46 protein-coding genes and 1 tRNA gene (1 of these 47 running past the window's edge) are annotated in these 57,671 nt (G+C 43.0%); 6 read left to right on the forward strand and 41 right to left on the reverse strand.

Features of this window, described 5'->3' with window-relative positions:
• The 13 genes from ftsY to ccpA form a co-directional block, all read right to left on the reverse strand.
• Positions 1 to 1,541 carry the 5' portion of a signal recognition particle-docking protein FtsY gene (gene ftsY, locus HMPREF0833_RS04425; protein ID WP_013903902.1) on the reverse strand. It extends 118 nt beyond the left edge of the window, so the window shows 1,541 of its 1,659 coding nt (coding positions 1–1,541); the start codon lies at positions 1,539 to 1,541; its stop codon lies beyond the left edge, outside the window.
• Positions 1,542 to 2,363 (reverse strand): Cof-type HAD-IIB family hydrolase, encoded by an 822-nt coding sequence (locus tag HMPREF0833_RS04430; RefSeq protein ID WP_013903903.1) that lies wholly within the window; start codon positions 2,361 to 2,363, stop codon positions 1,542 to 1,544.
• Entirely contained in the window at positions 2,360 to 3,166 is an 807-nt protein-coding gene (locus tag HMPREF0833_RS04435; RefSeq protein WP_013903904.1) for a Cof-type HAD-IIB family hydrolase, read from the reverse strand. Before HMPREF0833_RS04435 ends, HMPREF0833_RS04430 begins: the two co-directional genes overlap by 4 nt.
• On the reverse strand, positions 3,156 to 6,692 hold the full coding sequence (gene smc, locus HMPREF0833_RS04440; protein WP_013903905.1) for a chromosome segregation protein SMC: 3,537 nt from the start codon (positions 6,690 to 6,692) through the stop codon (positions 3,156 to 3,158). The genes HMPREF0833_RS04435 and smc overlap by 11 nt, the downstream gene beginning before the upstream one ends.
• Entirely contained in the window at positions 6,683 to 7,384 is a 702-nt protein-coding gene (gene rnc, locus HMPREF0833_RS04445; RefSeq protein ID WP_013903906.1) for a ribonuclease III, read from the reverse strand. The genes smc and rnc overlap by 10 nt, the downstream gene beginning before the upstream one ends.
• A 99-nt stretch (positions 7,385 to 7,483) precedes the next feature.
• On the reverse strand, positions 7,484 to 7,870 hold the full coding sequence (locus HMPREF0833_RS04450) for a YbaN family protein (RefSeq protein ID WP_013903907.1): 387 nt from the start codon (positions 7,868 to 7,870) through the stop codon (positions 7,484 to 7,486).
• 118 nt (positions 7,871 to 7,988) lie between these two features.
• A complete protein-coding gene (locus tag HMPREF0833_RS04455; RefSeq protein WP_003015609.1) occupies positions 7,989 to 8,798 on the reverse strand; it encodes an MBL fold metallo-hydrolase in 810 nt (269 codons plus the stop codon).
• A gap of 7 nt (positions 8,799 to 8,805) precedes the next feature.
• Positions 8,806 to 10,158 (reverse strand): cell wall metabolism sensor histidine kinase VicK, encoded by a 1,353-nt coding sequence (vicK, locus tag HMPREF0833_RS04460; RefSeq protein ID WP_013903909.1) that lies wholly within the window; start codon positions 10,156 to 10,158, stop codon positions 8,806 to 8,808.
• Entirely contained in the window at positions 10,151 to 10,852 is a 702-nt protein-coding gene (yycF, locus tag HMPREF0833_RS04465) for a response regulator YycF (RefSeq protein WP_003015620.1), read from the reverse strand. Before yycF ends, vicK begins: the two co-directional genes overlap by 8 nt.
• A gap of 156 nt (positions 10,853 to 11,008) precedes the next feature.
• Positions 11,009 to 12,952 carry a threonine--tRNA ligase gene (gene thrS, locus HMPREF0833_RS04470; RefSeq protein ID WP_013903910.1) on the reverse strand — a complete coding sequence of 648 codons (1,944 nt, stop codon included), beginning with the start codon at positions 12,950 to 12,952 and terminating at the stop codon, positions 11,009 to 11,011.
• Between the two features lie 353 nt (positions 12,953 to 13,305).
• Positions 13,306 to 14,628, reverse strand: a complete 1,323-nt coding sequence (locus HMPREF0833_RS04475; protein ID WP_013903911.1) for a glycosyltransferase family 4 protein — start codon at positions 14,626 to 14,628, stop codon at positions 13,306 to 13,308.
• Position 14,629: 1 nt separating this feature from the next.
• A complete protein-coding gene (locus HMPREF0833_RS04480) occupies positions 14,630 to 15,628 on the reverse strand; it encodes a glycosyltransferase family 4 protein (protein WP_013903912.1) in 999 nt (332 codons plus the stop codon).
• 141 nt (positions 15,629 to 15,769) lie between these two features.
• On the reverse strand, positions 15,770 to 16,774 hold the full coding sequence (ccpA, locus tag HMPREF0833_RS04485; RefSeq protein WP_041818325.1) for a catabolite control protein A: 1,005 nt from the start codon (positions 16,772 to 16,774) through the stop codon (positions 15,770 to 15,772).
• Positions 16,775 to 16,934: 160 nt separating this feature from the next.
• On the opposite strand from ccpA, the gene HMPREF0833_RS04490 reads away from it, so the two are divergent.
• Together HMPREF0833_RS04490 and HMPREF0833_RS04495 are read left to right on the forward strand one after the other, a co-directional pair.
• Positions 16,935 to 18,017: a M24 family metallopeptidase gene (locus HMPREF0833_RS04490; RefSeq protein WP_013903914.1), complete on the forward strand. Its 1,083-nt coding sequence runs from the start codon at positions 16,935 to 16,937 to the stop codon at positions 18,015 to 18,017.
• Positions 18,018 to 18,667: 650 nt separating this feature from the next.
• Positions 18,668 to 20,428 carry an LPXTG cell wall anchor domain-containing protein gene (locus HMPREF0833_RS04495; protein WP_041818327.1) on the forward strand — a complete coding sequence of 587 codons (1,761 nt, stop codon included), beginning with the start codon at positions 18,668 to 18,670 and terminating at the stop codon, positions 20,426 to 20,428.
• Positions 20,429 to 20,675: 247 nt separating this feature from the next.
• Here the strand turns inward: HMPREF0833_RS04495 and HMPREF0833_RS04500 are convergent, their stop codons facing one another.
• The 4 genes from HMPREF0833_RS04500 to HMPREF0833_RS04515 form a co-directional block, all read right to left on the reverse strand.
• The gene (locus HMPREF0833_RS04500) at positions 20,676 to 21,125 is read right to left on the reverse strand and encodes an Rrf2 family transcriptional regulator (RefSeq protein WP_013903917.1); all 450 of its coding nucleotides are present in this window, start codon (positions 21,123 to 21,125) and stop codon (positions 20,676 to 20,678) included.
• Positions 21,126 to 21,237: 112 nt separating this feature from the next.
• The gene (locus HMPREF0833_RS04505; RefSeq protein WP_013903918.1) at positions 21,238 to 22,080 is read right to left on the reverse strand and encodes a metallophosphoesterase family protein; all 843 of its coding nucleotides are present in this window, start codon (positions 22,078 to 22,080) and stop codon (positions 21,238 to 21,240) included.
• 165 nt (positions 22,081 to 22,245) lie between these two features.
• Positions 22,246 to 24,969 carry an ABC transporter permease gene (locus HMPREF0833_RS04510; protein WP_013903919.1) on the reverse strand — a complete coding sequence of 908 codons (2,724 nt, stop codon included), beginning with the start codon at positions 24,967 to 24,969 and terminating at the stop codon, positions 22,246 to 22,248.
• Positions 24,970 to 24,982: 13 nt separating this feature from the next.
• Positions 24,983 to 25,684: an ABC transporter ATP-binding protein gene (locus tag HMPREF0833_RS04515; RefSeq protein ID WP_013903920.1), complete on the reverse strand. Its 702-nt coding sequence runs from the start codon at positions 25,682 to 25,684 to the stop codon at positions 24,983 to 24,985.
• Between the two features lie 169 nt (positions 25,685 to 25,853).
• Between HMPREF0833_RS04515 and HMPREF0833_RS04520 the strand changes: the two genes are divergently transcribed.
• Positions 25,854 to 27,200 (forward strand): Nramp family divalent metal transporter, encoded by a 1,347-nt coding sequence (locus tag HMPREF0833_RS04520; RefSeq protein WP_041818328.1) that lies wholly within the window; start codon positions 25,854 to 25,856, stop codon positions 27,198 to 27,200.
• A gap of 343 nt (positions 27,201 to 27,543) precedes the next feature.
• The gene (locus HMPREF0833_RS04525) at positions 27,544 to 28,086 is read left to right on the forward strand and encodes a TetR/AcrR family transcriptional regulator (protein ID WP_003014599.1); all 543 of its coding nucleotides are present in this window, start codon (positions 27,544 to 27,546) and stop codon (positions 28,084 to 28,086) included.
• A 155-nt stretch (positions 28,087 to 28,241) separates the two neighbouring features.
• Here HMPREF0833_RS04525 and tehB read toward each other — a convergent pair whose 3' ends face one another.
• The 16 genes from tehB to HMPREF0833_RS04600 form a co-directional block, all read right to left on the reverse strand.
• The gene (gene tehB, locus HMPREF0833_RS04530) at positions 28,242 to 29,102 is read right to left on the reverse strand and encodes an SAM-dependent methyltransferase TehB (RefSeq protein WP_041818330.1); all 861 of its coding nucleotides are present in this window, start codon (positions 29,100 to 29,102) and stop codon (positions 28,242 to 28,244) included.
• Positions 29,103 to 29,221: 119 nt separating this feature from the next.
• Positions 29,222 to 30,955, reverse strand: coding sequence for a C69 family dipeptidase (locus HMPREF0833_RS04535; RefSeq protein ID WP_013903924.1), 1,734 nt, complete (start codon positions 30,953 to 30,955; stop codon positions 29,222 to 29,224).
• Between the two features lie 174 nt (positions 30,956 to 31,129).
• On the reverse strand, positions 31,130 to 31,597 hold the full coding sequence (smpB, locus tag HMPREF0833_RS04540; RefSeq protein ID WP_013903925.1) for an SsrA-binding protein SmpB: 468 nt from the start codon (positions 31,595 to 31,597) through the stop codon (positions 31,130 to 31,132).
• On the reverse strand, positions 31,560 to 33,917 hold the full coding sequence (rnr, locus tag HMPREF0833_RS04545) for a ribonuclease R (RefSeq protein WP_013903926.1): 2,358 nt from the start codon (positions 33,915 to 33,917) through the stop codon (positions 31,560 to 31,562). Before rnr ends, smpB begins: the two co-directional genes overlap by 38 nt.
• Positions 33,918 to 34,013: 96 nt before the next feature.
• Positions 34,014 to 34,247 carry a preprotein translocase subunit SecG gene (gene secG, locus HMPREF0833_RS04550; protein ID WP_003008189.1) on the reverse strand — a complete coding sequence of 78 codons (234 nt, stop codon included), beginning with the start codon at positions 34,245 to 34,247 and terminating at the stop codon, positions 34,014 to 34,016.
• A gap of 41 nt (positions 34,248 to 34,288) precedes the next feature.
• The gene (rpmG, locus tag HMPREF0833_RS10320; RefSeq protein ID WP_003005699.1) at positions 34,289 to 34,438 is read right to left on the reverse strand and encodes a 50S ribosomal protein L33; all 150 of its coding nucleotides are present in this window, start codon (positions 34,436 to 34,438) and stop codon (positions 34,289 to 34,291) included.
• A complete protein-coding gene (locus tag HMPREF0833_RS04555) occupies positions 34,428 to 35,627 on the reverse strand; it encodes a multidrug efflux MFS transporter (protein ID WP_223345280.1) in 1,200 nt (399 codons plus the stop codon). Before HMPREF0833_RS04555 ends, rpmG begins: the two co-directional genes overlap by 11 nt.
• A gap of 16 nt (positions 35,628 to 35,643) precedes the next feature.
• The gene (coaE, locus tag HMPREF0833_RS04560; RefSeq protein ID WP_013903928.1) at positions 35,644 to 36,240 is read right to left on the reverse strand and encodes a dephospho-CoA kinase; all 597 of its coding nucleotides are present in this window, start codon (positions 36,238 to 36,240) and stop codon (positions 35,644 to 35,646) included.
• The gene (gene mutM / locus HMPREF0833_RS04565; RefSeq protein WP_013903929.1) at positions 36,241 to 37,065 is read right to left on the reverse strand and encodes a DNA-formamidopyrimidine glycosylase; all 825 of its coding nucleotides are present in this window, start codon (positions 37,063 to 37,065) and stop codon (positions 36,241 to 36,243) included.
• Positions 37,066 to 37,110: 45 nt separating this feature from the next.
• Positions 37,111 to 38,010: a GTPase Era gene (gene era / locus HMPREF0833_RS04570; RefSeq protein WP_013903930.1), complete on the reverse strand. Its 900-nt coding sequence runs from the start codon at positions 38,008 to 38,010 to the stop codon at positions 37,111 to 37,113.
• A 29-nt stretch (positions 38,011 to 38,039) separates the two neighbouring features.
• On the reverse strand, positions 38,040 to 38,438 hold the full coding sequence (locus tag HMPREF0833_RS04575; RefSeq protein WP_013903931.1) for a diacylglycerol kinase family protein: 399 nt from the start codon (positions 38,436 to 38,438) through the stop codon (positions 38,040 to 38,042).
• Complete coding sequence (gene ybeY, locus HMPREF0833_RS04580) at positions 38,419 to 38,916, reverse strand: rRNA maturation RNase YbeY (RefSeq protein WP_013903932.1); 498 nt, start codon at positions 38,914 to 38,916, stop codon at positions 38,419 to 38,421. Before ybeY ends, HMPREF0833_RS04575 begins: the two co-directional genes overlap by 20 nt.
• A 404-nt stretch (positions 38,917 to 39,320) precedes the next feature.
• Positions 39,321 to 41,057 carry a tetracycline efflux ABC transporter Tet(46) subunit B gene (gene tetB(46) / locus HMPREF0833_RS04585; RefSeq protein WP_003018863.1) on the reverse strand — a complete coding sequence of 579 codons (1,737 nt, stop codon included), beginning with the start codon at positions 41,055 to 41,057 and terminating at the stop codon, positions 39,321 to 39,323.
• Between the two features lies 1 nt (position 41,058).
• Entirely contained in the window at positions 41,059 to 42,783 is a 1,725-nt protein-coding gene (tetA(46), locus tag HMPREF0833_RS04590) for a tetracycline efflux ABC transporter Tet(46) subunit A (protein WP_013903934.1), read from the reverse strand.
• 394 nt (positions 42,784 to 43,177) lie between these two features.
• A tRNA-Thr gene (locus tag HMPREF0833_RS04595) sits at positions 43,178 to 43,250 on the reverse strand.
• Between the two features lie 50 nt (positions 43,251 to 43,300).
• A complete protein-coding gene (locus HMPREF0833_RS04600; protein WP_013903936.1) occupies positions 43,301 to 43,870 on the reverse strand; it encodes a GNAT family N-acetyltransferase in 570 nt (189 codons plus the stop codon).
• Between the two features lie 200 nt (positions 43,871 to 44,070).
• On the opposite strand from HMPREF0833_RS04600, the gene ald reads away from it, so the two are divergent.
• Entirely contained in the window at positions 44,071 to 45,183 is a 1,113-nt protein-coding gene (gene ald / locus HMPREF0833_RS04605; protein WP_041818333.1) for an alanine dehydrogenase, read from the forward strand.
• A 47-nt stretch (positions 45,184 to 45,230) separates the two neighbouring features.
• On the opposite strand, the gene HMPREF0833_RS04610 is transcribed toward ald, so the two are convergent.
• The 8 genes from HMPREF0833_RS04610 to rplK all read right to left on the reverse strand — a co-directional run bounded on the left by HMPREF0833_RS04610 (position 45,231) and on the right by rplK (position 57,159).
• Positions 45,231 to 46,226, reverse strand: coding sequence for a PhoH family protein (locus HMPREF0833_RS04610; RefSeq protein WP_013903938.1), 996 nt, complete (start codon positions 46,224 to 46,226; stop codon positions 45,231 to 45,233).
• Between the two features lie 79 nt (positions 46,227 to 46,305).
• Positions 46,306 to 46,521, reverse strand: a complete 216-nt coding sequence (locus HMPREF0833_RS04615; RefSeq protein ID WP_013903939.1) for a YozE family protein — start codon at positions 46,519 to 46,521, stop codon at positions 46,306 to 46,308.
• A 10-nt stretch (positions 46,522 to 46,531) separates the two neighbouring features.
• Positions 46,532 to 47,386 carry an RNA-binding virulence regulatory protein CvfB gene (cvfB, locus tag HMPREF0833_RS04620; protein WP_013903940.1) on the reverse strand — a complete coding sequence of 285 codons (855 nt, stop codon included), beginning with the start codon at positions 47,384 to 47,386 and terminating at the stop codon, positions 46,532 to 46,534.
• 99 nt (positions 47,387 to 47,485) lie between these two features.
• Positions 47,486 to 48,043, reverse strand: coding sequence for a ribosome recycling factor (gene frr / locus HMPREF0833_RS04625; RefSeq protein WP_003005165.1), 558 nt, complete (start codon positions 48,041 to 48,043; stop codon positions 47,486 to 47,488).
• A gap of 19 nt (positions 48,044 to 48,062) precedes the next feature.
• The gene (gene pyrH, locus HMPREF0833_RS04630) at positions 48,063 to 48,794 is read right to left on the reverse strand and encodes a UMP kinase (RefSeq protein ID WP_003005706.1); all 732 of its coding nucleotides are present in this window, start codon (positions 48,792 to 48,794) and stop codon (positions 48,063 to 48,065) included.
• A 538-nt stretch (positions 48,795 to 49,332) separates the two neighbouring features.
• On the reverse strand, positions 49,333 to 55,791 hold the full coding sequence (locus tag HMPREF0833_RS11000; RefSeq protein ID WP_013903941.1) for an accessory Sec-dependent serine-rich glycoprotein adhesin: 6,459 nt from the start codon (positions 55,789 to 55,791) through the stop codon (positions 49,333 to 49,335).
• Between the two features lie 155 nt (positions 55,792 to 55,946).
• Entirely contained in the window at positions 55,947 to 56,636 is a 690-nt protein-coding gene (gene rplA / locus HMPREF0833_RS04645; RefSeq protein ID WP_013903942.1) for a 50S ribosomal protein L1, read from the reverse strand.
• A 97-nt stretch (positions 56,637 to 56,733) separates the two neighbouring features.
• Positions 56,734 to 57,159 (reverse strand): 50S ribosomal protein L11, encoded by a 426-nt coding sequence (rplK, locus tag HMPREF0833_RS04650; RefSeq protein ID WP_003005369.1) that lies wholly within the window; start codon positions 57,157 to 57,159, stop codon positions 56,734 to 56,736.
• Between the two features lie 159 nt (positions 57,160 to 57,318).
• Here rplK and HMPREF0833_RS04655 point away from each other — a divergent pair, with 159 nt between their 5' ends.
• Positions 57,319 to 57,663 carry a DUF3397 family protein gene (locus HMPREF0833_RS04655; RefSeq protein WP_013903943.1) on the forward strand — a complete coding sequence of 115 codons (345 nt, stop codon included), beginning with the start codon at positions 57,319 to 57,321 and terminating at the stop codon, positions 57,661 to 57,663.
• The last annotated feature ends 8 nt before the right edge of the window (positions 57,664 to 57,671 follow it).

A 57,671-nucleotide genomic window follows, 5' to 3' on the forward strand; every position in this document is an offset into this window, starting at 1 on the left:
GCAAGGACGACCCCACCTCGAGCCGTTCCATCGATCTTGGTCAATACAATTCCTGTCACAGGTGTAATTTTTGAAAATTCTTTGGCCTGCACCAAGGCATTTTGACCAGTTGATGCATCGAGGGCCAGCAAGGTTTCATGCGGTGCATCAGGCACTACTCGCTTTATAATCCGGCCGATTTTTTCAAGCTCCGCCATGAGGTTGTCCTTGTTTTGCAGACGACCAGCTGTATCAATCATCAGAACATCGATGTTTTCAGCGATCGCGCGTTCCATTCCATCAAAGACGACACTAGCAGGATCTGATTTTTCAGGACCTGTTACAACTGGAACATCTACACGGCGTCCCCATTCTGCCAGTTGAGCCACTGCTCCTGCACGGAAAGTATCTGCTGCAACCAACATGACTTTCTTGCCCTCTTGTTTGTAGCGGTGGGCTAACTTCCCGATAGAGGTTGTTTTCCCAACTCCATTGACCCCAACAAAGAGCATGACCGTGAGACCATCTTGAAAACGAATGGCTTCATTAAATTGGCCATCCTTTTCATACAAGTCCACCAATTTTTCGATGATCACGCGCTTGAGAGCATCTGGTTTTTTGGCATTTTCCAAACGGGCTTCATAGCGCAACTCTTCGGTTAAATTAGAGGCCACTTGAACCCCAACGTCACTCATGATCAAGAGTTCTTCCAATTCATCAAAGAATTCTTCATCGACTGAACGGAAATTAGCAAAGAAAGCATTGAGACGTGCTCCAAATCCAGTCCGTGTCTTTTTCAAGCTACGATCGTATTTTTCCTGAATGGTTTCTTGCTGAGGATCAACCTCGTCTGGAATCGGCTCCTCTGCCTCTTCAACAGTTCTTTCCTCAACGACTGATGCTGCTTCTCCTTCAGGAAGTCTGGACTCGGCTTCTGCTACTTCAGAAGTTTCCTCTACTTGAGCGATCGCTTCTGATACTTCAGGTTCTGGGACAGCATCCTGAGCTTCTACTAGTTCTGGAACCTTCTCTTCTTTCGTGCTCCCTTCTACTTGCTCAGCGTCAGGTGATGGAGAGGCAATTGGTGACTCTTCTTTCCTTTCTGAACTATCAGCCCCATCTGCTTCCTCACCATTTTCAGTTTCTTCCGCTTCCATTTTCACTTCTTCAAGAGGCTCAGTCTCCGTTTCATCAGCTAGTGGTGAAACTTCTTCAGGACTTGCTTCTGTTTGAGCAGGTTCAAAGACAACTGGAGACTCCTCTACTGGTGCTTGATCTTCATGAGTCTCTGATGTCACTTTTTCTTCAATAAGAGGTTCCTCTGCCGGCTCTTCTTGAGCGACGGTTGAAACAGGTTGATGAGTGGCTGCAATTCGCGCTTTGAGCTCTTGGTAATAAGCTTCCATATCAGCGATTTTTTGCTCTTCCTTGTCATTTCGGGTAGCCGCCGGCTCCTCTTTGACAGTTTCTTCACCCTCAGTACTTTCCGTCACTTCTTCAGAAGACGGAAGCACTTTTTCAGTTTCTTCTTTTTTTCCAAATAAACGATCAAATAATCCCATTTATTCACTCTCCTTTAGCACATAATTTTCAATTGCCCATGCGACGGCATCCTGGTCATTGGTCACAGGGGCCACAAGCGCTGCAACTTCCTTCACTGCTGGAATCGCATTGCCCATGGCAACCCCTAGTCCAGCCCACTGGATCATAGACAGGTCATTGGCTTCATCTCCACAGGCCATGACTTGATCTGCCTTAAGACCCAAAATAGCTGCCAGTGCCTCTAAACCTGTCGCCTTGTGAACATTTTTAGGGCACCATTCCAGCAACATTTCCCGAGATTTAAATATTTCATAGTCTTGAAATAAGTCCGTCCTAATCTGCTTGATAGCTGCATCTAAAAAGTCTTGATCGACGGCTGTCACACACTTGTTGTAGGAAATCGTGGACGGCAGGTCTTTAAAATCTGTTTCAATAAAGTTCAGGTAGGGATTGTAAAGGGAATAGAGAGACTTTCGATCTGCATGAATCTCATAAACCGTTCCCTCACTGATAGCATCCAGCGGAAGGCCTAGACGGGCTGTTTCATCATGAATGGTTGCGACATCTTCTGGTGCCAGGACAACTTTTGAGAGGATTTCTCCATTATTTCGCTGCACTAGACCACCGTTGAAGGTAATCGTATACTCTTCTTCGAGGCCTGCTGTTCCCAATTCTTCCAAAAGAAAATCCATGGCTTTCAAGGGACGACCAGTGGTTAGAACCACCTTGACACCTTGGGCCTGTGCAGCAGCGAGGGCTGCTCTATTGCGAGGGGAGATCTTTTTTTCAGAATTGAGAAGGGTCCCATCTAAATCCAGCGCAATCAAGGAAATCTGACTCATACAATTTCCTCCATGTAGCGTAGGACAGAACCAGTTACATGGTGACCGATGACTGTTTCAGCAATCGCTAAGATTTCAGGACGTGCATTTTCTGGCGCTACAGGATGGCCCACGACTTGCATCATATGGAGGTCATTTAAGTTATCCCCGAAAGCCATCACCTGATCCATCGAGATCCCTAATTTATCCGCTAAGGCGGTAATGGCCACTCCCTTATCGACATAATCGAGGACAATATCAATCGATTCAAAACCTGTCGTCATCGCTTTGACACCGGGGATATTCTCAGTGACCCATTGTTCACCTTCAAGTACAAGAGCTGCATCAAAGTTGGTGGTCAATTTGAAAATTTCATCCTGAATATCTGCTAGGCTTTTCACTTTTTGAATGTTTTCATTGTAGTTCTGACTCAAGGCCAGATAGTCGGGATCTACTGTTTCTAAGACATAGCTCCCTTTTTTCCCAGTCAAAAGAAGCTTATTCGGGTCTGCATAAGGTGAGGATTTCAAAGCCTCAAAAACACCCAAATAAAAGTCTTTGGACATGGTCGCTTCGTAGAGATCTTCTCCATGAAATTCTACCACACTACCATTTTCAGCAATGAAAATCATCTGGTCCTCAAATCCTTTAAAGAGGGATTTGAGAGAAAGGAGGGCACGGCCACTCGCAGCAGCAAAATAGATGCCTTTTTCTTTGCAACTTACTAAAACCTTGCGTAAAAGGTCTTGATCATACTGATGTTGGTCATTTAGAAAAGTTCCATCCATATCCGTAGCGATCAATTTAATATCATTATTCTTCATTTTCTAAGTCTTTCAATTTTACTGAGACGATTTTAGAAACCCCAGATTCTTGCATGGTCACACCATAGATGGAATCTGCAGCCGACATAGTTCCCTTCCGGTGCGTCACGACAATAAACTGGCTTTCCTTATCAAAGCGGTTTAAATAATCCCCAAAGCGCTTGACATTGGCCTCATCTAGGGCAGCCTCTACCTCATCCAGAATGACAAATGGAATAGTCTTGACACGAATAATCGAGAACAAGAGAGCCAAGGCAGACAAGGCCTTTTCTCCACCACTCATGAGGTTTAAGGATTGGATCTTTTTACCAGGTGGCTGCACAGAAATCTCAACACCAGCTGTCAGAAGATCTGGCTCTGTCAGAATCAAATCAGCAGAACCCCCACCAAACATTTGACGGAAAGTAACTTTAAAGGATTCACGAATGGCTTCAAAAGTTGATTTAAAGCGTTCCTTAACCTCGTCATTCATGTCGTTGATAGTAGACAGAAGCATGTTTTTCGCAGCCAAGACATCCTCACGCTGGCTCGAAAGGAAATCAAAGCGTCCCTTCACCTCATCATACTGCCCGATCGCATCCACATTGACTGGACCAAGTGCCTTAATATCTTTTTCGATGCTCTTGAGCTGGTTTTCAGCTGCCGCAAGATTTTCAACAGGTTTGGCCTGCTCTTTGGCTTGGTCAAAGCTTTGCATGAATTCATCGTTAATTTGCGTTAAAAGCTTGTTCAAACGATCCGCATGCTTTTCACGCGTCGCTTCAGCCTTGGCTTGTTGACGAATCCACTCTTCGTTTTTCTTGCGAGCTTGTTCCATCTGTTCTGCAACATCTTCGGCCTGGCCTTCCAAATCATCCAGCTCAAAGCGTTTCCGAATAACTCCTTGTTCCAAGTCCGTTTTCTTAGCTTGGGCCTGTGCCAATTGATTGGCTAGCTGCTCCACATCCACTGTCTGAACTTGGGCCTCGCCTTGTTCAATCAGCAATTGCAACTGATGCTCTTCTACTTCCAACTGGGAGATCGTTTCTTCCAAGCGACGAGCATCTGTTTGTTCGTAGCTTTGTTGGCTCTTATATTCCGTCTGTTGAAGTCGCAATTCTGCCAATTGCTCTTGCAAGTTTTGTACTTTTTGTTGCAGAACATCTTTATCGGACTTCATGGTTTCAATATCGCGATTTAAGTTTTCTTTTTGAAGCTCAATTTCTGCCAATTGCTCAGTAAGGGACTCCAGCTCTTCTTGGAGAGACTGGGTCGCATCTGTTGCCAATTCTGACTTCAAAGCTTCTAAGAGTTCCTGAATTTCTTTCAGTTGCTCTTGGCTTTGTTGGTAGGCCAATTGGGCCCGCTGTTGCTCTAGACGCGCTTGCTCACCCTGGCTTTGAATAGAGGCTAGGTATTCTTGCGCCTGCTTGAGCAGATTGTCCTTTGTCTCTACCTCCTGCTCTGCTTCTCTCAAACGAGCATCCAGAGCTTGCATTTCCTGCTTCAAACTATCCAATTCTGGTTTGACAAAGACCGTATTTTGGGAACGATTGGCACCACCGGCATACGATCCTCCGGTCCGCAATTCGGTCCCATCCAAGGTCACCATCCGAACTTGATAGTTGACTTTACGGGCCGCCTCACGCGCATGCTCCGTCGTATCAAAGATGGCCGTTACGCCAAGCAGGTTTTGGAAAATCTGTTCAAAACGATTTTCATAGGTCACTAAGTCACTCGCAATTCCTAGAAATCCTGCACTGGCTTGAACCAATTCCAAATTCCGAGGAGATAGTTGACGGGCTTTGATCGTCGTTAGCGGAAGGAAGGTTGCCCGTCCCAAGCGATTGCGTTTCAAGAAATCGATCGCTCGCGTTGCGGCCTTTTCATCCTCAACAATGATCTGTTGGCTGCTAGCCCCCAGAGCAATTTCAAGCGCTGTCTGGTAGTCTTTTGAGAAACTCAAATTCTCACTAACAGCTCCACAGATGCCTCCTAACCGTTCTGCTTCTTGCAAAACGCTCTTGACACCAGCATAGAAGTTACTATGGTTCTTCTGAATGGCTTCCAAGCTATTGATCCGCGCCCGCTTATTCTTGCTCTCATCCATCAAGTCAAACATGGCCTCTTGAGCCTCTTGGTAGGCAGCTTTGGCCTGCTCCACTTTTACCAATTGCTCTTGGTATTCTGCTAGTAAACCTTTGACCGTCGCTTGTGCCTGATCCAACTCTTCCAATTGTCGGACTTCTTTTTCCTTGGCAGTTTCAAAGTTTGTTTGTGCCTTGGTCAAATCCTCTTGACGATGGCTTGATTCTTGCAATAGTGCTTGGATCCGGCTCTCAATAGCTGTCCGCTCATTCGATTTTTCAGCCTCCGTCTGCAAGAGCGCGACATACTGCTCGCGTAGATGCTCAATGACTTGTTCCGGATCTTCTTCGTAGTTGGCTAATTCTTTTTCCAACTCTTCTTGTTGCTGCCGGTTCTCTGTCAGTCTTTGTTGAAGCACAGTTAGCGTCTCTTGTTTTTGAGCCAGCTCTTGTTTCGCTTCTTCCAGACGGGCCAAAACAGCATCCAGCCGCTCAAGATTTTCCCTGCGACTATGGGCTGCTTGACTCGATTGCAACTTAGCTACTTCGATTTGCTTTTCTAAATCACTGATCAAACGAGTGACCTCAAGCAAGCTGGCCTGGTCCTCAGCTAAGCTCTCATCCAACTGATGACGGGCTTTCTTGATGCGTACATTCTCTTCTTCTAAGACCTGACGACGTTGGTAATAAGAAGCCAACTGTTCTTGAATAGCCTTTTCTTCTTGATCAGCTTTTTCGTAGAGCTCTTTTGTCAGATCGACTTGAGCAACTAAAACATCCAGCAAGAGAACCTGCCGTTCTTGGTCTAATTCCAAGAAACGGCGAGCTACAGTCGCTTGCTTTTCAAGAGGTTGGATCTGTCCTTCTAATTCATAGAGGATGTCTTCCAGACGGTCCAAATTCTCCTGGGTTTGGTTGAGTTTGGTCTCCGTTTCCTTACGCCGCGTCTTAAATTTCAAGACACCTGCAGCTTCTTCAAAAATAGCCCGTCGTTCTTCCGGTTTGGAGTTAAAGATCTCCTCTACCCGTCCTTGAGAGATAATGGAGAAGGAATCACGTCCCAATCCCGTATCCATGAACAAATCGTGAACATCTCTGAGACGTACTTTCTTACCATCGATCTTGTACTCGCTGTCTCCCGAGCGATAAATATGGCGTTCGACACGAATTTCTTTATCTGCCTGCTGGATAAAACCATCCTGGTTATCTAAGACAACTGTGACACAGGCATAATTCAACGGTTTACGCGATTCTGTCCCTGCAAAGATGACATCGGGCATCTTGCCCCCACGTAGACTCTTGACACTGGATTCCCCTAAGGCCCAACGCAAGCTCTCCGTGATATTTGATTTTCCAGATCCATTAGGCCCTACAACAGCAGTAACCCCCTTGTCGAACACGACTTTTGTCTTATCCGCAAAGGATTTAAAGCCTTGGATTTCAATCTCTTTTAGATACATGGGGAATCATTCCTCGTTTCAACTGCATTGCGGGCCGCTTCCTGCTCCGCTAATTTCTTGGAACGACCATGACCATGTCCCATCGTTTGACCGTTCACGAACACTTCTACTTCAAACTCTTTGGCATGAGCAGGACCGGACTCGCTAACCACTTGGTATTGGATCTCCACATCTCCGTGAACCTGCAACAGTTCTTGCAGGCGGGTCTTGTAGTCAATGACTTGAGAAAATTGACCCGTTTCAACCTTTGGAATCATGACCTGATAGATGAAGCGTTTGACTGCTTCCACTCCTTGATCTAGTAAAAGAGCACCTAAAAAGGCTTCAAATAAATCGCCAAGAATCGTATCGCGGTCCCGACCACCAGATTTTTCTTCGCCCTTGCCTAGTTTGATATAACGATCAAATTGACAATCTCGAGAAAAACCAGCCAGACTTTCTTCACGGACAATCATGGAACGGAATTTAGACAAATCTCCCTCCGGTCTGTTTGGGTGTTCCTTATACAAATATTCGGAAATAACTAATTGAAGAACAGCGTCTCCTAAAAATTCCAAACGTTCGTTATGTGAAATTTTTAAGAGGCGGTGCTCATTGGCATAAGAGGTATGCGTAAAAGCTGTATCTAATAAACTGCTATCTGAAAAAACGATCTGAAACCGTTCCAATAACAGGGCTTGTAATTTCTCCATAGGAAGCCTACTTTCTAATAAATTTATACTCTTAAGTATACCAAAAAAGAAGCACGAACGCACTTCTTTTCCTAGTTCTAGGGCCTGAATTCTCCAATTTTAATCAGGATTTTCTTCTGTTGGATTTTCAGGCTTATTAGGGATCACTTTTAAGAGATAATAGGTGATAAAAATCGTCAAAGCAACTAGAGCAAGCTTCACCCAAATAATCGGGGCCAAATAGATCGAAATCCCCATTAGAATGTAGATCTGAAGAAGGATCCATTTCTTCCGTTCTTTGGCAATCGATTTGGTCTCTCGGTAATCCGCTACATAGGTTTGATAAAGCTTGGTTTGGTAGAGCCACTTTTCAAAGCGTTTGGAACTTTTAGCAAAGCAGGCCATCGATAGCAATAAAAAGGGAGTCGTCGGTAAAATCGGTAATGGAATCCCAATAATTCCTAATCCCAAAGACACAAAACCAATCGTAAGATAAACAAGGCGCATTTACTTCTCCTTCACACAATACAATTTTCGAACCTTTTCAGTAAACAAAAAAAGAAAAAACTACATCTATATTTAAAAAAGGAAGCAACTAACAAGGTGACAGTTGCTTTTCTCTATTTTATATCTTCGTCAAAGGGGTCGCGGTATCTGGCGAGGTATCTAACACCTCAAAATCATGGCCAACAGCTAGATCTGCTCGAGCCAGTTGATTCTCCATGGTCATATGGGCCAATTCTTTGATATTGTTCTCTTTTGACAAATGTCCCAGATAAATCTTTTTGGTGCGATTTCCCAAGGTTCGGATCATGGCATCTGCACCATCTTCGTTAGAAAGGTGGCCTAGGTCTGACAAGATCCGCTGCTTCAAGCGCCAAGCGTAAGAACCTGCTCGAAGGATCTCTACATCGTGGTTGGACTCAATCAGATAGCCATCCGCATCTGCGACGATGCCTGCCAAGCGATCACTCACATAGCCCGTATCCGTCAGCATGACGAAGCTCTTGCCATCCTTCATAAAGCGATAAAATTGAGGGGCTGCAGCATCGTGACTGACACCAAAACTTTCGATATCGATATCGCCAAATGTCTTGGTCTTCCCCATTTCAAAGATGTGCTTTTGAGCATCATCGACCTTTCCTAGATACTTGGTGCCTTCCATTGCCTTCCAAGTTGCTTCATTAGCATATAGATCCATGCCATATTTCCGCGCTAAAACACCCACACCATGAATATGATCTGAGTGTTCGTGCGTAATCAAAATGGCATCTAAGTCTTCTGGTTTGCGATCAATTTCAGCCAATAGTCCCGTAATCTTTTTCCCTGATAGCCCTGCATCAATAAGCAGTTTTTTCTTTGGTGTCTCAAGGTAGAAAGAATTCCCACTAGAACCTGAAGCTAAAATACTATACTTAAATCCCTTTTCTGTCATTGACTCCTTATTCTTCCTCTTCTGTATCCCAGTCGTCTTTAATAGCATCTTTGTCATACGGCAAGACAATGGTAAAGGTAGATCCCTTGCCATATTCACTCTTGGCCCAAATAAAGCCTTTGTGTTGTTTAATGATCTCCTTAGCAATGGCTAAGCCCAGACCAGTCCCACCTTGGGCCCGGCTACGCGCCTTATCCACTCGGTAAAAGCGATCAAAAATGCGTGGCAAGTCTTTCTTGGGAATCCCCAAACCCTCATCTGAGATGGAAATAATCAACTGGGCATCTGTTGTTCTCATCCCTACCTTGATCTTTCCACCATCAGGTGAGTACTTGATGGCATTGTTCAAGATATTATCGATCACCTGGGTCATTTTATCCGTATCAATTTCCACCCAGATTGGAGTGATCGGGTATTCTCGGATTAGTTCATACTTCTTGGTATCTTCTTGCGATTGACTCTTGATCTTATCAAAGCGGTTCAAAATAAAGGTGATAAAGGCCGTAAAGTTGGTCAACTCGATGTCCAACTGACTGGTTTCATTATCGATTCGTGACAAGCTCAATAGATCTGTGACCATGCGCATCATGCGGTTGGTTTCATTGAGTGAAACCTTGACAAAATCTGGTGCTACCGGCTCTGACAAAGCGCCATCGTCTAGGGCTTCCAGATAGGATTTCACACTGGTCAAAGGTGTCCGTAATTCATGACTCACATTGGAGACAAAGAGGCGACGTTCCCGCTCTTCCTTGTCCTGCTCTGTCGTATCGTGCAAGACAGCTACCAGACCAGAGATAAAACCTGACTCGCGACGAATCAAGGCAAAGCGCACACGAAGACTTATGTATTCTCCATTTTCATCCTGGGAATCAATGGTCAACTCTGGTACTTCAGTAATCAAGCTTCGCAGATCATAGTCATCCCCAAGCGAAAGCAAATCCAGAATACTGGTATTGAGCACCTCATCTGGATTAACATTCAATTGCTTGGCTGCCATTTCATTGACCATGATGATCTGACCACGTCTGTTGGTCGCAAGCACCCCATCTGTCATGTAAGAAAGGATACTGGTCAAACGCTTGGTTTCTTGTTCCAAGTTTTCATGCGTCAGGCGAATAACCTCAGACAGATCATTAATGCTATTGGTCATATCTGTCAGCTCTGGACTTCCTTGCATGTCGACCACTTCGGAATAGTCCCCTGCAATCAGATCTTTAATTTTGGAGTTTAATTGTCTGAGCTTGATATTGTCCCTACGGTTTTCTAGCAAAAGCAAGGCTACCACAATGATAAACCCAACCGTAATCAGAACAAAGACAAAGTTCGACGACATTACAAATTGTTTTAGTTGATCAATCATTGTTTCTCATATAATATCCAACACCACGGCGAGTCAAGATATATTCTGGACGTCCCGGTGTGTCCTCGATTTTTTCACGCAAACGACGAACCGTCACGTCCACTGTCCGAACATCACCAAAGTAATCATAGCCCCACACCGTCTCAAGAAGGTGCTCACGGGTCATCACTTGACCAACATGGGTCGCAAGGTGATAGAGCAATTCAAATTCGCGATGGGTCAAGTCCAATTCTTTGTTGCCTTTTTGAACCAAAAAAGCATCTGGAAGAATGTGAAGATCACCAATGACAATTTCCGTATCGGCATCATTTTCAAGCTGAGGATCAGCCGCAAACTCAGAACGACGCAACAAGGCTTTCACACGCGCTTGCAATTCCCGATTCGAGAAGGGTTTGGTCACATAGTCATCTGCCCCAATTTCAAGCCCAATGACCTTATCAAATTCCGTATCCTTGGCAGATAGGACAATGATCGGCACATTACTGGTCTTACGAATCGTCCGCGCCACTTCCAAACCATCAATCTCTGGTAACATCAAATCTAGAATAATAACATCTGGATTTTCAGCTGCAAAGACTTCCAATGCTTCCCGACCATCAAAGGCTGTCAATACCTCATAGCCCTCTTTCGCCATGTTAAATTTGATAATGTCTGAAATTGGTTTTTCATCATCAACTACTAATATTTTTTTCATCTTACATACCTGTTTCTAATGCTACTTTTCCTTATCAATCTCTATCTTCTTATTATATCAAACTTATGAAGAAATGTGGAGTCTCAATTGCCGGGCTTTCCAATAAGACAAAGCAAAAAGACTGAGATCGTTACATCTCAATCTTTTCTTTTTGCATTATTTTGAAACGCGGGATTTATTTGCAATATCTGTAAGAATTAATTCTACAAATGCATCCACTGACATGGTTTCTGTTTCTTTTTGGCCATAACGACGCACGTTTACAGCCTTGTCTTCCATTTCCTTGTCCCCAACGATCAATTGGTAAGGAATCTTTTGTGTTTGAGAAGCACGGATCTTGAACTGCATTTTTTCATTGCGTTCATCCACATCGGCACGAACACCGCGGTCACGAAGTTGCTTAGCCACTTCCCAAGCATAGTCTACGTGTTTTTCGTTCGATACTGGAATAAGGGTTACTTGGTGAGGAGCAAGCCAGGTTGGGAAAGCTCCCTTGTAGTTTTCAATCAAGATCGCAGTAAAGCGTTCCATCGTTGAGATAACCCCACGGTGGATCATGACTGGACGGTGTTCTTCCCCGTCTGCTCCGATGTAATGAAGATCAAAGCGTTCTGGAAGCAAGAAGTCCAATTGGATAGTTGAAAGAGTTTCTTCTTTACCAAGAGCTGTTTTCACTTGGATATCCAATTTTGGTCCGTAGAAGGCAGCTTCCCCTTCTGCTTCATAGTACTCAACACCCATATCATCAACAGCGGCTTTCAACATGCGTTGAGCATTTTCCCACATCTCATCGTTATCAAAGTATTTGTGTTTGTCTTCAGGATCACGGTAAGACAAGCGGAAACGATAATCCGTCAAGTTAAAGTCTTCATACACATCGATGATCAATTGAAGGATCTTCTTGAATTCTTCCTCGATTTGTTCTGGAGCCACAAAGGTATGACCATCATTCAGAGACATTTCACGGACACGTTGAAGACCTGTCAGAGCACCAGATTTTTCATAACGGTGCATCATCCCTATTTCAGCGATACGGATTGGCAATTCACGGTAAGAATGCACATGATGTTTGTAGACTTCAATGTGGTGAGGGCAGTTCATTGGACGAAGAACAAACTCTTCTCCATCTCCCATATCCATTGGTGGGAACATGTCTTCACGGTAGTGATCCCAGTGACCTGAAGTTTTATAAAGTTCTACAGAAGCAATTGGTGGAGTGTAGACGTGTTGGTAGCCTGCTGCTATTTCTTTATCAACGATATAGCGTTCCAACTCACGACGGATGGTCGCACCATTTGGCAACCAGAATGGAAGACCTTGACCAACTTCTTGAGAAATCATGAAGAGATCCAATTCTTTCCCAAGTTTACGGTGGTCACGTTCCTTAGCTTCTTCACGCATTTGAAGGTAGTTCTTCAAGTCTTTCTTATCAAACCAAGCGGTACCATAGATCCGTTGCATCATCGCATTGTCGCTATTACCACGCCAGTAAGCACCAGCAACGTTAAGAAGGTGGAAGATTTGGATGCGACCAGTTGATGGGACGTGTGGGCCACGGCAAAGGTCAATGTATTCACCTTGACGGTAGATAGTCAACCCACCTTCGTCTTCAGAGTGTTCTTCGATCAATTCTAATTTGTATGGATCATTTTTGAAGATTTCACGCGCTTGGTCTTTGGTCACTTCTTCACGAATAGATGGGAAGTTTTCTTTGACGATTTTCTTCATTTCTTCTTCAATACGAGGAAGGTCTTCGTTAGAGATTTGACCAGCTTGGTTGTCTGTATCGTAGTAGAAACCATCTTCGATCGCTGGACCGACACCCAAGTGGATATCTGGGAAGAGGCGACGAGCTGCTTGGGCAAACAAGTGAGCCGCTGAGTGACGCAAGATTGGAAGAGCGTCTTCGTGATCAGGTGTCACGATTTCAATATTTCCATCTTCAGTGATGGCACGAGTTGTGTCAATCAATTTGCCGTTGAATTTACCAGCAAGGGCTTTTTTAGCCAAAGAATTGCTGATAGATTGGGCAATTTCAAAAGTAGTAACGCCAGATTCGAATTCACGAACAGCGCCATCTGGGAAAGTAATCTTAATCATGATTTTCTCCTTATAAAGTTTTTAGTAGCTAAATGGGTGGGAGGTATCTTTGAACATTGGAATCGTCTCTTCTTTAGATTTATTCATTAAGAAATCAAAAAAGCGACCTCCTCGAAAGGACGTCGCAACGTGGTTCCACCTTCATTTATGTTCCTCAAAAAAGAGGGACACCTCTGATTGGCTCTAACGTAGCCACCGTTTTATGTTTGCATAAAAGAATCACGAGTAGTCTCAAACCTATCCTCTACGCGATTTCCAGCCCCACGCGCTCTCTATCAGATTTCCTAGATTTGATATGTCTCTGTCAGTTATTATAGCACGATTGAAAAATTTTGCAAGAAAAAGTTTCGTTTTCAATCAAAGAAATGCGTGATTTTACGGATTTTCTTCACTTGTTTGACCGAAGCCTTCATCATCTTCACAGATCCATTGACCGGAAGAGCAATCACCTTGGTCGGGATTTTCACAATGGTCTTAGACATCCGCTTAACCCGACTTTGCTCAGGATTCAAATCATTTGAAAAGTCTTTCGAGATGATTTTATCCAGGTAAAATTCGTAGACCCGACGGCCAAAAGTTGCTGCAGAAATATCATCAATCTTTTCTGCCCACTTGGTCTCATCGATTGCGGGCATCTCATCAATCGCTTCAAGAATCGCTTGTGCCAGATCGCTCTCTTCATAAAAGAGCTTTCCAAACATAGGATCATCAATCACATGATCGAGATAAGGATTGCCATGAGCGATGATCGGGGTACCACTTGCAATACTCTCTAAATAGGTCAACCCTTGCGTCTCACTCGTTGAAGCTGAAATAAAGAAGTCAGCCGCCTTATAGTAGAGAGCTGTCTCATTTGGTGGGATCATCCCTGTAAAGACAACCACATCTGAAATCCCCAGTTTCGCCGCTTGTTTTTTCAAATCATCCAAATAAGGACCATCTCCAGCCACGATCAACTTAACTTTTTGATTGACCTTGAGGACGTCTGGAAGGGCCGCAATAACAGCCTGAATATTCTTTTCATAAGAAACCCGCGACAGACTCAATAAAAGCGTTTCATCTTCTGCGACTTCATATTTTTCACGAAGGACTGCTGTCTCTGTCGGAGTAATTTCTGGCCGGTCAAACTTGGCCAAATCAATCCCTGTCGGAATAATGCGTTTTTCTGCCTTGACCTTGTATTTTTGGAGCAAGTCATAGACGATCTCACTAGGACAGATCACTCCATCCAGATCATTCATATAACTTCTCACAATGTATTTGACCATACTTGGGCGAATGACCATACCTCTTGCAATATAGCGGACATAGTCCTCATACTGGGTATGGTAAGTATGAATGACTGGAATCCGCAACTCACGTCCAATCCACACTCCCAAAAGGCCCAGTGAAAACTCAGTCTGGGTATGGATAATATCCAGCTGGTATTGCTTGGCAATGGCAAGCGCCTTTGAGAAGCCACGATAAGCGACACGGCGGTCCTTAAAGGCGAAGAAAGGGACACTTGGAATCCGAATAATCTGCCAATCTTCATAGCGGTTGACATCTTTATCCGTTGTCGTAAAGATAAAGACCGTGTGACCCAATTTTTCCAATTCTGTTTTGAGCGTCCGAATGCTGGTCGCCACTCCCGAAACTTGCGGGAAATAGGTATCTGTAAATAATCCTACACGCATCTTACATCTCCAAAACTGTTTGATAGGCTTCGACCAGTTGATGAGCCACTAAGTCGATCGAACGACTTTCAGCGACCTTGTAACCGGCCTCCCGCTTGTCTACTTGTCCGTTCAAGACCTTGTTCAAGGAATCCACAAATTCGTCTACATTGTGGCACAATTCAGATGACGTCTCGTCAATCCAGCCATTGTATACTGGAATATCCCGCAAGACCGTGTGCTGAAGACTGGCCAAGGCTTCCAAAACAACGATTCCTTCTGTTTCTTCATAAGATGGGAAGAAGAAAGCATCTGAACCCGTCATAGCCCCTTGGAAGACCGCTCCCTTGAAGTAGCCAGGGAATTCCACATTACTAGGATGATCCTTTTCCACGATACGACGAATCTTACGCGGAATGATCCATTTGTTGATAGAACCTAGCCAAATAAAGCGCACATCCGGCATGCGACGAGCCACTTCTACGAAATCTTCAATTCCTTTACGTTTAAAATAAAGCCCTGCACAGATGACAACCTTTTGACCTTCTTGGATTTTAAAATGCTTGCGAAAGACTTCTTCTTTTTTCGGATCCTTCTTGTATTTTTCCAAATCAATCCCATTGGAGACCGCGATAATCGGTGTAGTCACCCCATAAGACTGAATTAGGTGTTTGGAATACTCAGATGGCGTGATCACATAGTCTGCCTTTTGGTACATGTGAGCCAAATACTTCCCAAACAAGGGCGCAAAAAAGTTAGACCCGATAAAGGAATTTTCAAAATCCTCACGGGTTGAATGGCCATGCATGATGACTTTCTTTCCGCGACGCTTTGCTGCATGGAGCAAAAGAAAACTCCGTGGGCCATAGGTATTGATATGCACCACATCATAGTCCCCTAAAATATCTGTCGTATACGGAATCCCAGCCAAATCAAGCGCATGCATTTGATGTTGCAAAGCTCGACCAATTCCTGATTTTTGTAATACGGATTTTCCTTCTAAATACAGTAAAACTTTCATACCTCCTATTATACCGAAATAAAGAGTGCCCAGCAAGTTTCTACCTGTTTGTAGTATAAAAAAGAAGCCAGAACCTATCTGTTCTGGCTTCCCAGACTAGTAGACACGTCTTCCCATGTCGAGACTCTAGTCTACCAATCCTTATTTTTTGGTCGTTCCACGTTGGTTGATCGTATGAGACAACAACACTTCGCGTTCTTCCAACTCTTCTTTGTGCATGATCTTAGTCAACATGCGCATACTGATCGCACCAAGGTCATACAAGGGTTGTCCAATTGTTGATAGATTTGGACGCGTATATCGGGTTACTTGTGAATCATCACTGGTAATAATTTCGAAATCTTCTGGTACTCTGATACCGTGATCAGACAAGCCGTTCAAGAGACCTGCAGCCAATTCATCACCTGTCACAAAAGCAGCTGTTGCTTTTGACGCAATGATTCGTTCTGCCAAGTTGTAACCTTCATCGTAACGGTACTTGGATTCAAACACAAGCCCTTCGCTATAGCTCAATTTTTTTGCTTTCAAAGCTTCCTTATAGCCTGACAAACGAATTTTTCCATTGATATCGTCCACCAATGGGCCGCTTACAAAAGCAATTTTCTTGTTGTGTTTTGCCAACTGTGTAACAGCATCAACGGTTGCTTGCTTGTAGTCGATATTGACACTTGGTAATTGGTGTTCAACATCCACTGTCCCAGCAAGGACAACTGGTGTCCGAGAGCGTGAAAATTCTGAGCGAATTTTTTCAGTCAAGTGATAACCCATGAAAATGATCCCATCCACTTGTTTTGAAAAGAGGTTGTTTACCACTGAAACTTCTTTGTCATCGTCTTCATCGCTATTTGCAAGAACAATGTTGTACTTGTACATTTCTGCAATATCATCAATCCCTTTAGCCAATGTAGAGAAATAACTATTGGTAATATTTGGAATAACAACACCTACTGTTGTTGTTTTCTTGCTGGCAAGACCACGTGCAACGGCGTTTGGACGATAGTCTAAACGTTCGATCACTTCCAGAACTTTTTTTCGTGTATTTTCTTTAACATTTTTATTTCCATTTACTACACGACTAACGGTTGCCATTGAAACCCCTGCTTCACGGGCGACATCATAAATCGTTACTGTATCGTCTGTATTCATAAGATTTCCTTTCATTGTTGAAAATTTCGTTTTCACTCTCTAAGTAATCTTATTTTATCACTTATTGTAAACACTTTCAAGCATTTTGGCAAAATTTTGTAAACTCTTGCTTTTTTGTGGAAAATTTGACAAAATAGATCCATAGAAAGAAGGTAGCATTATGTCTAAATTAGATCAAATCGTCGATTTTCTTGAAACTGAAAAAACAGATGTCGCTGTTGTGTCCGATCCTGTCACGATCAATTACTTGACTGGATTTTACAGTGATCCCCACGAACGTCAACTCTTTTTGTTCGTTTACACAGACCACGAACCACTTCTTTTCGTTCCTGCCCTTGAAGTGGAACGGGCGACTGCAGTTGTCGATTTCCAAGTGGTTGGCTATGTAGATTCTGAAAACCCTTGGGAAAAGATTAAAGGAGCTATCGCAAAACCAGATGCCAAAACCGTTGCACTTGAATATGATAACTTGATCCTTACAAAATACAATGGCTTGCGCACTGTCTTTGAAAAAGCAACATTTAACAACTTGACACCACGGATTAACCGGATGCGCTTGATCAAATCAGCTGATGAGATCCAAAAAATGTTGGTGGCTGGTCAATATGCAGATAAGGCTGTCAATATGGGATTCGACGCCATTTCACTGGATAAAACAGAAACTGATATCGTAGCAGAAATCGACTTTGGTATCAAACGCTTGGGTTATGAAATGAGCTTTGAAACCATGGTCTTGACTGGAAATAATGCAGCTAACCCACACGGAATTCCTGGAAGCAACAAAGTCGAAAACGATGCTCTCTTGCTCTTTGACCTTGGCTGTATGGTGAATGGTTATGCGTCTGATATGACTCGTACCGTTGCTGTTGGAAAACCTGATGATTTCAAAAAAGAAATCTACCACTTGACTTTAGAAGCTCAACAAGCAGCTATTGACATGATCAAACCAGGTGTAACAGCACATGACGTAGACCGTGCTGCTCGGAGTGTCATCGAAAAAGCTGGTTATGGTGAATACTTCAACCACCGCCTCGGACACGGTATCGGAATGGACGTGCATGAATTCCCTTCTATTATGGAAGGAAATGACATGGTGCTTGAAGAAGGAATGTGCTTCTCAGTCGAACCAGGAATCTATATTCCAGGTAAAGTCGGTGTCCGTATCGAAGACTGTGGGTATGTCACAAAAGACGGTTTTGGACTCTTCACGGAAACCAGCAAAGACTTACTTTACTTTGACTAATCCTTTTGCAATCAACTAGAAAAAAATCAGGTCACTAAAGTGTACTGACCCAAAAAAATTAGACAAATAATTTAAGAAAAGAGGCTGGGACAAAAGTCCTAGCCTCTTTTCAATATAATCAAAAAAGATAGTATAAGACTTTATTGAAACGTGAATCTTATAGCCTTCTTTCAAAAGAGGTCATATAACCTCTTTGAAAGAACTTAGAAATAAAAAATTATCTTATTTAAATAAGATAACCTCTATGAACTGCAAAAAAGCACACCCTATTTGAACCTCGTCCCTAGAATCTTCCATTGCCATCATATGTTCTTCCTATTTCCTGAAAAATCGATGAATCATCCATAGAACATCTTTAAGCCCTTCTTTATGAATGAATGATGCCTTAGTCAGTTTTTCTTGCATAGAAATTCATCCATATCCTCCTTACTTCTTCTTTAATAAGATGCTTCGGAATTCACAACTTAATTTTTTTATTGAATAGCTCAGTCACTTTCTAATTTTTTTCTTTTTGTACAGGAAAAACAGCTATTATACTATAAATAATTGATTGTAAATCAACCGATTTTAGTTTATAATACAGATGAAAAGTTTAACAAATTTCTATTTTTATAATGGAGATTTTGATTACATTTAGGAGACTTCATCATATGAAAAAATTAACGAAATTAGGTATCGCATCGATTTCCGTATTTGTATTAAATACTTATACTCATACGATTGTGAAAGCTGATGAAAATAGGAGTTCAGAGACTTCTGTAACAGTAGAGTTATCAACAACTCAAGCAAATGCTCCACAGGGAGAACATTCCATCGTAACGAACAATGGTTCTTCGAGCGCTGAGGACAATGTTCCCTCTAGTGATGAAGACTATACTCCAGCTACAACCTCTTCGGAAACTACTAGGAGTACAGTGACTCCTCCAAAAAGTAATATCGTAAACGAAGATGGATATGTCAATATTGAGGGACAGCCCGCAGCTTTAACAGATGATGGTGAAAGTGTTGTCTATTCTTATACAGTTGCGTTTAAAGGGATGCATTCTAGTGATCGTGGGCAAACAGTTCGCGATATCAGACTCCGCATTCCAGACATTCCAGGCGCTAAAGTTGATTTCACACTGATTGGAACACGAGATGCCAATGAAAATCCTGTTCCCGTCAATGTACCAATGAAAGTCATTCTTCCTGATGAAATTGTTTCGGATTCTGACACTGATCCTACTGCTACCTTTAATTCAGATTCCTCAGTTGTTCCAACTGCAGAAGAATTAAGAGCAGGTAAAAAACCGGCAATTGTCAATATGGATGCAAATGAAAATGGTTATCCTGGAGAACACCTTTATCCAGGAGACGGAATCGTTCATTTATATGGAATTAGCTCTAAAACCCTTAAAAGTACTGCTTTTCGTGTAGCTATCACACTTCCATTAAAAGAGGCAAAGAAAATCAAATACTTACCGATTGATGCCCGTTTTGCATGGAAATGTAGCCAAGAAGGTGGGATAGCCAGTTATGAAGAAGGCTGTCAGAGTTTAGAAGAATATAAATCTAATCAGGTTTATTTTGCTGATGAGGATGGTAATCTAAGTTATGGTGGGTTGGGCAATCCTACCCTAGTGGATGAAAGTTACGTACAGGATGGTCATCTCATCAAGTCCGTTGCAAGTCCAAATACCTACATTACACCTAATAATGGGGACTGGACCAAAATTCCAAATGACACCAATATTGATCCCAATACTTTCTTTAACTATGTGGAAATATTTACATTAAAGAATAATCCATCGGTTACGTATTATGCATCTGAAACAGAAGATATGGCTGATCAAGACGTATCTGCTTTTTACCAAGGAAACGTTCTGATCGACTATGTGATCAAAGGATCCAACCAATCCATCAAACCTACATATACTGATACTGCCATGACTTCTATCTATGGATTGGATGGTAGACTTAAAAACTACAACACAACAGAAAATAATCTCGAACGCCCAGACTATATTATTTTTAATGGACAAAAATATCTTCTAGTAGGGATTTCATCCTCATCCGCACCAGAGATTGGTCCTATGAAAGAGGGGACGCTCCATGTAGTATATGAATATGTGAAGGAAGCTTCTAATCCTGTTACTCCCGTAACACCAACTCCAACACCCGTTTCACCAATAGTCCCTGAACCAGTTCAACCAAGCCAAAAAGAAGTCAAAAAAGAAAATCCGCTCTCTCACGAAGGAACTGTAGAGCCTCAACCATCTCAGAATTCTGTTACTAAATCAGTAATGGATTTAGAGCAAGTAGGATTGCCAAAAACCGGAGATTCTAGTAACAATGTATTCTTTAGCTTCTTGGGTGCCTTAACAGGTTTCCTTGGATTCTCCCTCATCAAAAAAAGAAAGAGTGAAAGATAATAGAAAATTCTAAGCCGTTCACCTGTCTGGAAGCTGGCAAATTCTAATAAGAGGTTATTTTGAACCCTCGAAAAATCTTTACTCTCTACTTATTGATCGTAGCAGTCTATTTTCTCTTTAACTTTGCTCTCTCTAGTTTTTCTCACCACTTATCCAAAAAGTGGGCAAAAGCTATAGACTAATAGAGGTTCAAGTTCCGATCTCAGCAAAAAAGATCGAAGAAGGTTACACTTCTTCGATCTTTTTCTTATGAAACGGATTCGAGATTCATTCTTTTCTGCGTATCTTCCACGACGTCTTTTAAAGTGGTTTGGGACATTTCTTTTTCCATAGCAATCTGAATGTCCTCAAGCTTCCCATCTAAAACATTGTGGATATTGTGGCCAATTGGGCAGGCTGGATTCGGATTGTCATGAAAACCAAATAATTGACCTGTCGAACCTAAGCATTCTACCGCTTGATAGATATCCAGCAGGCTGATCTTATCGGCTGCTTTTGCGAGCTCAGCTCCGCCTGTCCCACGTGCTACATGGATCAATCCTGCTTTCTTCAACTGAGACAAGGTCTTTCGAATAATAACAGGGTTCACGCCGACACTTCCTGCCAAAAAATCACTGGTTACTTTTGTTTTTTCTCCTTGTAGAGCAATCATGATCAAGACATGAGTCCCAATGGTAAAGCGACTCGAAATTTGCATAACTTCACTCCTTTCTACCCGTTTTTGAAGGTAGAGTCTATTGAACAACCGTCAAGGAACGACTTCCGTTAATCCTATTATACTCTTTTTAGTTGTAATGTCAACAGTTACACTATTGAAAGAAGTCCTCTAACCAAGCATCGATTTCTCGATCATGACCTTCTCTCTGCTCAATCTCATGAAGAAGCTCATGATTGTGGGTATGATGAATGCCATTGACCAAACTTTCATAATACACTTGGTAATAAGGAAGATGGAGGTCTTTTGCGAGTTGCAGTTCTTTTTGGACATCATAATCCACCCGTCTAAAATCTACATCTTTTAGCCCCATTTGATCAAATTCAAGAATAGCATACATGGCCCGAAGGTCCTTGCGAAGATTCTTTTCCAGAAAGAAAGGCTGACCGATCGAGCCAGGATTGATGATCAGTTCTCCGCCTGTCCCGTAACGGAAAAACTGCTGGTGAATGTGTCCGTAGACTGCAATATCACAAGACGGGTTTGTCACCAAGCGGTCAAAATCCTTCTGCTCACCAATGTGAATCAATTCGCGACCCCAATTCTTATCGGGTAAGTGGTGGGTAATACCGATCTTTAAACCTGCGATTTCTCTATGGACCTGCATGGGCATTTCCTGCATGACTTCAATTTCCTGGGGTGTGATTTCTTCCAGAATATATTGACACTGGCGCATGAGGTAGCGATGACTGGATCTGGTCTCATCCAACATCCCTCTCATAGCCCGCCAAAGACTATCTTCCCAGTTTCCAAGGACTTTGACCGTAATAGGTAACTCCTCTAACAGCTCCAAGAGGGCCCGTCTCCCTGTTCCTGGCATCAAACTATCTCCTAAGAGCCAATATTCATCCACCTTGGCTTTTCGACTATCCTCTAGGACAGCTTCCAATGCTGTCGTATTTCCATGAATATCTGAAAGTAAAGCAATTTTAGTCATGATCTTCTCCTTCTCTCCATTATAACAAAGAGAAGAAAAACTTCCACCCTAAGGTGAAAGTTTTATGAACATTCCATGCTACCAGAAATGAAAACTCAGGCTAGAAGCGGAAGCTTCGTCGTTGGATTTATCTTTTTCCAAAGAGTTGCTTAACGGCTTTGTATCTTAGTCTACTGATTTGAGGGCTTCGAGCATGTCTATTTTTCGGAGATAATGGTCAACATAAATTCCTAACAGGATCAAGAGAAGGATCATTCCTCCGACAGGGAAGAGGAAAACGCCAAGTCCCACTTTAGGGTAAAAGAGAATAGCATCTGGTGCAATCATGGCAATGAGGAATTGATGAAGATAATAGCCACCTCCTAATCCCATGAGGATCCCTATGATAGACAATAAGATGGTTTCACGGTAAATATAGAGCGTCACTTCCTTATTATGGAATCCTAAGACCTTAATGGTCGATAATTCCCGGATCCGCTCTGCCACATTGATATTGGTTAAATTATACAAGATTACAATGGCTAGCAAGATCGATACGACTACTAGAATCATCATAGTGGTATCCAAAGATTTGGCAACTGAGTTAAAGAGGGAAATCATCGAAGCATTTTGACTAACCGCCTTCACAGCTGCAAGTGCCATCATGTCTCGACTGACAGTTTGCACTTTTCGTGTAGAAGGATTTCTCAACTGCACCAAATAGCTATTTGCTGAAGTCCGCTTTCCGTAGATTTTTTGGTAACTTGCCTGATCCATATAGACAAAATGGCCGACATAATTTTCAGTGATCCCTGCTACCTTAAAAGAGTGGCCATCTAAGGTCAGTCGATCACCGACTGTAACCCGGGCTAATTGCGCTAGCTTACTACTGATGATGACCCCTTTCTTGAGAGACAAGGACTCTCCTTGCTTGATAGAACGCAAGCTTACAAAGGGAGCAAAATCTGTACGGTCCGTTACCATCATCGTAATGGTCTGCTTGTCGCGTCCACCCTTTAAAGATGCTTCAATGACCTTACTATAGATCGGTCGATAATCCTTGATATCTGATTTTTCCAGACGATTGGTTAGTTCCTTGCTTTCTTGGCTTGATGAATTGGTTTTTTGGGCTACAATCAACTCATAAGATAGGATCTCTTGAAATTGGCGTTTGGAAACACCTCTTACAGAAGATTGAATTCCTAGCCCTGCAAAGAGGAGAGCAACAGAACCTGCCACTCCAAAAATGGTCATCAGCATCCGTTGTTTGTAACGAAAGAGATTACGAGCAGTGACCTTGTGGGTGAAACTCAGACGCTTCCAAATAAAATGGAGACGCTCCAGGAAAATCTTCGAACCGGATACCGGTGGTTTAGGAAGCAATAAAAGATTGGCTTCTTCTTTTAATTCCTTGCGAGAAACCCAGTAAGCCGGAAGCACACTCGCGATGAAAGATAGTCCGAGCGCAATCAGAGTCATATCCCCATAAAAATACTCTCTGCTCTCTCCAATCACCATCCCTTGCGTGATAATGTTGGAAATGATCCCCGATAGGAAATAATGGCCCAGCAAGGTTCCTAGAAGGGTACCGATCGTCCCTGCAAAGAATCCATAGAGAACAAATTTGAGAATGATGTCCCTGGTACGATAGCCCAGCGCCTTAAAAATACCTGCATTGGTTCGCTCTTCATCGACAAAGCGGGTCATCGTGGTAAAGGTCACCATGGCTGCTACCAGATAAAGAACGACCGGAAAAATATTTCCAACAGCAGAGATACTACTACTGGCATTGCTATACATCAAGTAACCTTGTCCACCTGGCATGGTCTTGCGGTCATAGACATGATAAGTTGGGATTTCCAGCTGATCTCGCTCCCTTTGGGCTTTTTTCATCTCCTCCTCTTTTTTTCCGAGCTCCGATTCACCTGTAGCCCAGTCCTTCTTTTTCTGATCCAGTTGTTCTTTGGCTTGATGGAGCTTTTCTTGACTGGCTACTTGCTCTTTAGCTGGCAGAAAGGAAGCTAATTTCTTGAACTGCGCCTCCTGCAAGTCTAATTGCTTTTGAGCCTGATCGATCTGATTCTTGGCTGACTGGAGTGTTTCCTTGGCACGACTGAGTTCTTTCTGGCCTTTTTGAATCTGGCCATCCGCCTCCTGCTTGAGTCTTTGATAGCGAGCCTTTCCATTATCTTTCAAAAGTTTTTCTAACTCTTCTTGATGAGCTTCGAGCCGTTTTTGGTAGACTTGCGAAAAAGAATCTAAAGACTTCAGATCATCAAACTGGATCCGCGCCATCGCGGGAAGTTTGGTGGTGAAGACTTCTTTTGAAACCAGAGCATAGGCATCCAGATTCCCACTGCCACTCATGGCAGTGCCTAAATTCTTTTGAGACCACATCTCAGAGGATTGTACAAAGCCAACAATGGTGAATTGATTTCGCTTTAAACTAGAGCTCGTTCCAGACTTTTCTTCAAGTGTGAGGGTATCCCCTATCTGATAGCGATCCTCCCAAAAACTTGCTAGGGCCAGTTCCCCTTCTTTTTTGGGCAGGCGCCCCTTGGTCACACGAAAAGAAGAAAGGCTTTTTGGGGCAGAAAAAAGTCGAATTGCCTCTCCTGTCCCTTTCACTGTCAAATCCAGCAGTGAACCAAATTCGACACGCGCCCCTTTGACTCTTAAAAACTCCTCTTGGTCTACCTGGTCTAATCCCAAGTCCCCCATAACAGCAAGATCTAGCATCTTTTGTTGCTGAATAAACTGGTTAGCCGTTCGGTGCATATTTGGAGTAGTCACCTTTAGGCCTACCAAGGCCAAGCTTCCCAACAACATCAAGGTTAAGATGGAGAGAAAGCGTCCTTTTGAATGTGTAAAAGAAGCAAATAAATCCTTCCAATAGACTTTTCGTTTCATGCTACCACCTCTTCTAATACTCTAGTGTAGCAATATCTTGAGGAAGCTCATTGATTTCTACCGACTTGACCTTGGCATCATGCATGCGAATCACACGGTCTGCAATAGGAGCTAGAGCAGCATTATGGGTTACGATGATGACCGTCGCTCCTTTTTTTCGAGACATATCCTGTAAAATCCCCAATACTTGCTTACCCGTCTGGTAATCCAAGGCTCCCGTCGGCTCATCACAAAGGAGGATTTTTGGATTTTTCGCCACTGCCCGAGCGATCGCCACCCGTTGTTGTTCCCCGCCTGACAATTGGGCAGGAAAATTATCAAGACGATTGCCAAGTCCTACTTCTTTCAAAACAGCTTCCGGATCTAGAGCGTCAGAAACAATTTCTGAAGCCAACTCAACATTCTCCTTAGCTGTCAAATTAGGGACCAAATTATAAAATTGAAAGACAAAACCAACATCATCTCGTCGATAATTGGTTCGTTGATGGGCATTGAGCTTTGCAATATCCACCCCATCAATCAGAACCTGACCCTCGTCATTGGTGTCCATCCCTCCTAAGATATTGAGAACCGTTGATTTTCCAGCTCCTGAAGCCCCTAAAATAATAACCAACTCGCCTTTTTCTATCTCAAAGGAAACATCCCGGTTAGCGAAAATCTCTGTCTCTCCACTCGTATAGCGCTTGTAACAATGCTGCATTTCGATGTAGGGCATTTTCTCTTTCCTCCCTCTACTTCCTATCTATATTATAATCCTTTTTCGATAGATTACAATGGAATCGAGGTAGTAGAAAACAGGGTAATCCCAAATTATCATGAACTATTATAAATTTTATGCTATAATTAGAGACAAATTTGATTTATTCTTAGAAAGAAGGCTCATTGTGAGTTTACAACAGTTTGAAAGGAAATCACTTCAAGAAATCAACCAATCTATTGACGTGCCAAAAGGGATCCCTTTTTGGAAGACCCTTCTACTCTTTTCAGGACCAGGAAGTCTAGTAGCTGTCGGCTATATGGATCCGGGAAACTGGATTACTAGTGTCGTCGGGGGGGCCCAATACCGTTACCTCCTCTTATCAGTGGTTCTTCTCTCGTCTTTAATCGCCATGCAGTTGCAACAAATGGCTGGTAAACTAGGGATTGTCCACCGTAAGGATCTGGCCCAAACAACCGCCCATCATTTGCCAAAATGGCTTCGCTATACCCTTTGGATTGTGATTGAGCTTGCCTTGATGGCGACAGATTTAGCGGAAGTCATCGGCTCAGGGATTGCCCTTCACCTCCTCTTTGGTTGGCCTCTGCTCTTTTCCATTCTGATTACTATCTTTGATGTCTTCCTATTACTGGGGCTCATGCATCTAGGATTTCGAAAGATCGAGGCCATCGTTTCAACCTTGATCCTCACGATCCTAGCAATTTTCGGCTATCTAGTTTTCCTATCGAAACCAGATATCGGAGGAATCTTCGCTGGCTTCCTCCCTAAAAAAGAAGTGTTGGGAATCGGTCTTCCAAAAGGAAATGAAGCCTTAACCTTGGCACTTGGAATCATTGGTGCAACAGTAATGCCTCACAACCTCTATCTCCACTCTTCCATTTCGCAAACGCGAAAAGTCGATTACAAGGATCCAGCAGATATCAAACGGGCAGTGCGCTTTATGACCTGGGATTCAAATATTGAATTGAGTTTGGCTTTCGTTGTCAACTCCCTCCTCTTGATTCTTGGAGCGGCCCTCTTCTTTGGTCATGGAGATAAAATCGGTGCTTTCTCTAGCATGTACAATGCCCTCAAGGACAACCATATTGCCGGTGCTATCGCTAGTCCCTTCTTATCCACCCTCTTTGCCATCGCATTGTTAGCCAGTGGTCAAAATTCAACCATTACTGGGACCTTAACCGGTCAAATCGTTATGGAAGGTTTCTTACGATTCCGCTTACCACAATGGGTCGTTCGTCTCATGACTCGGATCATTGCCCTTCTTCCTGTCATCGTCGTTGCAATTTTATTCGGTGACCAAGAACATGTCCTCGATGACCTTCTGGTTTATTCTCAAGTCTTCCTATCAGCGGCTCTTCCTTTTTCTATCTTCCCTTTGGTTTATTTTACTTCCAACAAAGGAATCATGGGAGAGCATGTCAATGCGAAGTGGAATACTTTCTTAGGCTACCTCGTTGCCATAATCTTAACTATCTTAAATTTCAATTTGATTGTGACAACTTTTATCAAATAAAGAAACCAGCACTTTTTTCGTGCTGGTTTTCTTTTAAAATCTTGCTTATGATTTCCATCAACCCACTATTTTCCCCAAAATTTCCTGATTAAATTTTAAAGAGGGAATATTTTTAAATATCCATTTTTTATGAAAAAAACTGCTATTGCTCTCATCGCCCGTCTTTCTTAACTTTGTGAAAATTGAAGCCATTTTTTATTTTTAGAAAAATCGATTGAGTTGTCCATTTTTTTTTTTTTAGAGTATAATGCTTATTGTTGGTTAGGTAAAGTTATTTAAATAGTAAAATATTTTACTCAACAAATTAATGTTAATATGTTCAAATCGAAATAGAAGGAATCTTATGGCAAGACAAAGACAAACAACAACAAAGATTGACTTAAGAAATGCACTTTCACAGCTACTATTACAGCAAAATTTTGAAAGCATCACTATTCGTGAATTGACAGAAAAAGCTGGGATTAATCGAGGTACCTTCTACTTGCACTATGTCGACAAATACGATATGTTTGAACAAATGAAAACAGAATTAGTGCAAGAATTGGATAGTCTTTTTGTTGAAGGAAGCCCAGTAAAAGTTAATTTTCTCAATGTTTTGACAAGGATTAAAGAAAATTACGATTTTATCTATGCTCTTTCACAATCTAGTTACTTGGACTTCCGTAAATTTGTTAGAGGCTTTACACTTCATGCATTAGATGATACCCCTAATGCTAAGGAGCACATCATTGCAGATTTCCAGGTTCCTTACAAGTATGGTCTAGAAATTTTCATAGCTACGATTGAATCTGTTATTGTGACCTGGCTAGAATCGGGTGCAAAAGAAGATCCAATTGAAATCGCAACTATTATTCTCAGCATTTCTGATTTCACGAGCTGGAACTAAGTCTCCTGAACCTTCCCCATCATGTACTGACCCCAAAAGTTAGAGTTATTGTATCTAACTTTTGAGTCACAGTTCATAATGGCGGGAAGGTTTTTCGTTTACAGAAAAAAACTGGATAATTTTTCTTTCAAACTCTTTATCCAGCTCCTAATTTCTTATTTTTTCTTTGCCAACATAGTCGCAAATCGGAGTTGAATCCGATTGCCATTCTCATCTCGACGATGGAGGTGGCCAGGATTTTCATTGTATTTGACCAATTCCCAATCCTTGTAATACTCCGCTAATTCTCCTTCTTTAAAAGTGAACGAGAAGGGCATTTGGCAGGGATAATCTTCTGTATCCATGGCACAAACAATGAGATTGTAGCCCCCTGGATTGGTATGCTCTTGCATATTGCGGATGATCGCCGGGATTCGATCAGCCTCTAAAAACATGAGGACCACAGTTGACACGATGAAGTCATAGTTTTGGGTAAGAGCTGCAGCATTGATATCATAAAGGCCCACTGGCATCTCTAGATCTTCCTCAGCGACAATACTTTGTAAGATCTCAAGAGCCAGTTCATTTTGATCCACAGCTGTTACGTCAAAGCCATGTTGGGCCAAAAAGAGGGCGTTGCGTCCTTGCCCGCATCCTAGATCCAGTGCCTTTCCAGCTGGGACCATTCCCACTGCTTCTAGCACTTCTGAATGGACAGGATTGGTGTTGTATTTTTTTGGGAAATAGTCTTTTGGCTCACAGTAAAATTCTAGGTACCACTCCACATCGTCAGTCGCTGCTTCCACACGGTGCCAGGCCTGGGGCTCGGCCATGGGGTTTTCTGCTCCTGCTTCAAAGAGGTGGCTCGCGATTTCTTCCCCCTCTTCGGTCAACTCAATAAATCGTAACTGACCTTTTAAAACTCTAATCTTCCCCCAGGTTCCTACCTTGGTATTGTGCTTTCTTTGAAGAGCTTCTGGCATGGTATCCTTGGTCCAGATAGGCATGCGCTTGTAAGCGATCAATTTTTGTGTCATGCTGCTTCTCCTTTTTCTTTCAGTACCCTTATCATACATAAAAAAGACCCTTTTTACAAGTTGGAAAAAGAGGCTCCGCTTTCTAGCGGAACCTCCTTGTTAGGATCTCATCATCCTCTTTATTTTTTTGATTTTTTATAAAAGAATCCAGCTAAACTAAATCCACAAACAGCCAATACTCCAAGAAGTACTGAGAAGACCACACTTGAATCTTGAGTTTTACTAGCATTTTTAGAGGTGTCTCCGAGAGCTTCCTGACAAGTTTCTGGCTTTTTATCAGAAGAATCTTTTTCAGCAGCAGCCATTAAGTTCGCTTTATTATAGCCATCATAGACAAAGTCAGCTTCCAAGCCCTTTTCTTCACGGATCTTATCTTCCATTTCCTTTTCAGTAGCCTTGATTTGTTTGAAGATTACATCTGCACGGTCCATGGATTCCTTGGTGACTTCACCTTGAAGGGCTTTGGCTTGCTCATCTGTGAGGCCACTATATTTTTGATCCAAAGCAGCTTGTTCCTTGATCCAGCCGGCTTCCATTTCTTTCCATTTATCTTGGATACTGGTACCAAAGAGGTCCGGATATTTCATGACCATTTGGTCAATATGCCAAACAGCCCAATACCATGAAGTTGGATCATACTTGGCAGAACGAACTTTAAAGGCACCGTAGGTGTCATTGACCAAACCATAGAATGGAACATATGGAGTATTGCGGCTTTGGGCAAGACCTAACCAAACGATTCCACCAAATGGACTTGGCAAGTCTTTCTTGATTTGATAGACATGGGCATCAATAACATTTTCATTTCCTAAAGCATACTTGTATTTCTTGGTATCGACTTTTTTACCTGGTTCAGCCAAGTCATCTGCTGTAAATTGTTTGAGGTGTTCGAAACGGTTCCGTTGTTCTGCGAAAACATCTTCTAGACTATACTTTTTAGAAGGATCTGTTGGTTTACGAAGGAGATCAAAGTGTTGATCATCATATTTGATATCCGCTTTTGGATCCATCAGGGTAATCCCTGCATAGGTCCGTGAGCGGTTGCGTTCCGTGTATTCATCCGGACCATAAGAATCCGCAATATGGAACTTGCCATCCTTATCCGTCTTGTAGTGATCTGCCTTTTTAGCTACTGCTTCTACATCTTTTGAAGCAATGACATTGTCCTTGTCATTGAGATCCACATGTCCTAGATAGTAGGTATTGGCAAAAATAGCATAGCGGTCTTGGGGGAATTTAATGGCTACATATTGGTGACCTGAGAGGATTTCCATGTACCATAATTCATTTTTATCTGCTACGACGATAATATTCCCTTCGGCAGAAACTTTTTCATCCAAAGTCTTGGCAACAATTTCAATTCCTTCTCGAGCAGTTTTGGCACGAGGCAAGACCAAGTCGATCATGGAAGCTTCTGGTAGGCCATCTTTGACCAAAGGGTCAGCTTTCAATATCTTGTCATGAGGAGTCGCTGATACTGTCGCTGTCATCGACACGCCCACTTCATTAAAACCGTGAGCTCCGAAGTTTCCGTTGCTACCATCACCACGCGCTGCATCATAAGTCGCTGTATACTTCATTTCATGACTTAAATGTGGATAGGTAAAGCCATTGGATTCATCTTCGATCTTATCCCCTTCCTTATAGTCCTTAGCTGGAACTACAACAAAGTTTTGATTGTGGCGCCCGCCATCTGGTGCATAGGGATAATCCTCTGTACGACCATAAAGCATGGAGCCATCCGTGGTTAAGTCCTTTCCCACAATGAAGGCAGAACAGGCTTGTGCGACCTGCACTGGCAATAGGGCGATCACCATCAGCCCAAACAGTAGTTTGAATAGGATTTTCTTCATAGTCTTTCTCCTTATTGACTACAAAAGAGGCTTAAAAAACTTCTAAGCCAGTGAAAAACAACTATACCAACACCTTGATTTTAGTATATAATACAAGCATTCTTTTTGCAAGCGATTACAATTGAAAACTATAAAAAAACAGTTCTGAAACAAGGTTCAAAACTGTTTTTTTATTTAACGTGTATTGTATTGTTTCATAACCCGTGCGATATCCCGGTTTTGTTCCCGACGTTTGATGGATTCACGCTTGTCATAATCATGTTTCCCTTTAGCAAGTCCCAAAAGCAATTTGGCATAACCATCCTTGAGATAGACCTTTAAAGGCACCAGGGTCATTCCTGTTCCTTTGGTTTCTTGGTCCAGCTTTTGGATTTGCTTTTTATGAAGAAGAAGCTTGCGACGACGGTCTGGATCTTGGTTCCAGATATTGCCTTCCTCATAAGGGGCAATATGGACGTTGCTGAGCCAAACTTCTCCATTTTTAACTTGTGCAAAACCATCTTTCAAGTTAATGCGTGCTGCACGGACACTTTTGATCTCTGTACCCGTCAGCACCATCCCTGCTTCCATTGTATCCACGATGGTGTAGTCATGTCTCGCCTTTTTATTTTGCGCGACTACCTTTCCTTCGCCCTTTGCCATGTTTGGCTCCTTTCTTTGCTACTTCCTTGTAAAATGGTTTCTTCCCTTTTTTCTTTTTGGATTTAGAAGAATCTTTCCGTTTGTCATCTCTTCTAACGGTTGAACCCTTAGAAACTTTTTTGTCTTTGCGTCTGCGATCCCTGCGATTGCCATCTCGGTCACGTCCTTTGGCCTTGAGGCCTTTTTCGACGATATCCCATTCACTTGGAATATAAGAGAAATCAATCTCTCCGGTCATCTTGTCAGCTCTTTCGACCTTGATCCGGATTTGCTGACCAACACGGAAAGTCACTCCCGATTTCTCCCCACGAAGGGTTAGATCTCGTTCGTTAAAATGGTAGTATTCAGGAAGATTGGTAATATGGATCAAACCTTCGACCGTATTTGGCAACTCCACAAAGAGGCCAAATTTCACTACACTGGAAACCACAGCATCGTACTCTTCCCCAACATAGTCTTCCATGTATTCGGCCTTTTTCATAGCCTCTACTTCGCGCTCTGCGTCAATAGCCCGGCGCTCTCGACTAGAGGATTGGCTGGCAATGTCTGGAAGAACTTGTTCAAAGTGTTCTGCCACTTCTTGGGATTTACCGTATTCGCGCACCATTCGATGAACCATCAGGTCTGGATACCGGCGAATGGGGCTGGTAAAGTGGGTATAATACTCCGCAGCAAGCCCATAGTGGCCATGGTTGTGCTCTGAGTAACGGGCCTGTTGCATCGAGCGCAACAACATCATCGAAAGGACATCTGCATAGGGTTCTCCTTCGACCTTGCGCATGATTTCTTGCAGGGCTTCTTGGCTCATCTCACTAGCCGTTCCGTAGATCTGGATCCCAAAGCTAGAAGCATAATCGATAAACTTCTGTACTTTTTCTGCCTTTGGATCTTCGTGGATCCGGTAGATAAACGGCAGTTTCATTCGTGTAAAGTGTTCCGCCACTGTCTCATTGGCAATCAGCATAAAGGACTCAATCATCCGCTCCGCAATTCCTCTTTGACGGAGGACAATGTCGACTGGTTTTCCTTCTTTATTGACTAGGATTTTAGCCTCATTGGTATCAAAATTGAGGGCTCCTCGGTGAATCCGCATGCTTTCTAGAATACCATGCAGGGAGGCCATTTGATGAATACTTGGGACAATTTTCTTAAACTCTTGAGCCTTTTCTTCGTCGCCTGCTAAGATATCATTGACGTCACTATAGGTCATTCGGAAGGTCGTATTGATCACCGTTTGGGTAATGGTGTGCTTGACGACCTTTCCATGGGGATCAATCTCCATGATGGCAGACTGGGTCAGCCGATCCACATTCGGATTTAAAGAACAGATCCCATTGGACAAACGTTCTGGAAGCATGGGTACTACTCGGTCGGTCACATAGACAGAGGTTGCACGATTTAGAGCTTCCTTATCAAGAGCTGAGCCTTCTGTAACGTAATAAGAGACATCTGCGATGTGAACCCCCAGCTCAAAATTGCCGTTCTTGAGTGGCTTGATATGGACCGCATCGTCCAAGTCTTTGGCATCCGCTCCGTCGATCGTAAAGGTAATCTCCTCTCGCAGATCCAACCGTCCCTCTAAATCCTTTGCAGACGGTGCATCTGGAACCTGCTCAGCCTCTTTCAGCACTTCTTCTGGAAATTCTGAGACGATATCCATGGATTCTAGCACTTCTAAGACATCGATTCCAGGATCTGTCACATGACCGACCACATCCCGCACAGTTGCCACAAAATAATTGTGCTTGCGGCTCGGGTATTGATCAATTTCGACCTTGAGGATTTCGGTACCTTCCAATTGGATGGCTGGCTTCTTCACATAGATCAGCTGGCTGATTTTTTGATTTTTCGAACGAATGTAGCCGGCATATTTGGGCTTTTCCTCATCCAGAACAATTTGTCCAACAACCGTTTTGACGCTATGATCCAAGACATCAATAATCTTAGCTTCTGCTGCCGTTCCTTTGTTTCGGTCTGCTACCTTGGTAATGACGATCTCAACAGTATCCCCATCGATGGCGTGGTTGACATCATTTCGACCAACAAAGAGGTCCTCTTCTTCGCCTTCTAAACTGACAAAGCCAAAGCCATTTTTATGGGCATGAAAGATCCCCTTGAGGGTAATGGCTGGGGCCTTCTTTTGAGCCAAACGAAGAGAGCCATCATCCTCGAATTTCAACTCATGACGGCGTTCCATCAGAGAGATGGTTTTGACCAAGTCACGAAAATCCTTAGATCCTTCTTTTCCTAGAGCTGCTGCCAGATCATTGATCTGGGCTTTGTCATGCTCTTGTAAATATTCTTTAATACTTATTTTCATGAATGTATTTGCTGGTTATCCAGCCTCCTTTTTTCTATCTATTTGTGTCTTTGTTTTGCAAAATAAAAATAGGCAAAGACATTGTCTGAGCCTATCTTATCTACTAGAAAGTACCATTAAGATCATCGCGATCAATAACCAAAAGAAGATCATAATAGCTGTTAAACGCTGCATCACGGCTTCAAACCCGCGCGCTTTTGAACGTTCAAACAAGTCATTTGAGCTTGCATCAAAGACGTTGCTCGATTGGTTTTTTGTTGGTTGCATAAAAATTGCGATAATAATCAATACTGATAATACTAGTAAAATAGTTGTTAATGCTCCGCTCATATTCAAAACTCCTTAAAATCCTCACTATTATACCATGAAAATCATTTTGATTCAATATGTAAGGTTACTTTTCTTTCCTTGGGACAATACTTCAAGACCTCGATCTTTTCGGGATGGGTTTTGGTATTTTTACTGGTCAAATAATTCTGACTCCCACAGCTTGTGCAGGTCAATTGAACTTTAATTCGCACGTACGTCTCTCACTTTCAAATACTTTCTAAATAAGAATAAGAGGAAAATCAAATCGGTAAAGGCCAAGAGGGCTGTGCCGTAAAAAACCCAATGATAGCCAAAATGCATGAAAATACTCGATCCCATCATTGGCCCTAACACGCCACCTAAGTAGTAAAAGAGCTGGTTGTAGCTAAAGATCCGAGAGATCCCTTCAGGAGGGGTTAAGCGATTTAACAAAGCAGAAACTCCTGGTAAAAGGGCACCAGTCCCAATCCCAAAAAGGAAGCGTAAGATTCCTAATTGCAGGGGCGTTTGCGCTTGGGCACAGAGAATATAAAGGCAACCACTATAGAGAAGGGCGATTAATAAGAGCCGGTGATTCCCGATTCGGTCTCCGAGTTTTCCCATCCAACCTGAAAAGAGCATACTAGAGACTCCCATAGCCGAAACAATCATCCCCGATACAAAAATCAAGTTATCTCTTTGCCCTAAAGCTCGCACATAAAGAGGCAGGATTGGAGAAATAGATTGGGCGATCATTTGAATGGTCATACTGGTCAAAAAGAGGCCTAAGAGAATATCCTTTTGCTGAATGGACATAAGCAACTGCCAACTGGATTTTTGTTCTTCTTTTGGAATGGGCTCATAGTCTTCCTCGATACCCCAAAAGGTTAAAAGGGACACTAGAAATAAGAAAAAGCCAACCAAAAGAAAGACATTGCGCATTCCCAGATTTTCAGCAATGAGTCCCCCAATCAAAGGCCCCATCAAGGTTCCAGCTACGACACCGGTCGACAAAGTCCCCAGGGCATAGCCTGATTGGTCCTTTGATACTTGACTGGCAATCAAGGCTGTACTATTAGGGACAAAGCCTGAAAAGACACCGTTGAGAAAGCGCAAAACCAAGAGCCAAAAGACAGATGGCACAAAGGCGATCCCTCCCATGGTCAGGGTCATAGCAATAGAAGCCCTGAGCATCATGGGTTTTCGACCATAGCGGTCGGCCAGGCTCCCCCAGATAGGAGACATGATCGCAGAGGTTACAGAAGAACTCGCGACGGCAATCCCAGCATAAAAAGGAACAGCCTTGCCCGTAACGCCCAACTCTTCTACAAATAGGGCCATAAAAGGCACAACTAACGAAAGGCTAGCTCCGATGAAAAAGCACCCAATCCAGGCAATGTATAGATTTTTACGCCAATTGATTTCTCTTGTGATAAAATCATCTTCTTTCTAATTGTTTTAGGGCTACATCTAATTGGGCATAGAGGGCAGTTAGATCGCCATTATTGTCTAAGACCAGATCTGCATGGGCTCTTTTTTCATCTAGCGGCATTTGAGCAGCGATGCGTTCTTTAGCCTGCAGTTCTGATAAGTGGTTGCGTTCCATCAGGCGCTTGAGCTGGGTTTCTTTTGAGACAGCTACCAACCATACAGCCTCAAACCACCCTTCATAGTGCTGCTCGATCAAGAGGGGAATATCCATAAAAAAGAGACCGGATTGAGCAGCTTGTCTGTCTCTTGCATCTGCCAAAGCCTCACGAATGAGCTGGCCTTGGACGTGATTGGACCAGTCTCGTTCACTAGGATTTGAAAAAATCCGTTGACCTAGAGCGACGCGATCCAGTTCTCCATTTTCTGTGAGTATCCCCTTCCCAAAATGGTCTACTAGGACACGGTAGAGGGCCCCTCCTGAAACTTGCAAGTCATGAACCACTCGATCAGCATCAATGACAGGATAACCTTTCTCTTTCAAATAGGAGGTGACAGTGGACTTTCCTGAAGCAATCCCTCCTGTTAATCCGATGATTCTCGCCATCTAGTTCTCCTTTTGACAGTGCGGGCAAAAATGGGTTCCACGTCCTCCCAGCTGGATTTTCTCAATCGGTGTCCCGCAGCGCAAACAAGGCTGACCTGTTTTCCCATAGACTTGATGCTCTTCCTGCATAGTGCCATCCTCTCCAAAAGCATTGCTGTAGGAGCGAATAGTGGAGCCACCTTTTTCGACAGCCTGAGCAAGCACAGCGATTGTTTCCTTTCGGATGGCTTTGGCTTCTCTAGCAGTCAAGCTTTGACCCAAACGAGCTGGATGAACCTTGGCTCGATAAAGGACCTCATCTACATAGATATTGCCCAGACCAGCCACTAATTTTTGGTCTAAAAGAGCTGATTTAATGGGTTTCTTTGATTTTTTAAGAGCTGCTTGGAAGGCTTGTTCTTTAAAATCCGCTTCTGTTGGCTCTGGACCAATTTTTTTCGTCAAAAAATAGCTGTCTATAAACTCAGGCACTAAGACTTCCATGGTCCCAAACTTGCGGACATCTTCATAGACCATGGTGCTGCCATCTGTAAAGTGAAAGAAGATATGGGCGTGCTTGCGAAAAGGGACTTCGTCTGGATAAAAGAAATACTTGCCTTCCATCCGCAAATGCGAGATCAAAACCAAATCCGTCAAATAAAACAAGAGGTATTTCCCGCGACGCCCCAGGACCCGAATTTCTTGACCTGGGAGATCTTGACGAAAAGCATCCAGATCCGTCTGAATCATCTTTGGATACTTTACTTCCACTGATTGGATGGTCTTCCCAAGAATTAATTTCTCAAGACCACGCCGAACGGTCTCAACTTCTGGTAATTCCGGCATAGAACTCCTTTCAAAAACAAGAAGCAGGCTTCTGCCCACCTCTTCTTAATATTCTTTTTCGTTGTATCCGAAATCGGCAAGATCCAATTTCTTATCCCGCCAATTTTTCTTGACCTTGACCCAGGTTTCTAGGAAGACCTTGTCCCCTAGCATGAGCTCGATATCCTTCCGCGCAAGGGTTCCGATCTTCTTGAGCATGGCGCCACCTTTTCCGATGACAATCCCTTTTTGGCTATCGCGTTCCACCATGATGGTCGCACGGATATGAACCTTATCTGTTTCTTCATCCCGCTTCATAGAATCCACCACTACGGCAACAGAGTGGGGAATTTCTTCACGCGTCAAGTGCAAGACCTTTTCACGGATCATTTCAGAAACCAAGAAACGCTCTGGATGGTCAGTAATCTGATCAGCAGGGAAATATTGGAACCCTTCTTCTAAGTTTTCGCTCAAAATATCAATCAAACGCGAAACATTGTTTCCTTGAAGGGCTGAAATCGGCACAATTTCTTTGAAGTCCATCTGACTACGGAAGTCATCGATTTGCGCCAAGAGCTGGTCAGGGTGGACCTTGTCGATCTTATTGACCACGAGGATGACGGGCACTTTAGCTGCTTTGAGGCGTTCAATGATCATGTCGTCACCTTTGCCACGCGCTTCATCAGCTGGCACCATAAAGAGTACGGTATCGACTTCCCGAAGGGTACTATAGGCTGACTCCACCATGAAGTCTCCAAGTGCGGTCTTGGGTTTGTGAATCCCTGGGGTATCGATAAAGACGATCTGTTCCTTATTCGTCGTATAAATCCCCATAATCTTATTGCGCGTTGTCTGCGCCTTGTCACTCATGATGGCAATTTTTTGCCCCATGACGTGGTTCAAAAAAGTTGACTTCCCAACATTGGGACGTCCTAAAATGGCTACAAAGCCTGATTTAAATGTCATAATATCCTTTCACGAGGGCATGCTCCCTCTTATCCAAATACCAAGGCCCAGAATTTGGGCACAAAAATCACCAGTCCTGTAAGTAGGGCAAAGCCTGATACGACGAGGACTGCTCCAGCCGCCATGTCTTTGGCATTCTTTGCCAACATGGAGAAATGGTAGTTACTAGCTAGATCCACTACATTTTCAATGGCTGAATTCATAATTTCAAAAGCAATCACCAAGGTGATGCTGAGCAACAAAAAGAGCCACTCCGTCGCAGAAATCCTAAATACCAAACCAGCAAGAATTGCTACAAGGGCTGATAAGGCATGTTTGCGCATATTGCGCTCTTCTTTGATCGCCGTGAAAATTCCTGTTATCGCAAACTCCAAACTGGAAATAAAGTCCCGATTTTTCCATTTTCGCTTATTGTCTTGTGAGTCCATAGGCTGTCAAAATCTCTTCCTGTAAGCCAAACATTTCCTTTTCTTCTTCCGGCGTATAATGATCATAGCCATTAATGTGAAGAAAACCATGCACTGCTAAAAATCCCATTTCGCGCTCAAAACTGTGGCCATATTCTTCGGCTTGCTCACGCGCCTTGTCAATTGAAATAAAGAGCTCACCAATATAGGTATCGAATTCAGCCATCATCTCTGCCAATTCTGGATTTTCTGCAAGGTCTTCCTCGTCAAAAGAAATCTCCATCTCTGGCTTGTATTCTAAACTGATGACATCCGTCGGACGATCCGTATCACGGTATTCAAGATTTAGTTCATGACTGCGTTCATTGGTTACAAAAGTCACAGCCATTTCCTTGTCTTCTTTCCCAATTTTTTTAGCAGCAAATTCTAAAATTTCTTGCGTTTGTTTTAAAATTTCGTCAGAGACTTGACCAGTCTCATCTACCATTTCAATATACATCTGGATCACCTCACTATTATCACTTTATTATATCACAAAAACCAGCCTATATACTAGATACAGACTGGTTTAAAATATAGATCCGTAGTTTTTCATATCAAAATATCAAGAAAGATATAATAATTTTTATTTTTTTGATCAGTCCAGACACTAATAAAACTTTCCGCCGTGAGAAAAGTGCTTGAAACAGTACTGTTTCAAGCACTCGGGAGTTTTGAGACTTTAGGCTCAAAACTAAGTCATGGAACTTCGAAGAAGGTCGCTGACGTCCGTAATCACATAAGGAAAGTTTCTAAGAATCTTTTATCCCAGATATTAACCAGCTTATATCTAAAATATAGTCTGTTTTATTACAAAGATAAATTAGCTAGGGATTTTCCTCGTCTTAAACAGTGGAACTCATCTTACACCACTGTTTGCTGAATGGCATTCATCTGGGCATAGATACCGCCTTGTGCAACCAGTTCCTCGTGTCTACCACGCTCCACAATACGTCCTTCGGATAAGACTAAGATCTGATCCGCATCTTGAATAGTGGACAAGCGATGGGCAATGATAAAGGTGGTCCGGCCCTTTTGCAGGACTGCCATAGCCTTCTGGATGATTTCTTCTGTTTCTGTATCAATGTGAGAAGTTGCCTCATCCAAAATCAGAATTTGCGGATTCATATAGAGCGTCCGCGCAAAGGAAATCAATTGGCGCTCGCCACTTGAAAAGGCAGATCCTTTTTCTACGACTGGATGGTCGATCCCCTTTTCAAGGCGCTCTACAAAGGGCCAAGCCCCGACTTTTTTCAAGGCATCTTTGACCGCATCCCGATCAATGTGTTCCTGACTCATGGCCACATTACTAGCTATGGTTCCTGTAAATAGATAAGGATCCTGCAGAACAATCCCCATATGGCTGCGTAAGCTCTCACGAGAGACTTGGCGAATATCTTGACCATCTATCAAAATCGCACCTTCTTGAGGATCATAAAAACGATAGAGCAGGTTCATAATCGAAGACTTACCCGATCCAGTATGACCCACAAGAGCGATGGTTTGCCCAGGACTTGCTTGAAAGGCAATATCCCGCAGAACTGGCTTTCCTTCTTCATAGGCAAATTGAACGTCGTCAAACACGACTTCTGCCTTTTCTATCTTCAGTTCCAATGCACCATCGGCCTCCAAAGGTTGGTCTAAGAAAGCAAGGACGCGGCTCCCCGTTTCTAAGGATCGCCGAATATTTGGGAATTGACGACTAAGATTGGCCATGAGATCAAATAGATTAATCACATAGTTAATATTGATAAATAAGAAACCAGCCGTCACACCGATATTGCCCTGTAGGAAAGAAATCCCAGCGATGGTCAAAATGCCCGCAATCACTAAAAACTTGAGCAATTCCGTTAAGGTCCAAGAAGCAATGGAATCGGCCAGGAGGATTCGATCATTGGCTCCTAACATCTTCTGGGTAGTGGCTTCAAACTCCTCCACCACACCAGGCTCTTGATGATAGAGCTGAATCATACTGGCACCATGCAAGAGTTCATTGACCTGGGTATTGACCTCGCTTCGCGCATCAAAGAAATCCTTCATAGGCTGGTCCGTCATGACCTTGTAGAGATACTGGATCCCATAGAAAATCGGAAAGACCAAACACAAGAGAAGGCCCATCATAGGACTCAGGTAAAAGAGAATCCCTAGGATAAAGAGGAAACGCACCAAGTAGATGACTAAAATCATACAAGAGTTATAAAACTGGGTCCGCAAGGTCTCCGTATCATTGACAATTCTTGTCGCGATCTTCCCAGCCGGCTTATCATCAAAATAAGAAATAGGCAACCCTTGCATGACTTGAAAGGCTTGGTCTCTTAGGTTAGCCGTCACTTGATTGCTTCCGTGTAGCAAGATCCGATTCCCTAGGTAGCTAATCAGCTGTCCGATGCTCAAGACCAAGAGATAGAATCCTCCCATCTGAAGCAAGTCCCCTTGCCCGCCACCATGGGTCAGTGCAGTCAAAGGCCCATCGATCATCTTTTGGAGAAGAAAGGGTGACAATTCAGAAAAAATGGTGGCTAGTAAGAGGCAAATAAAGCCAGCAAGAAAGACAGTTGGATAAAGCGTGATCCTCGATAATAATCGTTTCAAAACTTTCATCTTATTCTCCTTCCTGTTTTTGTTGCCGTTGGTATTGTTCATAATACCAGCCTTCTTGAGCCAATAAATCACTAGCCCTGCCTTCTTCTACAATCTGCCCTTGATCCAAGACGATGATCCAATCCGCCTGATGAACAGCAGACAAGCGATGAGAAACAATGATGGTCGTCTTGTCTTTTCGTTCCTTTTGAATCGTGTCAATAATGGCCTGTTCAGTCTTCGCATCCACTGCAGAAAGGGAATCATCTAACAGCAAGAGCTCTGCATCTCTTAAGAAGGCACGTGCCAGAGAGATCCGTTGTTTTTGACCTCCTGATACAGAGACCCCTTTCTCACCGATCAAGGTGTCCATTCCATGAGACATCCGCTCGAGATCATCCGCAAAAGCAGCTTGGGCTATTGCTTCCACCAAATCTTCTTGGCTGGCTCCTTTTTTACCAAGCGCTATATTCTCACGGATAGACTTGGAAAATAAAATATGTTCTTGGGAAACATAGCCAATTTTATCTTCAATGGAGTGTCGGTTGTAGTCCACGATCGGTTGCTGGTTAATCAAGAATTCTCCCTCACCAACTGGGTACTGCCGCAAGAATTGTCGAACCAGGGTAGTCTTTCCTGCACCGGTACGACCAACAATCCCTACCGTCTGTCCTCGCTGGATAGTCCAATCAATGCCTGACAGGCTCTTTCGCTCAGCATCAGGATAGCTGAAAGAATAGTCCTTAAACTGCACCGAATCAATCTTCTCTAGGTAGTGAGGACCATCTGGCTCCAGATCATCTGTCTCATCAATCACTTCTTTTAATTTTTTATAGGACATTTGCCCTGTCTGGTAGACCAAGATCAGGTCCGCCATCATCCACATAGGCTCAATTAAAAAGACCAAATACAGCTGTAAAGCCAATAACTTGCCAAGACTCAACTGCCCGCTTGCCAGGGACTGGCCTCCAAATAGCAGGAGCAAGACCGTCGAGAATCCAATAAACAACAGGGCTAAAGGTCCAAAAGAATACTGGATAGAGGCAATTTTATCCCCTGTTTTGGATAGACTGGCCGTTTTTTTCTGAAACTGTTTGACCTGCTGGTCCCGTCTACTATAGGCCCGCATGACCCGAATTCCTTCGATCGACTCCAAGACTTCATCATTCAACTGAGCGACTGCTTCCCGGTTTTGCTCAACATACTCCTCCTGCTTTCTACTCAAAAAATAGGTAGAGACGACGAGGAAGATCATAGGAATAAAGGAAATCAAGGTTAATTGCCAAGAAATGAAAAACATGGTCGGAATAATAAAGGCAAACAAGCCACCGCCAAACAGGAGCACCATCATCCCGTAACCAGCCATATCGGCCATGCCATCGACATCTGTCGTAAAGCGCGTCAAGAGATCTCCTGAGCGAAATTTCTCAAAAAAAGGGCGCCGCATGGCTACTAGCTTACGAAATGCTTGCTCCTGGAGGGTCGCCTTGAAATGGACTGACGACTGAAAGAGTCGCAACTGCCAATAAAAAGCCGTTAGGTAATTGAGGATGGCTGATCCTACTAAGAGGACCATATCCCATACAAAGTTGGATTGCGTCAGCGTCCGCTGACTCAAATGATCCACTAAGCGCTGGATGACTTGCGTCGGGATCAATAAGGTGTAATCATAAAGAATCAAGACCATAGCGATCTTCACATATCGCCATTTGCGCTCCCTGATATACTCCCAAATAGCTCTGATCATATATTCTCCTTTTCAAAATGGCACAGAAAAAACCCAAGCAAGGAGCTGAGTACGTACTCAGTCCACACTTGGGCCTTCTGATGCCTATCACCAATTCAGTTAAGGCAGGTAAAAATGCATACAAAAAACCCAAGACAGACTCCTCCATCTTGGGTTCCATTTATAGTTTACATCGAACTCAACTGAGATTGGAGAAGCTGTGTATTCAATTGTGTCATCAAAACATCTACTTTGTTCATGATGGTTTTCTCCTTTCTCTTTGTTGTTATAACTCTACCACTTATTTCCTTGCTTGTCAACGTTTTTTTGAAAATTGTTGAAAAAAGCAAGACTTTTAAAGATGGACTCGCAAAAAAAGAAGCCTAGATCTTTTCTAAGCTTCTCTTTTCTGCTATGCTAGTTGCCGGGATTGAACCGGCGACCTCATCCTTACCATGGATGCGCTCTACCGACTGAGCTAAACCAGCAGTACCTATCTACTATATCATGGAGATAGGCCTTTTGTCAATATCCTGACTCATTTTTCTGCCAAATATTCTTCCTTTGTGAGGACATAATGAACTCTCGTCACCATTCGCCCTTCTTCATGCAGGTCTAGCATCGCATAGGGCTCCTCGTGGGAATATTTCATCCCTGATTTGGCCATCACCCGTCCAGAAGCTGGGTTGTCCTGATCATGAACAGCAATGAGCTTGTTCATCCCTAACTGTTCAAAAGCCAAGGCAATGACTGCCTTGGTAGCCTCTGTCGCAAGACCTTGGTTCCAATAGGATTTATTCAGAACATAGCCGATACTCCCCTTCTTCAGACAAAGATCCAAATCCAGTAAATCAATCGTCCCGATAAATTTTCCATTCTCTTTGAGCTCGATCCCCCATCTTCCAAGTGGGCTCGCTAGGTAAAAGAGGGCAATATTATTACGCGTCTCTTCTAGACTTTGATTGGTTGCAAAGGTATAGCGCGTAACTGTCTCATCAGAAGCATACTCAAACATAGCCGGTGCGTCTTCAAGAGTGACCGGACGCAAGTGCAGACGCTCTGTCTCCACTTCACGATAAGTCGCTAACTTCACATATAAATTTTCCATTTGGCACTCCTTCTTTAGGAATTAGTTTAGCAAATAACCTAAAGGAAGGCAAGCTCAAATTTTTCTTGCTTTTTAACCCACTTTTCTATACAATAAAATCAATCAAAACAATCGGATAAGGAGTGAAAAGGTCATTGAGTCAAGAGAGCAATCTCACACCAATGGCCTTTTTACACCAAAATCTGAGCAAGGAGGCAAGAATGCTCATTGGAATTCCTAAAGAAATTAAAAACAACGAAAATCGGGTCGGTTTGACTCCTGCAGGCGTACAAAGCTTGGTGAAGAAAGGTCATCAAGTTTTGGTGGAAACAAATGCTGGACTTGGTTCTGGCTTTGCGGATGAAGATTACACGAAGCAAGGGGCAACCATCGTTGCGACTGCAGCAGAAGCTTGGGCCGCTGAGATGGTGGTCAAAGTCAAAGAACCCCTCGCTGAAGAATACGACTTCCTTCGCGAAGACCTCTTGCTCTTCACTTACTTGCATATGGCTGCCGCACCTGAATTAGCAGACGCTATGGTCGCAGCTAAAACAACTGGGGTGGCCTACGAAACCGTTCGTGACTTAGATGGACAGTTGCCACTCTTGGTGCCAATGAGTGAGGTTGCTGGACGGATGGCCGTGCAAATCGGTGCTCACTTCCTGACCAAACAAGAAGGTGGGTCTGGTGTCCTCCTAGGTGGGGTGCCAGGTGTTCCCAAAGGAAAAGTCACCATCATCGGAGGCGGAGTCGTTGGAACCCACGCAGCTCGTATCGCCCTTGGACTCGGTGCCCAAGTGACCATCTTAGATATCAGCGCTAAACGTTTGGCTGTTCTGGAAGATGTCTTTGGTCATCAAATCCAAACCCTCATGTCCAACCCATTTAATATTGAAGCCAGCGTCCGTGATGCCGATGTTGTCATCGGAGCTGTCTTGATTCCTGGTGCTAAAGCTCCTAAATTAGTGACAGACGATATGGTTAAACAAATGCGTCCCGGTTCAGTCATCGTCGATGTGGCCGTTGACCAAGGTGGTGTTATTGAAACAGCAGACCGTGTCACAACGCATACGGATCCAGTTTACGAAAAACATGGCGTACTCCACTATGCCGTTGCCAATATCCCAGGGGCTGTCGCTCGTACCTCTACTATCGCCCTTATCAATGTGACCCTTCCTTATGTTGAATCCCTAGCTGACAATGGCTTCCACAAGGCAATTGCCCTCGACGAAGGCCTGCGCCAAGGGGTCACCACTTACCAAGGACACATCACAAGTCAACCCGTTGCTACCGGTTTAGAGCGTGACTTCACACCAATTGATGAATTGGTTTAATTTCTAACATTCAAAAGGCAAAGATCTGATGATCTTTGCCTTTTCTTTTATTCTTCTTCTTCCACATCCGGTTCTTCTTTGAGGACTGGATTCGGAATGGGCTCGTAGGCCCGGATAATCTCTGCTACTACTGGATGACGAACGACATCCTTGGCAGAGAAATGCACAAAGTCAATTTGAGAAATATTCTTCAATTTCTCCTGGGCATCAATCAAGCCGGATTTAACATTTCGAGGAAGGTCAATCTGGCTGGTATCTCCATTGACAATCATCTTAGAGTTAAAACCAAGACGAGTCAAAAACATCTTCATCTGCATGATGGTGGTATTTTGCGCTTCATCGAGGATGACAAAGGCATCGTCCAAGGTCCGCCCCCGCATATAAGCCAAAGGGGCAATCTCGATAATCTCCCGCTCCATCATCCGAGTTGTTTGGTCTTTCCCTAAAATCTGGTAAAGAGCATCATAGACCGGTCGTAGATAAGGGTCCACTTTTTCTTTGAGATCCCCTGGTAGGAAACCAAGGCTCTCTCCAGCTTCTACAGCAGGACGGGTCAAAATGATCCGCTTGACCTGACCACGCTTGAGGGCAGTCACGGCCAAGGTCACTGCTAGGAAGGTTTTCCCAGTCCCCGCTGGTCCAATCCCAAAAGTGACATCATGGTTCTTGACACTATCGACATAGATCTTTTGACCAAGCGTTTTAACCCGAATGGGCTTGCCGTAACTATCCTTGATAATCTCTTCTTCATAGAGAGCGATGAACTTATCCAATTCCCCATTTCTCACCATGGTAATGGCGGTCACCACATCCGGCGTTCCAATGGTCATGCCACGGTTGACGAGGACCAAAAGAGCCTGGATGACTTGACGAACCTGCTCGCAGGTTTCTTCTTCCCCAATGATTTGGACGATTTCTGTCCGTGCATGAATAATCACCCCAAATTCTTGCTCCATCAAACGGAGATGGCGTTCGTTAGATCCAAACAAATGAAAGAGATCGTCTGGATGCGTTAATGTAATTTCAACTGAATGTTCTTGCAAATAAAGAACCTCTCTACCTGTGTTTTTCTATTATTATAACAAAGAGGCCGAGAAAAAACCATCCTCGACCTGTCCTTTTCTAGTGGGCTTGGTATTCTTCCCAAATCGCATCAAAATCGCCAAGATTAAAGGAAAAGCTGGCATGCTCTTCTAGATAGCGACTGACCTCATCGAAGTCATCTGTATGCTTGGGAAAAGCAGACTCGTGAAATGCAAGATCTGCTAGAAGGGCCTTAGGAGCATTGCTTTTAGGATTGCGCTCCGTCATCAACCAAGTATAAAATGATTTTCGCATAAGCCTCCTCTTAGATCAACTCTGTTCCAAACTGGTCTTGCTTGATTTTTTTGGCCTTCATCAAACCACCCAAAGCCTTTTTGAACTGACCTTTTGAAATCCCAAAAGTTGCCTTGATTTCTTCTGGAGATGACTTATCATTCAAGGTCATAAAGCCTCCATTGGCTTCCAAATAGGTCAGAATCATTTGGGCATCGTTTTCCAACATTTCAAAGGAGCGTGGCTTCAAAGATAGATTCAAGGTCCGATCCACCTCACGGAATCCAATGACCCGGGCATCTAGGACTTGTCCCAAACGAGGTTCTGCATAGCGCTCACTTGGGTGGATAAAGCCCAGCATATTGTTCTCTGGAAGGTAAACAAAGGTTCCAGACAATTTCAAGCGGTAGACAATGGCTGGCCAGTTTTGGTTTTGCATATTGTTGTAAGCAGGACGAGCCAAACGCTGGAAATCTTCCTGGTAGGCTAAGATCCCCCAAATCCGATCTTTCTTATCAACTTCTAAGCGAATATAGAGACGATCGCCCTTTTTAGGCCATAAATCTTTGATCTCCGGTAAGATATCTAGTGAGACAACAATCTGCTTATCTGGAAGCCCTGTATCCACGAAGACTCCCAAATCCTTGCGCACTTCCGTAACCGTTCCCCAGCCAAAGCTTTCTTGAGTTGCTGTGACTTCAAGTGTCGTGAGTCTGAGCTTTTGCTTCATATCTGTATAGGCAAAGCCCTTGACACTTTCTCCGACTTGGTGTGGGCCTTCTGCTTTATCAAGCGCGTAGGTCTGGCCATCTTTTTGAACAAAATAGAAGTGATCATTTTCATCAATGACCATTCCCATGATGTAGCTTGCTAGATTCGTATTCATGTTTCCTTCTTTCCTCTTGCTTCTTCACAAGAATAATGGAAATAAAACCCAGCCAGCAGTGCCAACTGAGTCTTTCTTTCCTGTAATGGTTGGGATGGATTAAACTTCCATCAATTCTTTTTCTTTATGAGCTGTCATTTCATCTACATGCTTAACAGCGTCATCCGTAACTTTTTGGATCTCTTTTTCAAGACCTTTCAATTCATCTTCTGTGATTTCTTTTGCTTTTTCTTGTTTCTTCGCTTCATCCATAGCATCACGACGGATGTTACGGATCGCTACTTTAGCATTTTCACCCACTTTTTTCACTTCTTTTGCCAAGTCACGACGAGTTTCTTCTGTCAAAGCTGGGATAACCAAACGGATAACAGATCCATCGTTGGCTGGAGTGATACCAAGGTCAGAAGCATTGATGCTGTGCTCGATGTCTTTCAAAGATGATTTATCAAATGGTGTGATCAACAAGACACGTGCTTCTGGAATAGTGATAGATGCCAATTGGTTCAAAGGAGTCTCTACTCCGTAGTATTCTACGAAAATACGATCCAAAAGACTTGCGTTTGCACGTCCAGCACGGATGCTACCAAATTCACGTCCCAAACTTTGGTGAGACTGGGTCATTCTTTCTTTTGCTTTTTCTACGATTGGGTTTGCCATAATCTTCCTCTATTTTCTATTATTTTTCTACGTTATTCGATACGGTTGTACCAATATTTTCACCAAAGACAACGCGTTTGATATTGCCTGGTTCATTCATATTAAAGACAACCAAGTCAATGTCGTTGTCCATGGAGAGAGTAGAGGCTGTTGAGTCCATGATGCGAAGACCTTTGTTGATCACATCACGGTGAGTCAATTCCTCAAATTTCACAGCTGAAGCATCTTTTTTCGGATCGGCATTGTAAACACCATCGACCCCATTTTTGGCCATGAGAATGGCATCTGCTTCAATCTCAGCTGCACGAAGGGCTGCGGTCGTATCTGTTGAGAAGTAAGGAGAACCGATCCCCGCACCAAAGATCACGATCCGGTCTTTTTCAAGGTGACGAAGGGCACGACCACGGATATAAGGTTCTGCAACTTGTTGCATAGCAATCGCAGTTTGAACACGGGTATCCACGCCAACTTGTTGAAGCGAATCAGCCATCACAAGTGCGTTCATGACAGTACCGAGCATACCTGTGTAGTCTGCTTGGACACGATCCATCCCTGCTTCAGCAGCAGGTTCTCCACGCCAAAGGTTTCCCCCTCCAATCACCAAGGCAATTTCAATTCCAAGTTCATGAACTTCCTTGATTTCTTGGGCCATATTTTGGACAGTTTTGATATCGATTCCGACACCACGTTCGCCGGCAAGAGCCTCACCAGATAGCTTGATTAAGATACGTTTATACTTAGGTTCTACCATTTTCTCTCTCCTTTTTTGATCTGTATTATTTTACCATAAATTACGTTTTTTATATAGTGATATCTATCAAAAAAATTTTAACTTATCCACTGAAAAGATATTCATTTTTATCCTAATTTTATAAAGGATCTAGATTTTGGTAATGAAACTCTTTTACATATGTAATTTAAGAATTGTCGCTTTTATCAATCATCGGTGCATCAACAATTATATGATCTTTTCCAGATGATTATCACTCTGAATCAGGTTAGCTGCTACTATAATATTTAATTTCAAATAAGTAATTTAGAATTACATTTACTTTCTTGATTATAAGAAAAGAGCCCCCTTTTTTTAGATAAACAGTATAAAACTTTTAAACTGTTTATGGTGGGAGACTCGTTTTATATCATTTTAATGATTCTTAGTTAAGCGTATGACTAGTTGAAAAAGGGGATTGATCATCCCCTTTTTCAAGGCTTTAAGGCCTATCCTAGTCACCAATTAGAACTGGCGTTTTGAATGAAGATAAATCAATCATTCACCAAAGGAAGAAGAATTATTTTTCGTCTCCCTCTTTACGACGTCCAAGTGCTGCCAATCCTACAAGTCCTGCAACTAGTCCGAGTAGAGTTGATCCGACAGATGTAGTTTCACCAGTATTTGGAAGTTGTCCTTTAGCTGGTGTTGACTCTACTGATTTACCTGATGTTGGGTCCACTGGTTTACCTGGTGTTGGATCCACTGGCTTATCTGGGGTTGGCTCTACAGGCTTGTCTGGAGTTTCTTTAAGTTTGTAAACATACGTTACATTCTTATCTCCTTCGATCACTTTACCTGTAGTAGGGTCGGTAGATTTAAGGTGACCTTGGTCATCCACTTCACCAACTGTGTAGTTGCCTGCTGGGACCAATTCATAAGTCTTACCGTCTTTTTCGATTGTTTGTGGACGGTTGTCTACCACTGTGTTGTAGTCCTTATCAACTGGTTGATTTTCTTCATCCGTCACATCTGACTTGATGGTCTTGCCTTCTGTATCTACATAGTGAACATAAACGTTACCCTTAGGTTGAGTTGGTTCTTCCTTCACTTCTTTATAGACGTAAGTGATGATTGACTTAGGTTTGTCAACTTTACCTTTAACTGGATCAGATGATTCCAAATGGCCATCTTCGTCCACTTTACCTACTGGGTAGTCACCTTTCGGTACGATCTTGTAGGTCTTACCGTCTGGTGTCTTGATAGTGTTAGGTTTTTCACCTTCCTCAGTGGTGTTATATGGTGTGTCATAAGGTGAGTTTGGTGTATCTTGACGAGGTTTTTCGATTTCCTTACCATTTTCGTCTACGTAAGTGATGATGACTTCACCCTTCTTAGGTTCTGTTGGTGTTTCTTTTAGTTTGTACACATACGTTACATTCTTATCGCCTTCAATCACTTTGCCTGTTGTAGGATCGGTAGATTTAAGGTGACCTTGGTCATCCACTTCACCGACTGTGTAGTTACCCGCTGGAACCAATTCATAAGTCTTGCCTTCGAATGCAATCTCTTGTGGACGGTTGTCTACGACTGTATCGTAGTCTTTGTCTACTGGTTGTTGATCTTCATCGGTCACATCTGACTTGATAGTATTGCCTTCTGTATCTACATAATGAACATAGACATTACCCTTAGGTTGTGTTGGCTCCTCCTTCACTTCTTTATAAACGTAAGTGATGATTGACTTAGGTTTGTCAACTTTACCTTTAACTGGATCAGATGATTCCAAATGGCCATCTTCGTCCACTTTACCTACTGGGTAGTCTCCTTTCGGTACGATCTTGTAGGTCTTACCGTCTGGTGTCTTGATAGTGTTAGGTTTTTCACCTTCCTCAGTGGTGTTATATGGTGTGTCATATGGTGAGTTTGGTGTGTCTTGACGAGGTTTTTCGATTTCCTTGCCATTTTCGTCTACGTAAGTGATGATGACTTCACCCTTCTTAGGTTCTGTTGGTGTTTCTTTTAGTTTGTACACATACGTTACATTCTTATCGCCTTCAATCACTTTGCCTGTTGTAGGATCGGTAGATTTAAGGTGACCTTGGTCATCCACTTCACCGACAGTGTAGTTACCCGCTGGAACCAATTCATAAGTCTTGCCTTCGAATGCAATCTCTTGTGGACGGTTGTCTACCACTGTATCGTAGTCTTTGTCTACTGGTTGTTGGTCTTCATCGGTTACATCAGACTTGATAGTATTGCCTTCTGTATCTACATAATGAACATAAACATTACCCTTAGGTTGAGTAGGTTCTTCCTTCACTTCTTTATAAACGTAAGTGATGATTGACTTAGGTTTGTCAACTTTACCTTTAATTGGATCAGATGATTCCAAATGGCCATCTTCGTCCACTTTACCTACTGGGTAGTCTCCTTTCGGTACGATCTTGTAGGTCTTACCGTCTGGTGTCTTGATAGTGTTAGGTTTTTCACCTTCCTCAGTGGTGTTATATGGAGTGTCATATGGTGAGTTTGGTGTGTCTTGACGAGGTTTTTCGATTTCCTTGCCATTTTCGTCTACGTAAGTGATGATGACCTCACCCTTCTTAGGCTCAGCTGGGGTTTCCTTCAATTTGTATACGTAGGTGACGTTCTTATCGCCTTCGATGACCTTACCGGTTGTTGGGTCGGTTGACTTGAGGTGACCTTGGTCATCCACTTCTCCGACTGTGTAAGTGCCGGCTGGAACCAATTCATAAGTCTTGCCTTCGAATGCAATCTCTTGTGGACGGTTGTCTACCACTGTATCGTAGTCTTTGTCTACTGGTTGTTGGTCTTCATCGGTTACATCAGACTTGATGGTCTTACCTTCTGTATCTACATAGTGAACGTAGACGTTACCCTTAGGCTCAGCTGGGGTTTCTTTTAGTTTGTACACATACGTTACATTCTTATCGCCTTCGATCACTTTGCCTGTTGTAGGATCGGTAGATTTAAGGTGACCTTGGTCATCCACTTCACCGACTGTGTAGTTACCCGCTGGAACCAATTCATAAGTCTTGCCTTCGAATGCAATCTCTTGTGGACGGTTGTCTACCACTGTATCGTAGTCTTTGTCTACTGGTTGTTGGTCTTCATCGGTTACATCAGACTTGATGGTCTTGCCTTCTGTATCTACATAATGAACATAAACATTACCCTTAGGTTGAGTTGGTTCTTCCTTCACTTCTTTATAAACGTAAGTGATGATTGACTTAGGTTTGTCAACTTTACCTTTAATTGGATCAGATGATTCCAAATGGCCATCTTCGTCCACTTTACCTACTGGGTAGTCACCTTTCGGTACGATCTTGTAGGTCTTACCGTCTGGTGTCTTGATAGTGTTAGGTTTTTCACCTTCCTCAGTGGTGTTATATGGTGTGTCATAAGGTGAGTTTGGTGTATCTTGACGAGGTTTTTCGATTTCCTTACCATTTTCGTCTACGTAAGTGATGATGACTTCACCCTTCTTAGGTTCTGTTGGTGTTTCTTTTAGTTTGTACACATACGTTACATTCTTATCGCCTTCAATCACTTTGCCTGTTGTAGGATCGGTAGATTTAAGGTGACCTTGGTCATCCACTTCACCGACTGTGTAGTTACCCGCTGGAACCAATTCATAAGTCTTGCCTTCGAATGCAATCTCTTGTGGACGGTTGTCTACGACTGTATCGTAGTCTTTGTCTACTGGTTGTTGATCTTCATCGGTCACATCTGACTTGATGGTCTTGCCTTCTGTATCCACATAGTGTACATAGACATTACCCTTAGGTTCAGCTGGGGTTTCCTTCAATTTGTATACGTAGGTGACGTTCTTATCGCCTTCGATGACCTTACCGGTTGTTGGGTCGGTTGACTTGAGGTGACCTTGGTCATCCACTTCACCGACTGTGTAAGTTCCTGCTGGAACCAATTCATAAGTCTTGCCTTCGAATTCAATCTCTTGCGGACGGTTGTCTACGACTGTATCGTAGTCTTTGTCTACTGGTTGTTGGTCTTCATCGGTTACATCAGACTTGATGGTCTTGCCTTCTGTATCTACATAATGAACATAAACGTTACCCTTAGGTTCTGTTGGTGTTTCTTTTAGTTTGTACACATACGTTACATTCTTATCGCCTTCAATCACTTTACCTGTTGTAGGATCGGTTGACTTGAGGTGACCTTGGTCATCCACTTCACCAACTGTGTAGTTACCCGCTGGTACTAATTCATAGGTCTTGCCTTCGAATTCAATCTCTTGTGGACGGTTGTCTACAACTGTATCGTAGTCTTTGTCTACTGGTTGTTGATCTTCATCGGTCACATCTGACTTGATGGTCTTGCCTTCTGTATCCACATAGTGTACATAGACATTACCCTTAGGTTCAGCTGGGGTTTCCTTCAATTTGTATACGTAGGTGACGTTCTTATCGCCTTCGATGACCTTACCGGTTGTTGGGTCGGTTGACTTGAGGTGACCCTCATCATCCACTTCTCCGACTGTGTAAGTTCCTGCTGGAACCAATTCATAAGTCTTGCCTTCGAATGCAATCTCTTGTGGACGGTTGTCTACCACTGTATCGTAGTCTTTGTCTACTGGTTGTTGGTCTTCATCGGTCACATCTGACTTGATGGTCTTGCCTTCTGTATCCACATAGTGTACATAGACATTACCTTTAGGCTCTTCTTTGAGCTTATAGATGTAGGTAACATTCTTATCTTCTTTAGCAACTAGACCAGTTGTAGGATCAGAAGACTTGAGGTGACCCTCATCATCTACTTCACCGACTGTGTAGTTACCCGCAGGTACCAATTCGTAAGTCTTGCTATCTTTTTCGATTGTTTGCGGACGGTTGTCCACGACTGTATCGTAGGTCTTATTAATTGGTTGCGCCGCTTCATCTGTGACGGAAGTTTTCAGCTCATTACCCTCAGTATCCTTATAATGAACGTAAACATTACCAGTAACATCTGATTTGCGGTAATAGTGCGTTACATCTGTAGAAATTTCTTTAATGGATGGAAGAGAATAGTTATTAAAGAATGATGGGTAGCCAGAAGCCTTATCCCCTGGTGTGTTCCCACCAATGATGTTGGAAGTATTGTTTCGAACAGGATCTACATCTGCTGAGAATTGCGGTGAATCTGTAAAGGCATCCCCAGTAGCCTTATTGTACCAACCACTCAAACGCACATTCCCGTTTCCACCATCCGTATAAGTTGCAACTTTAAGATGGTATTTCCCATCCTTACTGTCAACATATCCGACCTCTTTCGGTTCAGTTGCTGTTCCAGCAGGTGTTGGCTTACCTCCTGGCTTAACCGGGTCTGAAGTATACAACAAAGTATAGTTGGTTAAGTCTAGCGTATTTACATCCGTTGATGGATTATACGACGCCACTTTTGATGGGTCTAAAGCATATAATTTAACAACAGATGTTCCGTCTTTATCGACTTGCTCTACAATCCGTTTGACATAGTAGTGAGCACGTCCACCTTGGAGTTCCAAGTATTTAGCTCCGACACCACCTAGAGAACCGGTCATATCCTTTTCAGCATCCGTACGTACAAACTCGTAGCCTTCAAATTCACGCGGATTCGATGCCTTGTAGTCTTGGCTTTCAATACCAGTTTGGCTGTATGAAGCCAATTCTTCATTCGTACCCTCTACTTTATAGTAGGTGGTATGGGTTACTTTTTCAGTTGGGATAACTGTTTGAACATTCGGTTTTGTTTCCCCAACATTTCCTGGTTTAGTCGTATCACGAATTTGAAGAATGTGGTGTTTATATTTATCATCAGAAGTTGGACCAGCTTCACGGTTATTGGTCCAAGTTCCTAGGATTTGCGAAGATTCCCCAGTAGTATAATCAAATTGAGGGGCATAAGTAGGATTTTCATTCACCAAGGTCTTAAATTGGAAAGTTGACTTGGCAGTCAAATCCAAGGTTTCGACTTCTTTACCAGTAGCTTTTTCAACCAAACGAGCATGAACAGTTGGTGTCTGAGTTGTTCCAACAGCAGAACGATCTACTGAGAAGGTTACATAATAGCCACCATTGCTATAGGTAAGACCACCTTGATTTGCCGGACCTTGCCAGTTTTGAAGATCCCAAATAGAATAGGTATAGCGGTCAGCATTTGGATCCAATTGATAAGTTGCATTGTTCCATGTTGGGTCATCAATAGAAGCACCATTTGGCTCTTCCATTGTTGGAGTTACTGATGGGGCTGTCAAGGTAGTTGAAGTTGAAAGTGCATCTAACTGAGCAGAAATTGCTGGTGCACCATTAACAGTTGTATTTCCATTAAAGCCTGCAGCCTTCAAGGTTACCATCATATCATCTACTGACTTGTTCAAGCGTTCTCGTTGTTCAGCATATGATTGTGGTTTTACTTCAGAATTGCTCGAAGTTTCTTTTGTTGGCAATTCAGCTTGAACTTTTGCAACAGCCTCTTTGATAGCAGCTTTCTGCTCTTCATTTTGATGGTTGGAAGCATATTTTTCTGCTATTTGATTCAATAAAGCTGCTTCAGAAGCATTTTGTTCCAAGATTGCTTTATCATCCGATGCTACAGTACTTTCGACCACTTGGGATGAACTTGCTGCTTGAGCTTTTGTTTCTGTAGCAGTTTCATTTTGAGGGACTGAGACTTCTTTCGAACCTTCTTCAGTCAATGGAGCTGCTTCAGGTGAAAGGGATGGAGCACTCACTGCTGCAGAGGAAGAAACGACTTCGTTTCCTACTTCATCCGCAAACGTAGTAGTTGCAACTGTAGTAGCACTTAAAAGAGCCGTTGCTACTACGATCCCTTTTAAGAGGTGACGGCTCTTAGCAGAAACAGCGTCTTCACGAACCTCAGCAACAACCGTCTCTTCGACTTGACCTCGGATCACTTTGAGCAAACCAAAGTTTGAAGTAGCTGCACGCAACCAGTTCTTACCTGACTTGATCAACTTGAAACGAGTCACTCGATCAGTTTCACGGAATTCTCCGTTTGAACGTTTAAAAATCATTTGATTCTCCTTAATTTTTATTTTCGCCTATATTATACCTTTTTCCTGTACTTATGCAAGCGTTTTAATGTTTATCAAGTTTATCATCAGGAAATAGCGTTCTGAAACCATTCAAACGAACAAAAAAGCTACCCGAAGGTAGCTTTGATTTCTAATTAAAGTGAGTTAACATCCACTTTGATACCAGGACCTTGAGTAGTAGTCAAAGTCAAGCTAGTTACGTAAGTACCTTTAGCTGTAGCTGGTTTTGCTTTTTGGATTGTGTCGTTGAAAGCTTTAAAGTTTTCAACCAATTTAGTATCATCGAATGAAACTTTACCGATGATCGCTTGAACGATACCTGCTTTATCAGCACGGTAAGTGATTTTACCACCTTTAGACTCTTCAACTGCTTTCGCAACATCCATTGTTACTGTACCAGTTTTAGGGTTTGGCATCAAGTTACGTGGTCCAAGGACACGTCCAAGACGTCCAACAAGAGCCATCATGTCAGGTGTAGCGATAACAACGTCGAAGTCCAACCAACCATCGTTGATTTTCGCAACAAGGTCATCTTCACCTACGAAGTCTGCACCAGCAGCTTTTGCTTCTTCAGCTTTTGCACCACGTGCAAATACAAGTACGCGAGCTGTTTTACCAGTTCCGTTTGGCAATACCATTGCACCACGGATTTGTTGGTCAGCTTTTTTCACGTCGATGTTCAAGTTGTAAGCAACTTCTACAGTTGCGTCAAATTTTGCAAAATTAGTTTCTTTTGCAAGAGCTACAGCTTCTTCTACGCTGTATGCTTTTGTGCTGTCGATTTTTTCAAGTGCAGCACGAAGTTGTTTGCTTTTTTTAGCCATTTTATCTTTCTCCTTGTAATGTGGTCATATCGATTTTCATCTCCCACGTCACTCGTCTCATGATCAAGTGTATTGCGGGCAAATAGGATTGTTACAATTAGTCAGTAACAGTGAATCCCATAGAACGAGCAGTACCTTCGATCATACGCATTGCAGACTCAATGTTTGCAGCGTTCAAATCTGGCATCTTAGTTTCAGCGATTTGTTGTACTTGTGCACGAGTTACAGTTGCAACTTTCGTTTTGTTCGGTGTACCTGAACCTTTTTCAACACCTGCAGCTTTTTTCAAAAGAACAGCAGCTGGTGGTGTTTTTGTAACGAAATCGAATGATTTGTCTTCATAAACAGTGATAACAACTGGGATGATCATACCAGCTTGATCAGCTGTACGAGCGTTAAACTCTTTAGTGAATCCCATGATGTTGATACCTGCTTGACCAAGCGCTGGACCAACCGGTGGAGCTGGAGTAGCTTTACCAGCAGGGATTTGCAATTTTACAAGTTTTTCGACTTTTTTAGCCATTTCTTAAATCCTCCTTTGTGGTTTTGGCGGTAATTACAGATTTTTACCTCCCACAAGTATGCTTTGTGCATACCTTTCTATTATACACAATTTCTCTTTTTTTGCAAGAAAAAATTAAAATATAGTAAACTTTTTTTCGTTTTATGATAGAATGAAGCTATGTTAATCAAAGTTGCTTCTGTATTATTTATTTTTTTAACGCTGATTCTGAGCGGCATCATTGTTCATCTCTTTAAACTCCAAAAAAGAGGATGGCGATCTACCGATATTGCCTTTCCTTTATTTGCCTTGGAGTACTACCTGATTTCAGACAGCGCCTTTTACCACAGCCTCTTACCGCTGCTAGCCTTGAGTCTTTCGCTTTTGGCCTTGGGGCTAACGATTTATTTCTTAAAAAAGAAAAAGAGTTTTTATTATCCGAAATTTATCAAATACTTCTGGCGCGCTGGATTTCTGGTCACCTTCTTGCTCTATCTGATCTTAACCGCTAGTTTGTTTATCTAATACTGAAA

This window comes from Streptococcus parasanguinis ATCC 15912 (assembly GCF_000164675.2).
GTDB lineage: Bacteria > Bacillota > Bacilli > Lactobacillales > Streptococcaceae > Streptococcus > Streptococcus parasanguinis.

Bases quoted from the DNA above. Each gene is read 5' to 3' on its own strand.
- HMPREF0833_RS04430 (WP_013903903.1), bottom strand. From the start codon at position 2,363: ATGAGTCAGATTTCCTTGATTGCGCTGGATTTAGATGGGACCCTTCTC.
- HMPREF0833_RS04435 (WP_013903904.1), bottom strand. From the start codon at position 3,166: ATGAAGAATAATGATATTAAATTGATCGCTACGGATATGGATGGAACT.
- smc (WP_013903905.1), bottom strand. From the start codon at position 6,692: ATGTATCTAAAAGAGATTGAAATCCAAGGCTTTAAATCCTTTGCGGAT.
- rnc (WP_013903906.1), bottom strand. From the start codon at position 7,384: ATGGAGAAATTACAAGCCCTGTTATTGGAACGGTTTCAGATCGTTTTT.
- HMPREF0833_RS04450 (WP_013903907.1), bottom strand. From the start codon at position 7,870: ATGCGCCTTGTTTATCTTACGATTGGTTTTGTGTCTTTGGGATTAGGA.
- HMPREF0833_RS04455 (WP_003015609.1), bottom strand. From the start codon at position 8,798: ATGACAGAAAAGGGATTTAAGTATAGTATTTTAGCTTCAGGTTCTAGT.
- vicK (WP_013903909.1), bottom strand. From the start codon at position 10,158: ATGATTGATCAACTAAAACAATTTGTAATGTCGTCGAACTTTGTCTTT.
- yycF (WP_003015620.1), bottom strand. From the start codon at position 10,852: ATGAAAAAAATATTAGTAGTTGATGATGAAAAACCAATTTCAGACATT.
- thrS (WP_013903910.1), bottom strand. From the start codon at position 12,952: ATGATTAAGATTACTTTCCCAGATGGCGCTGTTCGTGAATTCGAATCT.
- HMPREF0833_RS04475 (WP_013903911.1), bottom strand. From the start codon at position 14,628: ATGCGTGTAGGATTATTTACAGATACCTATTTCCCGCAAGTTTCGGGA.
- HMPREF0833_RS04480 (WP_013903912.1), bottom strand. From the start codon at position 15,628: ATGAAAGTTTTACTGTATTTAGAAGGAAAATCCGTATTACAAAAATCA.
- ccpA (WP_041818325.1), bottom strand. From the start codon at position 16,774: ATGAATACAGACGATACAGTAACGATTTATGATGTCGCCCGTGAAGCA.
- HMPREF0833_RS04490 (WP_013903914.1), top strand. From the start codon at position 16,935: ATGTCTAAATTAGATCAAATCGTCGATTTTCTTGAAACTGAAAAAACA.
- HMPREF0833_RS04495 (WP_041818327.1), top strand. From the start codon at position 18,668: ATGAAAAAATTAACGAAATTAGGTATCGCATCGATTTCCGTATTTGTA.
- HMPREF0833_RS04500 (WP_013903917.1), bottom strand. From the start codon at position 21,125: ATGCAAATTTCGAGTCGCTTTACCATTGGGACTCATGTCTTGATCATG.
- HMPREF0833_RS04505 (WP_013903918.1), bottom strand. From the start codon at position 22,080: ATGACTAAAATTGCTTTACTTTCAGATATTCATGGAAATACGACAGCA.
- HMPREF0833_RS04510 (WP_013903919.1), bottom strand. From the start codon at position 24,969: ATGAAACGAAAAGTCTATTGGAAGGATTTATTTGCTTCTTTTACACAT.
- HMPREF0833_RS04515 (WP_013903920.1), bottom strand. From the start codon at position 25,684: ATGCCCTACATCGAAATGCAGCATTGTTACAAGCGCTATACGAGTGGA.
- HMPREF0833_RS04525 (WP_003014599.1), top strand. From the start codon at position 27,544: ATGGCAAGACAAAGACAAACAACAACAAAGATTGACTTAAGAAATGCA.
- tehB (WP_041818330.1), bottom strand. From the start codon at position 29,102: ATGACACAAAAATTGATCGCTTACAAGCGCATGCCTATCTGGACCAAG.
- HMPREF0833_RS04535 (WP_013903924.1), bottom strand. From the start codon at position 30,955: ATGAAGAAAATCCTATTCAAACTACTGTTTGGGCTGATGGTGATCGCC.
- smpB (WP_013903925.1), bottom strand. From the start codon at position 31,597: ATGGCAAAGGGCGAAGGAAAGGTAGTCGCGCAAAATAAAAAGGCGAGA.
- rnr (WP_013903926.1), bottom strand. From the start codon at position 33,917: ATGAAAATAAGTATTAAAGAATATTTACAAGAGCATGACAAAGCCCAG.
- secG (WP_003008189.1), bottom strand. From the start codon at position 34,247: ATGAGCGGAGCATTAACAACTATTTTACTAGTATTATCAGTATTGATT.
- coaE (WP_013903928.1), bottom strand. From the start codon at position 36,240: ATGGCGAGAATCATCGGATTAACAGGAGGGATTGCTTCAGGAAAGTCC.
- mutM (WP_013903929.1), bottom strand. From the start codon at position 37,065: ATGCCGGAATTACCAGAAGTTGAGACCGTTCGGCGTGGTCTTGAGAAA.
- era (WP_013903930.1), bottom strand. From the start codon at position 38,010: ATGACATTTAAATCAGGCTTTGTAGCCATTTTAGGACGTCCCAATGTT.
- HMPREF0833_RS04575 (WP_013903931.1), bottom strand. From the start codon at position 38,438: ATGGACTCACAAGACAATAAGCGAAAATGGAAAAATCGGGACTTTATT.
- ybeY (WP_013903932.1), bottom strand. From the start codon at position 38,916: ATGTATATTGAAATGGTAGATGAGACTGGTCAAGTCTCTGACGAAATT.
- HMPREF0833_RS04600 (WP_013903936.1), bottom strand. From the start codon at position 43,870: ATGGAAAATTTATATGTGAAGTTAGCGACTTATCGTGAAGTGGAGACA.
- ald (WP_041818333.1), top strand. From the start codon at position 44,071: ATGCTCATTGGAATTCCTAAAGAAATTAAAAACAACGAAAATCGGGTC.
- HMPREF0833_RS04615 (WP_013903939.1), bottom strand. From the start codon at position 46,521: ATGCGAAAATCATTTTATACTTGGTTGATGACGGAGCGCAATCCTAAA.
- cvfB (WP_013903940.1), bottom strand. From the start codon at position 47,386: ATGAATACGAATCTAGCAAGCTACATCATGGGAATGGTCATTGATGAA.
- frr (WP_003005165.1), bottom strand. From the start codon at position 48,043: ATGGCAAACCCAATCGTAGAAAAAGCAAAAGAAAGAATGACCCAGTCT.
- pyrH (WP_003005706.1), bottom strand. From the start codon at position 48,794: ATGGTAGAACCTAAGTATAAACGTATCTTAATCAAGCTATCTGGTGAG.
- HMPREF0833_RS11000 (WP_013903941.1), bottom strand. From the start codon at position 55,791: ATGATTTTTAAACGTTCAAACGGAGAATTCCGTGAAACTGATCGAGTG.
- rplA (WP_013903942.1), bottom strand. From the start codon at position 56,636: ATGGCTAAAAAAAGCAAACAACTTCGTGCTGCACTTGAAAAAATCGAC.
- rplK (WP_003005369.1), bottom strand. From the start codon at position 57,159: ATGGCTAAAAAAGTCGAAAAACTTGTAAAATTGCAAATCCCTGCTGGT.
- HMPREF0833_RS04655 (WP_013903943.1), top strand. From the start codon at position 57,319: ATGTTAATCAAAGTTGCTTCTGTATTATTTATTTTTTTAACGCTGATT.